The organism is Vibrio genomosp. F10 str. ZF-129, assembly GCF_000287055.2.
GTDB lineage: Bacteria > Pseudomonadota > Gammaproteobacteria > Enterobacterales > Vibrionaceae > Vibrio.
In genome coordinates, this window is record NZ_AJYQ02000024.1 from 1 (window position 1) to 51,869 (window position 51,869).

The 51,869-nt window shown below is 44.0% G+C and carries 45 protein-coding genes, 1 tRNA gene and 1 riboswitch; of the genes, 31 read left to right on the plus strand and 15 right to left on the minus strand.

Annotated features, from left to right (window positions below; translation table 11 throughout):
* Positions 1-424 precede the first annotated feature (424 nt).
* From crcB to thiH, 7 genes are all read left to right on the plus strand, one after another.
* Positions 425-808 carry a fluoride efflux transporter CrcB gene (gene crcB, locus A1QO_RS03920; protein WP_017034646.1) on the plus strand — a complete coding sequence of 128 codons (384 nt, stop codon included), beginning with the start codon at positions 425-427 and terminating at the stop codon, positions 806-808.
* 69 nt (positions 809-877) lie between these two features.
* Positions 878-976, plus strand: a riboswitch (TPP riboswitch).
* 113 nt (positions 977-1,089) lie between these two features.
* Entirely contained in the window at positions 1,090-3,039 is a 1,950-nt protein-coding gene (thiC, locus tag A1QO_RS03925) for a phosphomethylpyrimidine synthase ThiC (RefSeq protein WP_017038207.1), read from the plus strand.
* Between the two features lie 3 nt (positions 3,040-3,042).
* Positions 3,043-4,416, plus strand: coding sequence for a thiamine phosphate synthase (locus tag A1QO_RS03930; RefSeq protein WP_017040778.1), 1,374 nt, complete (start codon positions 3,043-3,045; stop codon positions 4,414-4,416).
* Positions 4,403-5,209 (plus strand): HesA/MoeB/ThiF family protein, encoded by an 807-nt coding sequence (locus tag A1QO_RS03935; RefSeq protein ID WP_017038206.1) that lies wholly within the window; start codon positions 4,403-4,405, stop codon positions 5,207-5,209. Before A1QO_RS03930 ends, A1QO_RS03935 begins: the two co-directional genes overlap by 14 nt.
* Positions 5,206-5,433: a sulfur carrier protein ThiS gene (thiS, locus tag A1QO_RS03940; protein WP_017040777.1), complete on the plus strand. Its 228-nt coding sequence runs from the start codon at positions 5,206-5,208 to the stop codon at positions 5,431-5,433. Before A1QO_RS03935 ends, thiS begins: the two co-directional genes overlap by 4 nt.
* A gap of 3 nt (positions 5,434-5,436) precedes the next feature.
* Positions 5,437-6,225: a thiazole synthase gene (locus A1QO_RS03945; RefSeq protein WP_017034640.1), complete on the plus strand. Its 789-nt coding sequence runs from the start codon at positions 5,437-5,439 to the stop codon at positions 6,223-6,225.
* A gap of 14 nt (positions 6,226-6,239) precedes the next feature.
* On the plus strand, positions 6,240-7,352 hold the full coding sequence (gene thiH / locus A1QO_RS03950) for a 2-iminoacetate synthase ThiH (RefSeq protein WP_026026654.1): 1,113 nt from the start codon (positions 6,240-6,242) through the stop codon (positions 7,350-7,352).
* A 109-nt stretch (positions 7,353-7,461) separates the two neighbouring features.
* Here the strand turns inward: thiH and A1QO_RS03955 are convergent, their stop codons facing one another.
* Positions 7,462-9,252 carry an aminopeptidase P family protein gene (locus A1QO_RS03955; RefSeq protein WP_017040776.1) on the minus strand — a complete coding sequence of 597 codons (1,791 nt, stop codon included), beginning with the start codon at positions 9,250-9,252 and terminating at the stop codon, positions 7,462-7,464.
* Between the two features lie 203 nt (positions 9,253-9,455).
* The gene (locus A1QO_RS03960; protein WP_017040775.1) at positions 9,456-10,397 is read right to left on the minus strand and encodes a LysR substrate-binding domain-containing protein; all 942 of its coding nucleotides are present in this window, start codon (positions 10,395-10,397) and stop codon (positions 9,456-9,458) included.
* A 144-nt stretch (positions 10,398-10,541) separates the two neighbouring features.
* Here A1QO_RS03960 and A1QO_RS03965 point away from each other — a divergent pair, with 144 nt between their 5' ends.
* Both A1QO_RS03965 and A1QO_RS03970 read left to right on the plus strand, forming a co-directional pair.
* Positions 10,542-11,711, plus strand: a complete 1,170-nt coding sequence (locus A1QO_RS03965; protein ID WP_017038203.1) for a multidrug effflux MFS transporter — start codon at positions 10,542-10,544, stop codon at positions 11,709-11,711.
* Positions 11,712-11,794: 83 nt separating this feature from the next.
* Positions 11,795-12,076, plus strand: coding sequence for a hypothetical protein (locus A1QO_RS03970; RefSeq protein WP_017034635.1), 282 nt, complete (start codon positions 11,795-11,797; stop codon positions 12,074-12,076).
* A 105-nt stretch (positions 12,077-12,181) separates the two neighbouring features.
* On the opposite strand, the gene asnC is transcribed toward A1QO_RS03970, so the two are convergent.
* A complete protein-coding gene (gene asnC, locus A1QO_RS03975; RefSeq protein ID WP_017034634.1) occupies positions 12,182-12,640 on the minus strand; it encodes a transcriptional regulator AsnC in 459 nt (152 codons plus the stop codon).
* Positions 12,641-12,954: 314 nt separating this feature from the next.
* Here asnC and A1QO_RS03980 point away from each other — a divergent pair, with 314 nt between their 5' ends.
* The gene (locus A1QO_RS03980; RefSeq protein WP_017040774.1) at positions 12,955-13,734 is read left to right on the plus strand and encodes a class I SAM-dependent methyltransferase; all 780 of its coding nucleotides are present in this window, start codon (positions 12,955-12,957) and stop codon (positions 13,732-13,734) included.
* 199 nt (positions 13,735-13,933) lie between these two features.
* On the opposite strand, the gene A1QO_RS03985 is transcribed toward A1QO_RS03980, so the two are convergent.
* Complete coding sequence (locus A1QO_RS03985) at positions 13,934-14,803, minus strand: DMT family transporter (RefSeq protein ID WP_017034632.1); 870 nt, start codon at positions 14,801-14,803, stop codon at positions 13,934-13,936.
* 87 nt (positions 14,804-14,890) lie between these two features.
* Positions 14,891-15,316, minus strand: a complete 426-nt coding sequence (gene uspA, locus A1QO_RS03990; protein ID WP_017034631.1) for a universal stress protein UspA — start codon at positions 15,314-15,316, stop codon at positions 14,891-14,893.
* Positions 15,317-15,474: 158 nt separating this feature from the next.
* Between uspA and ftnA the strand changes: the two genes are divergently transcribed.
* The 3 genes from ftnA (at position 15,475) to A1QO_RS04005 (ending at position 17,716) form a co-directional block, all read left to right on the plus strand.
* The gene (ftnA, locus tag A1QO_RS03995) at positions 15,475-16,002 is read left to right on the plus strand and encodes a non-heme ferritin (RefSeq protein ID WP_017034630.1); all 528 of its coding nucleotides are present in this window, start codon (positions 15,475-15,477) and stop codon (positions 16,000-16,002) included.
* A gap of 72 nt (positions 16,003-16,074) precedes the next feature.
* Positions 16,075-16,398, plus strand: a complete 324-nt coding sequence (uspB, locus tag A1QO_RS04000) for a universal stress protein UspB (RefSeq protein WP_017034629.1) — start codon at positions 16,075-16,077, stop codon at positions 16,396-16,398.
* Positions 16,399-16,528: 130 nt separating this feature from the next.
* Positions 16,529-17,716, plus strand: a complete 1,188-nt coding sequence (locus A1QO_RS04005; protein ID WP_017034628.1) for an NAD(P)/FAD-dependent oxidoreductase — start codon at positions 16,529-16,531, stop codon at positions 17,714-17,716.
* Positions 17,717-17,824: 108 nt separating this feature from the next.
* Here the strand turns inward: A1QO_RS04005 and A1QO_RS04010 are convergent, their stop codons facing one another.
* Positions 17,825-20,392 (minus strand): sensor domain-containing protein, encoded by a 2,568-nt coding sequence (locus A1QO_RS04010; protein WP_017040773.1) that lies wholly within the window; start codon positions 20,390-20,392, stop codon positions 17,825-17,827.
* 248 nt (positions 20,393-20,640) lie between these two features.
* Between A1QO_RS04010 and A1QO_RS04015 the strand changes: the two genes are divergently transcribed.
* Positions 20,641-21,465 (plus strand): HDOD domain-containing protein, encoded by an 825-nt coding sequence (locus A1QO_RS04015; RefSeq protein WP_017034626.1) that lies wholly within the window; start codon positions 20,641-20,643, stop codon positions 21,463-21,465.
* A gap of 49 nt (positions 21,466-21,514) precedes the next feature.
* Here A1QO_RS04015 and A1QO_RS04020 read toward each other — a convergent pair whose 3' ends face one another.
* Positions 21,515-22,408, minus strand: a complete 894-nt coding sequence (locus A1QO_RS04020; RefSeq protein ID WP_017040772.1) for a DMT family transporter — start codon at positions 22,406-22,408, stop codon at positions 21,515-21,517.
* 165 nt (positions 22,409-22,573) lie between these two features.
* Here A1QO_RS04020 and rmuC point away from each other — a divergent pair, with 165 nt between their 5' ends.
* From rmuC to tatC, 7 genes are all read left to right on the plus strand, one after another.
* Positions 22,574-24,088 carry a DNA recombination protein RmuC gene (rmuC, locus tag A1QO_RS04025; RefSeq protein ID WP_017040771.1) on the plus strand — a complete coding sequence of 505 codons (1,515 nt, stop codon included), beginning with the start codon at positions 22,574-22,576 and terminating at the stop codon, positions 24,086-24,088.
* A gap of 46 nt (positions 24,089-24,134) precedes the next feature.
* Complete coding sequence (gene ubiE, locus A1QO_RS04030; protein WP_017034623.1) at positions 24,135-24,935, plus strand: bifunctional demethylmenaquinone methyltransferase/2-methoxy-6-polyprenyl-1,4-benzoquinol methylase UbiE; 801 nt, start codon at positions 24,135-24,137, stop codon at positions 24,933-24,935.
* 36 nt (positions 24,936-24,971) lie between these two features.
* Positions 24,972-25,577 carry a ubiquinone biosynthesis accessory factor UbiJ gene (locus A1QO_RS04035; RefSeq protein WP_017034622.1) on the plus strand — a complete coding sequence of 202 codons (606 nt, stop codon included), beginning with the start codon at positions 24,972-24,974 and terminating at the stop codon, positions 25,575-25,577.
* Complete coding sequence (ubiB, locus tag A1QO_RS04040; protein WP_017034621.1) at positions 25,574-27,208, plus strand: ubiquinone biosynthesis regulatory protein kinase UbiB; 1,635 nt, start codon at positions 25,574-25,576, stop codon at positions 27,206-27,208. The genes A1QO_RS04035 and ubiB overlap by 4 nt, the downstream gene beginning before the upstream one ends.
* 48 nt (positions 27,209-27,256) lie before the next feature.
* The gene (tatA, locus tag A1QO_RS04045; RefSeq protein WP_017034620.1) at positions 27,257-27,511 is read left to right on the plus strand and encodes a Sec-independent protein translocase subunit TatA; all 255 of its coding nucleotides are present in this window, start codon (positions 27,257-27,259) and stop codon (positions 27,509-27,511) included.
* Between the two features lie 3 nt (positions 27,512-27,514).
* Positions 27,515-27,925: a Sec-independent protein translocase protein TatB gene (gene tatB, locus A1QO_RS04050; RefSeq protein ID WP_017041091.1), complete on the plus strand. Its 411-nt coding sequence runs from the start codon at positions 27,515-27,517 to the stop codon at positions 27,923-27,925.
* 80 nt (positions 27,926-28,005) lie between these two features.
* Positions 28,006-28,764: a twin-arginine translocase subunit TatC gene (gene tatC, locus A1QO_RS04055; RefSeq protein ID WP_017034618.1), complete on the plus strand. Its 759-nt coding sequence runs from the start codon at positions 28,006-28,008 to the stop codon at positions 28,762-28,764.
* Positions 28,765-28,941: 177 nt separating this feature from the next.
* Here the strand turns inward: tatC and A1QO_RS04060 are convergent, their stop codons facing one another.
* A complete protein-coding gene (locus tag A1QO_RS04060) occupies positions 28,942-29,706 on the minus strand; it encodes a TatD family hydrolase (protein WP_017034617.1) in 765 nt (254 codons plus the stop codon).
* A 155-nt stretch (positions 29,707-29,861) separates the two neighbouring features.
* Between A1QO_RS04060 and hemB the strand changes: the two genes are divergently transcribed.
* Both hemB and polA read left to right on the plus strand, forming a co-directional pair.
* A complete protein-coding gene (hemB, locus tag A1QO_RS04065) occupies positions 29,862-30,905 on the plus strand; it encodes a porphobilinogen synthase (protein ID WP_017040770.1) in 1,044 nt (347 codons plus the stop codon).
* Positions 30,906-31,574: 669 nt separating this feature from the next.
* Positions 31,575-34,364: a DNA polymerase I gene (gene polA, locus A1QO_RS04070; protein ID WP_017041092.1), complete on the plus strand. Its 2,790-nt coding sequence runs from the start codon at positions 31,575-31,577 to the stop codon at positions 34,362-34,364.
* A gap of 771 nt (positions 34,365-35,135) precedes the next feature.
* On the opposite strand, the gene yihA is transcribed toward polA, so the two are convergent.
* Complete coding sequence (gene yihA, locus A1QO_RS04075) at positions 35,136-35,819, minus strand: ribosome biogenesis GTP-binding protein YihA/YsxC (protein WP_017041093.1); 684 nt, start codon at positions 35,817-35,819, stop codon at positions 35,136-35,138.
* 148 nt (positions 35,820-35,967) lie between these two features.
* Between yihA and A1QO_RS04080 the strand changes: the two genes are divergently transcribed.
* From A1QO_RS04080 to hemN, 5 genes are all read left to right on the plus strand, one after another.
* On the plus strand, positions 35,968-36,585 hold the full coding sequence (locus A1QO_RS04080; RefSeq protein WP_017034613.1) for a c-type cytochrome: 618 nt from the start codon (positions 35,968-35,970) through the stop codon (positions 36,583-36,585).
* Between the two features lie 726 nt (positions 36,586-37,311).
* Positions 37,312-37,959 carry a class I SAM-dependent methyltransferase gene (locus A1QO_RS04085; protein WP_017034612.1) on the plus strand — a complete coding sequence of 216 codons (648 nt, stop codon included), beginning with the start codon at positions 37,312-37,314 and terminating at the stop codon, positions 37,957-37,959.
* Entirely contained in the window at positions 37,949-38,527 is a 579-nt protein-coding gene (gene yihI, locus A1QO_RS04090; RefSeq protein ID WP_017040768.1) for a Der GTPase-activating protein YihI, read from the plus strand. The genes A1QO_RS04085 and yihI overlap by 11 nt, the downstream gene beginning before the upstream one ends.
* A 7-nt stretch (positions 38,528-38,534) precedes the next feature.
* On the plus strand, positions 38,535-39,023 hold the full coding sequence (locus A1QO_RS04095; RefSeq protein WP_017034610.1) for a DUF2489 domain-containing protein: 489 nt from the start codon (positions 38,535-38,537) through the stop codon (positions 39,021-39,023).
* A 165-nt stretch (positions 39,024-39,188) separates the two neighbouring features.
* The gene (hemN, locus tag A1QO_RS04100) at positions 39,189-40,577 is read left to right on the plus strand and encodes an oxygen-independent coproporphyrinogen III oxidase (RefSeq protein ID WP_017034609.1); all 1,389 of its coding nucleotides are present in this window, start codon (positions 39,189-39,191) and stop codon (positions 40,575-40,577) included.
* An 85-nt stretch (positions 40,578-40,662) separates the two neighbouring features.
* On the opposite strand, the gene ilvY is transcribed toward hemN, so the two are convergent.
* On the minus strand, positions 40,663-41,553 hold the full coding sequence (ilvY, locus tag A1QO_RS04105) for an HTH-type transcriptional activator IlvY (protein ID WP_017034608.1): 891 nt from the start codon (positions 41,551-41,553) through the stop codon (positions 40,663-40,665).
* Positions 41,554-41,707: 154 nt separating this feature from the next.
* Here ilvY and ilvC point away from each other — a divergent pair, with 154 nt between their 5' ends.
* Positions 41,708-43,192 (plus strand): ketol-acid reductoisomerase, encoded by a 1,485-nt coding sequence (ilvC, locus tag A1QO_RS04110; RefSeq protein WP_017034607.1) that lies wholly within the window; start codon positions 41,708-41,710, stop codon positions 43,190-43,192.
* A 199-nt stretch (positions 43,193-43,391) separates the two neighbouring features.
* Here ilvC and ubiK read toward each other — a convergent pair whose 3' ends face one another.
* From ubiK to A1QO_RS04130, 4 genes are all read right to left on the minus strand, one after another.
* Positions 43,392-43,643 (minus strand): ubiquinone biosynthesis accessory factor UbiK, encoded by a 252-nt coding sequence (gene ubiK / locus A1QO_RS04115; protein ID WP_017034606.1) that lies wholly within the window; start codon positions 43,641-43,643, stop codon positions 43,392-43,394.
* 145 nt (positions 43,644-43,788) lie between these two features.
* Positions 43,789-46,911, minus strand: a complete 3,123-nt coding sequence (locus A1QO_RS04120; RefSeq protein ID WP_017041094.1) for a multidrug efflux RND transporter permease subunit — start codon at positions 46,909-46,911, stop codon at positions 43,789-43,791.
* 11 nt (positions 46,912-46,922) lie between these two features.
* Complete coding sequence (locus A1QO_RS04125) at positions 46,923-48,029, minus strand: efflux RND transporter periplasmic adaptor subunit (protein WP_026026859.1); 1,107 nt, start codon at positions 48,027-48,029, stop codon at positions 46,923-46,925.
* A 19-nt stretch (positions 48,030-48,048) separates the two neighbouring features.
* A complete protein-coding gene (locus A1QO_RS04130) occupies positions 48,049-48,633 on the minus strand; it encodes a TetR/AcrR family transcriptional regulator (protein ID WP_017034603.1) in 585 nt (194 codons plus the stop codon).
* Positions 48,634-48,853: 220 nt separating this feature from the next.
* Here A1QO_RS04130 and rep point away from each other — a divergent pair, with 220 nt between their 5' ends.
* Positions 48,854-50,869 (plus strand): DNA helicase Rep, encoded by a 2,016-nt coding sequence (gene rep / locus A1QO_RS04135; RefSeq protein ID WP_017039599.1) that lies wholly within the window; start codon positions 48,854-48,856, stop codon positions 50,867-50,869.
* Between the two features lie 142 nt (positions 50,870-51,011).
* Here the strand turns inward: rep and A1QO_RS04140 are convergent, their stop codons facing one another.
* Positions 51,012-51,425: a c-type cytochrome gene (locus tag A1QO_RS04140; RefSeq protein WP_017038750.1), complete on the minus strand. Its 414-nt coding sequence runs from the start codon at positions 51,423-51,425 to the stop codon at positions 51,012-51,014.
* A gap of 297 nt (positions 51,426-51,722) precedes the next feature.
* Here A1QO_RS04140 and A1QO_RS04145 point away from each other — a divergent pair.
* A tRNA-Arg gene (locus tag A1QO_RS04145) sits at positions 51,723-51,799 on the plus strand.
* Positions 51,800-51,869: the final 70 nt, after the last annotated feature.

Genomic DNA, 51,869 nt, shown 5'->3' on the forward strand with positions numbered 1-51,869 from the left:
TTGGGAGTTCGAATCTCTCCACCCCTGCCATATTCAAGGCTCTAGCAGAAATGCTGGAGCTTTTTTGTTATCTAGTCGATAGAAAGCAGCGGATTCCCCTAATCTGCAAACAGCGCGTGTTGGGAGTTCGAATCTCTCCACCCCTGCCATATTTAAGGCTCTAGCAGAAATGCTAGAGCTTTTTTTAGACATTTATATTCCGAGTATAAAGCTGCATATATTCGAGTTCAGATCTCTCAATCTTTGCCATTTTATACCCCTAGAGAAATATTATATCTTTCTTGTCTTCTACTCTGGTATCTATAGAAGTGACTCCTGTAACCTTTTAAATCTAACTTAATATGAATAGTCCGTATTTAAGGATTTCAATTCGTAAATTGATCCTAATTGATTACAATAGTCCGATATTTATTGTGGGGGATTTATGGGTCAATTTTCTATTTTGGGATTTATAGCGTTGGGCGGAGCCTTTGGTGCCTGTTCACGTTATCTAGTAAGTGAATTTTGCGCGACTTTATTTGGACGTGGATTCCCTTATGGGACATTAACTGTAAACGTCATTGGTTCGTTAGCAATGGGCGTGTTAGTTGCTGCGTTTGAAAATGGAAGCTTGCCAACCGAGCCATGGCGTCAAATTATAGGTCTTGGCTTTTTAGGTGCCTTAACCACCTTCTCAACCTTTTCAATGGATAATGTTTTTTTAATGCAACAGGGGGCATTTTTCAAAGCTGGCCTCAATATGCTACTTAATGTTGCTTTGAGCGTAACCGCCGCTTGGGTAGGGTTTCAATTAATCATAAAAAGTTAGTTTTAATGACGATTAGCTAAAATTTAATCGGATTAACTTGGTTTCAACAATCTGATTACTTATAATGCTTTCTACTTGTCGGAGTGCCAAAAGGCTGAGACCGTTAACTCGGGATCCGTTGAACCTGATCAGGCTAATACCTGCGAAGGGAACAAGAGAAAGATACCAAACTAGATCTATTCTCGTTTTATATCCTTCAACTGTCTCTAATTTTAGTGGCAGTTCCTCTTGTAGCATCTTTTCCGTCAAGCATTTATATCCATTATTAAAGGAAGAATGCTATGTCGAGCCGTAAACAAAATAGATTGGAAGCGCAAAACTTTATCAACACGCTCTCCGTCCAACCATATCCAAATTCTAACAAAGTGTATATCGAAGGTTCACGAAGTGATATTCGAGTTCCAATGCGAGAGATTACACTCGCTGACAGCCTGGTTGGCGGAAGCAAAGACGAACCTATCTTTGAACCTAATGAACCTATTCATGTTTACGATACGTCAGGTGTTTACACCGATCCGACACACGATATCGATTTGTACCAAGGACTACCAAAACTTCGTACTGATTGGATACTAGAACGGAACGATACTGAGTTATTGGACGGTGTAAGCTCTGTCTATTCAAAAGAGCGATTAGAAGACGATACACTCGATGATCTTCGTTATGGTAACCTTCCGGCAATACGTAAGGCTAAAGATGGTTGTTGTGTCACACAGCTCCATTACGCTCGTAAGGGGATAATCACTCCAGAGATGGAGTACATTGCCATTCGTGAAAACATGGGCCGCCAGAAGTTTGCTGATGAGCAATTGAACCATCAGCATCCTGGACATAACTTCGGTGCCAACTTACCAAAAGAGATAACACCAGAATTTGTTAGAAAGGAAGTCGCAGAAGGACGAGCGATCATCCCTTCAAATATTAACCACCCAGAAGCGGAGCCAATGATTATTGGGCGTAACTTTTTGGTTAAAGTGAACGCGAATATTGGTAACTCATCAGTGAGTTCATCTATTGAAGAAGAAGTAGAAAAATTGGTTTGGTCGACTCGTTGGGGCGGGGATACTGTGATGGACCTTTCTACTGGTCGTAATATTCACGAAACTCGTGAGTGGATTCTTCGTAATAGTCCGGTTCCTATAGGGACAGTTCCAATGTATCAAGCGCTCGAAAAAGTGAATGGTGTCGCAGAGGACCTTAACTGGGAAGTCATGCGAGATACATTGATAGAGCAAGCAGAGCAAGGTGTCGATTACTTTACTATTCATGCTGGTTTGCTGTTACGTTATGTCCCGATGACAGCAAAGCGGGTCACAGGCATCGTTTCTCGAGGGGGCTCAATCATCGCTAAGTGGTGTTTGGCGCATCATCAGGAAAGCTTCCTTTATACGCACTTCCGAGAAATCTGTGAGATCTGTGCTAAGTATGATGTCTCTCTATCGCTTGGCGACGGATTACGTCCAGGTTCGATTGCAGACGCTAACGATGAAGCGCAGTTTGCGGAATTACGTACTCTGGGCGAGCTAACCAAAGTAGCTTGGGAATATGACGTTCAAGTCATCATTGAAGGTCCTGGGCATGTTCCAATGCATATGATCAAAGAGAATATGGATGAACAGCTTAAGCATTGCCATGAGGCGCCTTTCTATACATTGGGACCACTGACGACCGATATAGCACCGGGTTACGATCATATTACGTCAGGTATTGGTGCTGCGATGATTGGCTGGTATGGCTGCGCAATGCTGTGTTACGTCACACCAAAGGAACACCTTGGGCTGCCTAATAAAGAAGATGTAAAGACAGGGTTGATTACGTATAAGTTGGCCGCTCATGCTGCAGATTTAGCAAAAGGTCACCCCGGCTCTCAAATTCGTGATAACGCATTGTCTAAAGCAAGGTTTGAATTCCGTTGGGAAGATCAGTTTAATCTCTCTCTTGACCCGGATACAGCGAAGTCATTTCATGACGAAACCTTGCCTCAAGAATCTGGAAAGGTCGCTCACTTCTGTTCTATGTGTGGCCCTAAGTTCTGCTCAATGAAGATCTCTCAAGAAGTCCGTGAATACGCTAAAGATTCAAAGCAAGTCGCCGCAGACCAAGCCATTGAGATTAAGATGTTGGATGACCCACTAGAAGGAATGCGCCGTAAATCTCAAGAGTTTTTGGCCACTGGATCGGAACTGTATCATCCAGCAGTAGGCGAAGTTCAGCCTGAATTAGAGGGCTAGCCATTGAAAGTTCTTATCCCATCTCAGTACATTGAACTGACAGGTTTAGTGCAACGCTGCTTACTCATAGCAGAAAAAGAGGGATTTGGAATTCGCCATATTGAGTTGGGTGTGAGCCCAACTCAGTTATTCATTTTGTCTGGTGAATCAGATCCATTCCACATTCGGGCTGTTCGTCATTCTGAGGATCTTGATTTTGTAGATCCGTCAGAATTATTAATTCCCGACTTATTTATTCGTTATAACTCAAACCTTAGTGTCCGAGAATCCGGTGATGCACTTCACCAAGCTGACAACATGGCAATCATTGGGATTGGCGACGAGTCGAATTTCATCGACGCATGGCGGTTGAAATCTATATTATCTGTATTTAATGGTCAGCTATCTTCTGTCATCGATGAAGAGGGATCGATTAAGGCGATTAAGTATCAGCGTACTGTCGATGAATTTGAATGGCATCTCGCATGGGTTATAACCGCTAAAGCACTCGATTTCTCCGCTGAGGATTGCTTTGTTTTGGCGCGCGCTGCTCTTAACTCAGACGTTTCACGTGAAACATGGCCAAGTGATTATCAAGATTTTCCAGTCCCGATCATTGAAGATTCTAGATTACTGGTCTCGGTGGGGTGGGCTTCTGAGGGAGCAAGTATCTCGTTTGAGGGAGTAAAAAAGAAAAGTCTAGGGCTTTACCCCGTTGTCGATGATGTTAGCTGGATAAGTCGATTGTTGCCACTAGGGATCGAGACAATACAGCTTCGAATCAAAGACCCTCACCAATTGGATCTAGAGCAACAAATTGCCGAATCAATTCAACTTGGTGAGCGCTATGGCGCGCAAGTGTTTATCAACGATCATTGGAAACTGGCGATAAAGTATGGTGCGTATGGCGTTCATTTAGGTCAAGAAGATATCCAACAGTCTAATCTCGATCTACTCGCTAAGGCCGGCTTGAGACTAGGGTTATCAACTCACGGTTATTACGAGCTACTACGGATTGTTCAGATTAACCCAAGCTACATTGCCCTCGGTCATATATTTCCAACCACGACAAAAAAAATGCCGTCGAAACCGCAAGGCTTAGTACGCCTGTCACTATACCAATCACTCATCGACACCATACCTTACTCCAGCGGTGTTACTGGTTACCCTACGGTGGCCATTGGTGGTATTGATCAAAATACCGCGAGCAGCGTATGGAAATGCGGTGTTTCAAGCCTTGCTGTCGTTCGAGCGATTACAGAGGTTGACAACCCTGAAGCCGTTATAGACTCATTTACTTACTTGATGCAATCAAGACAGTTTACTGATGACCGCACACAAGTCGATACCCTTAGTGAAAGCACGCTTGCTGTGGAGGTTAATAATGCTAACGGATAGGGAATTTCTCAATTATCACCGTCAGATTTGCCTTCCAGATTTTCTAGAAGAAGGGCAGCTTAATTTAAAAAACTCACGAATATTACTACTTGGGTGTGGTGGGCTAGGCAGTGCAGCGGCACTCTATCTTGTAGGTGCGGGTGTTGGTCAACTCGTTATTGTTGATGACGATGTGGTCGAAAAAAGTAACCTACAGCGCCAAGTGGCTTATCGTGAAAGGGATATCGCATCGAACAAATCATCGGCCATGAAACGGCAGCTTCTTTCTCTTAACTCAGATTGCAGTATTCGTGCAATTACAGAGCGACTAGGTGAAGAGCAGCTTTCTAATGAAGTGGCTGCTTCAGATGTGATTCTTGATTGTACGGACAGCTTTGAGAGTCGTCACTTGATTAACCAAGTCTGCTTTCAACAAGGAAAACCGTTGATTTCTGGCGCCGCAATAGGTTGGCAGGGGCAGTTTATTGTCTTTGATTTTCCCAACGTGTCCCCTTGTTACCAATGCTTGTACCCAAAGCAAGATGTCAGTGAGTCTAGACGTTGTGCTGATATGGGTATCATCGGCCCTGTCGTTGGCACTGTTGGTAATTTACAAGCACTCGCGGCCATTCAAAAGTTAGCGTTAGGCCGGTTTGAGTGCCCAACCCAGCAGCTAAAACTATTCGATGGCAAAACCTTTCACTGGCAGAGCTTAACACTAGAGAAAGACACATCGTGTACGGTTTGTGGACAAGAATCCACGAACCCAAATGGAACGACTGATTGTGTTATAGCTAAAGAGGTAACCTTATGAGCAAATTGGATGTAGCGAGTAAAGTAGATATAGAAATCAATGGCAAGGTGACTCAGATTCAGCAGGGTTCAACGCTTGAGGATGTGATTAGAATCCTGGCGTTGCCAGATAATGGCTGCGTGTTTTCAATCAATAATACGATTGTAGCGAGGAATCGGTGGAAATTTACTTTGCTAGAGAACAACGATTCAATCTCATTGTTTCAAGCCATAGCGGGAGGTTAGGTTATGATTCTTACCAATGACCAGTTGGTTATCGCCGATAGAACCTTTAGTTCGCGCCTATTTACCGGAACAGGTAAGTTTTCCAATAAACACTCGATGGTTGAATCGATAAAGGCATCAGGATCTGAGCTAGCGACAATGGCATTGAAGCGTGTCGATATTAGCGCGAGTCAAGACGACATTTTGGACCCGTTAGTCGAAGCTGGAGTAAACCTTCTTCCTAATACCTCAGGTGCGAAAAATGCAAAAGATGCCATTTTTGCTGCGCACCTGGCACGAGAAGCGATTGGGACAAACTGGTTGAAATTGGAAATTCATCCGGATCCAAAGTATTTAATGCCTGACCCTATCGAGACGCTAATTGCAGCAGAACAGCTTGTCAAAGATGGCTTTGTTGTTCTCCCTTATTGCCATGCTGACCCTGTTCTGTGTAAACGACTAGAAGAGGTGGGCTGTGCTGCGGTTATGCCGCTGGGTTCTCCGATTGGTTCAAACAAGGGGATAGCCAGTAAAGACTTTTTAGAAATCATTATCGATCAAGCGACGGTTCCTGTTGTTGTTGATGCTGGAATAGGCGCACCATCGCATGCTGCTTTTGCAATGGAGCTTGGTGCTGATGCCGTGCTAGTGAACACCGCGATTGCTGCTTCAAGTCATCCGGAAGTTATGGCGACGGCTTTCCGATACGCGGTGGAAGCGGGCAGAGCGGCTTATTGTTCTGGTTTAGCAAGTGTTGCTACTCACGCAATTGCCTCTAGTCCATTGACGTCTTTTTTAGATGACACATTCTAGTTAGAGGGTTAATGATGAGTTTTGTAGATGAGTTCAGCAAGCTTGATTGGGATGATATTACTCTGTCGATCAATGCCAAGACATCGCGAGACGTTGAGCGAGCACTAAGCAAATCAAGGTGTAATTTAGATGACTTTAAGGCGCTTATCTCTCCTGCGGCAGAACCTTACTTAGAGCAGATGGCACAACGATCTTTGATGCTTACTCGACAAAGGTTTGGCAATACTATCGGGCTTTATATTCCGCTGTATCTCTCAAACTTGTGTGCTAATGCTTGTACCTATTGCGGCTTCTCTATGGAGAACAGAATTAAGCGACGCACACTCGATATCGACGAAATTTCACTTGAAACACAGGCTATCAAAAAGATGGGATTTGATAGTGTACTACTGGTCACCGGGGAGCACGAAACAAAGGTCGGAATGAACTATTTTAGGCAGGTTTTACCCTCGATTAAGGAACGGTTTAGTTACTTAGCTATGGAAGTCCAGCCTTTAGCCCAAGAAGATTATCAGGAACTAAAGTGTTTGGGTTTGGATGCGGTCATGGTTTACCAAGAAACCTATCACCCATCTACCTACGCGCAACATCATCTACGTGGTAACAAAACGGATTTTAACTTTCGACTCGAGACCCCAGATCGATTAGCCAAGGCGGGAATTGATAAGATTGGTATTGGTGCTCTGATCGGTTTAGAAGAGTGGCGTACAGACTGTTTTTACGTCGCGGCTCATTTAGATTACCTTGAAAAGACTTACTGGCAGACACGTTACTCGATCTCTTTTCCACGTTTACGACCGTGTGAAGGGGGTCTTCAGCCCAAGTCTATTATGTCGGATAAACAGTTAGTCCAATTAATCTGTGCGTATCGGATCCTCAATCCTGAAGTTGAGTTGTCTCTTTCTACACGCGAATCAGCGATATTTCGAGATAATGTACTTCCTCTGGGGATCACTACGATGTCAGCAGCGTCAAAGACTCAACCAGGAGGGTATGCTTTGGAGGATATAGAATTAGAGCAGTTTGAAATCAGTGATGAGCGCAGCGCCAATGCTGTTGCCACTATGATTAGGAGTCGAGGTTTTGACCCCGTTTGGAAAGATTGGCATAGCGGCTATTCTGGTTAAAGTACATTGCAAGCGCTGAGTTGTTTCACGTGAAACAAAAAATGGCTACGAATTCGTAGCCATTTTTAATCATATTAACCTAAAAATAGAACAGTTGATGTTAGCGATATTAGTCATGAGATAACGTTTGAGTTGCTTTCTTAAGCCAAGCTTTAACGTCACCTTCTACTAAAGAATTCAATTCATCCCAAACTTTTTGATGGTATTCATTAATCCAGGCGAGTTCTGGGCGAGTTAACATGTCGGTGTCAATGTTGCGATAGTCGATTGGGCAACGCGTGAGAGATTCAAACCCTAACAGAGGCAAGTCACCATTAGATTCGATCTTGGTGACCAATTCTAGATTCTCTATACGGATACCAAATGCGTCTGCACGATAGTAGCCTGGTTCATTAGAAAGAACCATACCGTCTACTAAGGGTACATTTATCGGTCTTTTGGAAATACTTTGTGGCCCCTCATGAACACTTAAGAAGTGACCTACACCATGACCCGTCCCGTGGTCATAGTCGTAACCCTCTGCCCATAAATGTTGTCGCGCTAGTGTATCCAGTTGGTAACCACAAGTCCCCACGGGAAAACGCGCTCTAGCAATGGCAATATGTCCTTTAAGTACCAGAGTAAATTGCTTAGTCATCTCTGAGGAAGGCTGCCCGATTGCAATGGTACGGGTGATATCTGTCGTGCCATCGGAGTATTGACCACCTGAGTCAACCAGGTACAGCGAATCCATGGTGAGGTTTGCAGGTTGGGCTTGGTTCTTATGGTTGTAGTGACACATGGCTGCGTTACCACCCGCGGCAGATATGGTATCAAAGCTTAGATCTGCCAAGGTTGGGTCTTGTTCTCTAAAGCGCTGTAGTTCGTCCGAGAGTTCAGCTTCGCTTAGTAGATTGCTTTTCTCTACTTGTTTATCTAGCCAACAGAGAAAGTTCACCATAGCCACACCATCTCGAATGTGGCTCGCTTTCATTCCCGCAATCTCGACGCTGTTCTTTTGCGCTTTAGGAAGTAAACAAGGGTCCGATGCAGAGATAATATGAGCCCCTGAGTTTTGCAACTGAAGAGTGAACCAAGCGTTGCTGGTAGCCGGGTCAATGAGGACCTTCTTACTCGTCATAGAACCCAAAACATCGGCAAGTTCACTCGGCTTTCGCACGTTGACATTGTTACCAACATGAGAAGTGAATTCGTCTGGAAGTCGAGTTTGGTCAAAGAAAAAATCGAGGCTAGAATCAGAATATAAAATCACATGAGAAAGTAGAACAGGCAAACGCGATACGTCTAAACCACGAATGTTCAGTATCCAACCAATCGAATCTAAAGCGGTAATGACCGCACAATCTGCACCCATCGCGGTAATTTTATCTGCCATTGCCTTTCGTTTGTCTTCGCTTGTTTGTCCAACAAGTGAAATAGACATTAATCTCGCTACTGAACAAACCGCGGTAGGACGGTCATGCCATAAATCGTCTATCGGGTTGGTTGAAATAGCAGATAGCGAGAATTGGCTAGCCAACTTATCTTGAGCCGCACTCAACCAAGCACTTGTATGCATTCGTGGATCGAAAGCTACGTTACTTTGTGCATCGAGGTTTTGACTGATCCAATCTAACGCAGGCTCTTCGATAAGGTGGCGGTATTCAAAGACACTATCAGGTACTTCGCTGCGCACTTGAACCGTGTAGCGGCCATCAATAAAAATAGCGGCTTTAGTCGGGGTGATGACAGCACAACCCGCGGAACCCGTAAAACCGGTCAACCAATGCAATCGTTCGTTATGAGCAGGGATGTATTCCCCAAGATATTCATCCTCATGAGGAATGATGATGGCGTCATAGTTGTGTTCGGAGAGCCAGTTTCTTAGTGCTTGAACACGCTCAGAAGTAGATTGATGCATCAAAAATGTTCCTTATTAGTTTGTGCGGCATAAGCCAATACGACTTTTAGGTGGTTACTTTTCTAGTTTGTTCCGGTAATTCTTAGGTTGTTAGCGCTATTCTTAGGTTGTTAGCGCTATTCTTAGGTTGTTACAAAATAGGCAACAAAGATTAGTAAGCTACTCTTTTTAGGCAAATGCTGCAATCGTTCACAGCGTGCAATTTATCTAAGTAAACGAGTCTTTTCTTTTATGATATTCGTCAACCACATCAATGCAGGGTCATTTTCTCTGTCTTTATGCCAAAAAAGAGTATAGGCCATTGCGGGAAATTCAAGAGGTAGAGGCAGTTCAACGAGATCGAGCTGTTTCGCAATCAGAGAGGTAAAGTGGCTAGGTGCAGTAAAGACAAAATCAGTATAAGTACATAAACTCGCGGCACTATTAAAGTCAGGCACGGTGATGGCAATATCTCGCTCTTTTCCAAGATCAGCAAGACGATAATCAAGCAGCCATCGATCATTGCCATCACAGCGGACTTGAACATGACGCAATGCTAGATAGTTATCGATACCCCATGGGCTAGTCAATACGGGGTGATCTTTACGTACTACACACATCTGAACGTCTTGATAGATTTCTAGCTCGGCAATGTCGCTAGGTGGTAGCATCGTCAACTTCGCATCATTAATGTCGATATCTTTACCGGTAATACCAATATCCAATTCGCCCAGTTGAAGCCGCTTAAACGTCTGATCGTCCCACGAGTGTGTCGAGATATTGAGATTCGGCCCTTGTTGAAAAACAATAGGCATGAAGTGCGGTAAAATTAACGGATAGACACTTTCCACAGCAGCAATATGAAATCGATATTCGCTGGTATTCGGACAGAAATCGAGAGGTTGTGTGATGCTTTCCAGTTGATGGATGAGGTTTTCCAAGCGTGGCTTTAAGTATTGGCTTTTTGCTGTCGGTCTTAAGCCGTGTGAGGTTCGAACAAATAAAGGGTCCTCGAATTGCTCGCGAAGCTTGGATAGTGATTTACTGACTGCGGACTGACTGAGACACAATCTTTGTGCAGCCCGAGTGACGCTGCGCTCTTCAATTAAGATATTTAGGCAAACCAATAGGTTTAGGTCTATGCGGGCTAACGCTTCAATCGACAATGTGATTTTCCATTTGGGAATATTAGGTATGAGTATATACCATTAAGACGAATAACATGAATGCGATACACTCTCGCCAATTCAATAATATGATCGGTATATACAGTGAATACGTCTCAACTCGATACGCCTAAAAGATTACAAATGGCACTACTGACAATGCTAGTGCTGTTTAGCCCATTGGGGATCGATATCTATCTTCCAGCATTTCCTCTTATGGCGGAAACGTTTCACGTGGAACCGACTCGAATTCAGGACACAATCACATGGTTTTTGTTTGCTATGGGAGTGGGGCAACTCTTTGCTGGCCCCTTAGCAGATAAACACGGGCGTCGAACAGTTGCATTAGTCGGTGTCAGTATCTACGGTTTGAGTGCTTGCTTGGCGTGGGCCGCACAAACCATTGAGTGGATGCTACTAGCAAGGCTACTACAAGGCTTGGGCGCATGTGCGACCGCAGTAGCTGCTTTTGCAACTGTTCGCGATCTGTTTGGGGCAGAAAAAAGTGGGAGAATGATCAGTTACCTAAACGGTGCGATCTGTTTTATTCCTGCGCTTGCCCCAATTTTTGGTAGCTGGCTAACACAGCAGTTTGGCTGGCGATCCAATTTCTCTTTCATGGCTATCTTTGCGTTAGTGGTTGGAGTTGCTCTCTTTTTATATCAAAAAGAGACAAACCCAAGAAAAGCCACAGAAGCGGTATTCAAACCGAGCCGATATGCTCAAGTGTTGAAAAACCCAATGTTCGTTTTTCATGCCTCACTTTGTATGCTCGCGATGGCAGTGATACTTGCTTATGTCACTTCGGCTCCTGGTGTGCTGATGGAAAGGTATGGCTTATCGATGGATGAGTTTACTTTTTGGTTTGGGGTGAATGCTGTCGTTAACATTATCGCGTGCATGACAGCGCCGAAGTGTATGGAAAAACTGGGCACGAGAATGACGATCGTCATTGGTGTTGTGATGCTCAACACTGCCGGTGTCATGATGCTAGCAATGCAAAGTCAGCAAACGCCATTCGCTTTTATGTTACCTATCTTCGTTTCGTCCGCCGGCTTTGCGTGGGTACTAGGCGCAGCAGCGGGTAAAGCGTTGGCGCCGTTTGGTGACAAAGCCGGAACAGCAGCGGCTTTATTGGGTCTGTTTCAAATGAGTGGATCTGGCCTCGTAGTCGGTATTATGCAGAGATTATCACTCGAACCAGAAATGCTAATCACCTTACTTCTTTGGCTTACTGCGCCGAGCTTAATCGTGCTGTGTTCGAAGGTAGGCCATAAATGGCATGAGGTAAGGTTATCAGCCGAACATAGTTAATATGATGTGTTATTAGTGTCAAAACAGGTGTATATTTAACCTCTTACGATTAATACATATTATGCACTGGATAACCAATAATAATGTCGATGACAACTTACGAGATGGCCCGAGTTCTTGAACAGTTAGAAGATGCACCAGAAAAAATCATGTTTGGTAAAATTCTTAACGAGATGGGAAACCAAAGTGGTGAGCGTATTCGTAGTGCGGCTAAGCAGGTTCCTATCGATGTACTAAAAGATATCGTTTTTCAATTTCAACAGGTTATAGAGTCAAGAAAAGGCGAGCAGGTAGAAACGTTAGCCAAGCAGCTAGCCGAGCAAGGCATTTCCGCTGAAGAATTAAAAGCGTATTTAGCTCGTTAATCGCATTGTTCCGTTAATGGATTCATCGAAATGGCCTCACTTTTTAGTGAGGCCATTTTTAATGCTATAGAATATCTCGAACATCGTACAACAGATAACGGGCCGTTACGGATTCACATTGCGATTAATGGGGTTTTGCAGAGAAATCAGTGTCTCTGTAGACTGAACTTCATCAATGGCTTGTAGCTTGTCGATCAGAACATACTGCAGCTCTTCAATAGACTTACACATAAGCTTGACAAAAATGTTGTAGGCGCCAGTCGTGTAATAAGCTTCGACAACTTCTTCAAGTGCATTGAGCTTAGCAATCGCAGAATGATAATCTCTTGCCGCATTCAAGTTTATTCCAATAAAACAGCAAACGTCATAGCCGAGTTTCTTGGTGTTAACGATCACCTCTGTTCCTTGAATAATATCGGCTGACTTCATCTTTTCAATTCTAACGTGAATCGTGGCAGGGCTGACATCGAAGCTTTTCGCCATTTCAGCGTAAGGTTTACGAGCGTCTTCCATCAAAGTTTTGAGTATGGCCCGGTCTAGGTCATCGAGCTTAGCTTGTTGCATTTAATCACCGCGATTGTGAGGAACAAAAGAGAAACGCACTTAGTATATTTTATCAACAGCGATGTTACTATTATCAATTGATTGCATTCCTTGTTCCATGCTGATGCTCGATTTTCATCTTTCCCCGAGTCATGACTTTGTTTCATTATTTAGCCGGGTGGTCTGATATTGCCATGACATCAAAATGCAGCTTGGAATCGATCTAAATTATGACTAATGCAATGGTCATAGAAACCCAAGAAAGCGCCGAGAAAAACAGGTAGACTTCTGCCGTTCATTATATTGTATTTACTGACTGACATCTGGAGCCAACTTTGCAGTTACAACTGATTTGCGAAGACGCATCACAACAAGATAACTTAGATGGCTTAGCCAAGCGCTGGAGGCTGAAACACGATAACTCGAGTATGTTTGCGTTGGTGCTAACCGATGAGCATTTAGAATTACGCAAATTAGACGAACCCAAACTGGGGGCCATTTTTGTCGACCTCGTTGGTGGTGCCGTTGGTCATCGTCGTAAGTTTGGTGGTGGAAAAGGACAAGCAATAGCCAAAGCCGCAGGGCTTAATAAAGGAGCGACCCCCACGGTTCTTGATGCAACGGCGGGGTTAGGGCGCGATGCCTTTGTGTTAGCGTCTTTAGGCTGCCAGGTTCAAATGGTCGAACGTCACCCGGTTGTTGCAGCACTACTTGATGATGGGCTCTCGAGAGCAAAACAAGACAGTGAGATTGGACATTGGGTAACAGAAAGAATGTCACTCATACATGCCTCTAGTCACGATGCTTTAACATCACTAATTGAAGACAAAAGCTTTGTTCAACCTGATATCGTGTATCTTGATCCTATGTATCCACATCCAGAGAATAAGAAAAAATCGGCACTTGTTAAAAAAGAGATGCGTGTTTTTCAGTCGCTAGTCGGGGCTGACAATGATGCCGATGATTTATTAACTCCCGCTTTGGCGCTTGCCACTAAGCGAGTGGTGGTAAAACGCCCTGATTATGCTCCATGGCTAGGTGACAGAAAACCCGCTATGGCGATAGAAACCAAGAAGAACCGCTTTGATGTTTATGTAAAGGCATCGATGAGTTAATACAGTAAGTGACTAAAGAAATCAGTGACTAAAAATAACAAGCATAAAAGCCGTTACGACACGTTACTCAATAAAAACGCTCACTAAATGAGTGAGCGCTTTAAGTTTCTGGTTTTTAGATAAGACTTTAGGCACGGCTTTTAGATAAAGTCTTCAAGAGAGTAACGACTCCGTATTTCCCCAGGCAACCAGTATGGATCTAAGCCTGTTGTTCAACCCGCTTTTTTACCCATGTTTCATTGACCCACAGTGAAAGCAAAATAATCAGTCCACCAATAGATAAACTCACAAGGTCTACATCTCGATTCCAAATGACAATGTTTACTATAAGCCCAGCTGGGACAAGGAGGTTATTCATCACGGCGAGAGCGCCGGCATTCACAAGGCATGCCCCTTTATTCCATAGAAAGTAGCCGGCACCAGAAGCGATCACACCCAGATAAATCAAAACGCCCCACTGCAATGAGGTGGTAGGCAAATTATCGATATTGCCCATCAGAGCAAATGCGATGGTCGCAACACACAGGGCACCAAAATAAAAATAGCCAAAAATAGAATGGTGAGGTAGCTCTGTGGCTTCTTGCTCCATTACATACTTATAGCTGACTTGTCCGATCGCAAAGCAAAGGTTAGCACCTTGAACCACTAAGAATCCGAGTAAAAAGTTGTCATTTACGCCCGAAAATTTAATGAAAGCAGCCCCAGATACCGCTATTGCTGCGGTGACTAAGTACCAGGGCGAAAAACGTTGTTTAAGCAGGTCATAAATCAGCGTCACATAGATGGGGGTGAAAACGGTGAACAACAGGACTTCAGGAACAGAAAGCAACAAGAACGATTGGTAATAGAAGCAGTACATAAGACCAAGTTGTATGCCCCCAATACACATCAGTTTCAATTTCAATGTATTAGCGACACCCCGGAACTGGGTAAAAGGAATAAACACAAGGCTTGCTAAAGCAACGCGTATCCAGACTGAGAACCAAGAATCAACCTGACCGGCCAGATAAACACCGATCAAACTAAACGAAAATGCCCAAAGTAGGGTAACGGCAGAAAGATAAAACATAAATAAGATTCATTATCAAAAAGATAGCTGCAGTTTACCCTAATTGGTATTGGTTATAAATAGAACGTTCTACCCCGCTAATATCGCTTAATCGGTCAGCGGCACAACCAGCATATCGACGGGAGAGCTATTGATAAGCTGGCGAGTCGATGAGAGTAACTTACTCCAGAAGTCTTGGTGGTGCCCGCACACGACCAAATCAAAGTTGTGTTCATTGATGGTGTCGCATAGCTCATTACTGAGATCCCCACTTCCAATTAAGGTGTGTTTAATTGGGTATTGAGCATGATCCGCTAATTCTTGTAATTGCGCTTGAGACGATTCCATTGCTTGATGCTGTGTTTCGGCAAGATTGATGTCGATAAGACCGGTATAAAGCTCCGCATAGTTTACATCGATATGAATAAAAGAAAGCTTAGCGTTCAGAGGTTTGGCGAGTGCAGCGGCCTTATCAACCAGTAATTTGCTGTCTTCAGAAAGGTCGACTGCGACTAAGATATGTTGATAGCTCATTTGGATCTCTCCTATTTTATTGGGATAGGATTACTCTAGCATCAGTGAATAAGGATTATTGCTGTTGTGATCTCATATCCACATTGAGTAATGAACATGTTATTGTTTGATTAATAGATTTAGTCAATGCAGTTAGATAGTTGAAATAGGGGAAAAAAATGTTACCAAAAGCCATGGTTGAGCAATTGAATGAGCAAATAAACCTAGAATTTTTCTCATCCAACCTATACTTACAAATGAGTGCTTGGTGTGAAGACAAAGGATTTGAAGGTGCGGCTGAGTTTTTACGAGGTCATGCCGTTGAAGAAATGCAGCATATGCAGCGTCTTTTTACTTACGTAAGTGAGACGGGTGCAATGCCGATACTTGGTGTCATTGAAGCGCCACAACATGAATTTGAAAGTTTAGGTGCCGTGTTTCGTTTGACTTATGAACATGAGCAAATGATCACTGAAAAAATCAATAAACTTGCTCATGTGGCCTTCACTAATCAAGACTACTCAACGTTTAACTTCTTGCAGTGGTACGTTGCTGAACAGCACGAGGAAGAGAAGTTGTTTAAAGGGATATTAGATAAGCTAGAGTTAGTGGGTGAAGATGGTAAGGCACTGTTCTTTATCGACAAAGATCTAGCTGTACTAGCTAAAGAAGGTTCATCTTCTATTATGGATGCTGTTGCTGAGTAACATCAGCAAAAAGACAATTCACTGAGTCGTCTTTTCTTTTCAAGCATTGATAGAAGATGTAGGGAGGAGAAGATGATCAGTGGAGACACGATTTTATTAGCGTTGCTATTAGTGACCGGGCTCAATGTGGTTCGATACTTAACGGCGCTGCGTTCATTAATCTATATTATGCGAGAAGCTCATCCCTTGCTTTATCAGCAAGTAGATGGTGGTGGGTTTTTTACCACCCATGGTAATATGACCAAGCAAGTTCGCCTTTATAGCTACTTAAAAACCAAAGAGTATCATCATCATCATGACCCAGTGTTTACTGGCAAATGTGACCGAGTAAGAGAGCTCTTTATTCTTTCTTGTGGTTTATTGAGTGTGACGCTGCTGATCGCTTTTATGGTTTGATTCGTTATTGAATCAATCAAGACTTCAAATTGGCATTCCGTTTATTTGGAGTTAGAATACGATACCATCGTAAGGATGTGCTTTTGCACATCCTTTTTTATTTGTCGAGCCATTACAGAAGAGCAATAACATGAGTAACCAATTTGATGTCGTTATTATTGGCGCGGGCGCAGCGGGATTAATGTGTGCTGCTGAAGCGGGCAAGAGAGGACGAACGGTTCTATTGGTTGACCATGCAAAAAAGCCAGGTCGAAAAATTCTGATTTCGGGTGGTGGTCGCTGTAACTTTACCAACTATGATGTTTCCGCTAATAACTTCTTGTGTAAAAATCCACACTTCGTTAAGTCGGCGCTTTCCCAATATACCAACTGGGATTTCATTTCCTTGGTCAGCAAACATGGGATTGAGTTTGAGGAGCGTGAGCACGGGCAGCTGTTTTGTGTCGATTCCGCCAAACAAATTGTTCGCATGTTACTCGATGAGTGCCAGCTCGATAGTGTCACTCAGCGTTACCAAGCCAACATCACTCGTGTTGAACAAAATGAAACGGGCTTCACCCTTGATATCGATAGTGATGTGATTGAATGTCAGTCATTAGTGGTGGCAACAGGGGGGCTATCGATGCCCAAATTAGGTGCAACCCCATACGGCTATAAGATTGCTGAACAGTTCGGTTTACCCGTGATACCTACAACCGCAGGCCTTGTTCCATTTACCCTGCACAATAAAGACAAAGATGATTTGGCCGGCCTATCGGGTGTTGCTCTTCCTACCGAGGTGACCACGCAAGATGGCACACTCTTTAAAGAGGCGTTACTCTTCACTCATCGTGGATTGTCTGGCCCATCGATACTGCAAGTGTCATCATTTTGGAAACCAGGACAAAGCGTGTCGATTAACTTAATCCCTAATGATGATGTCGAACTGTTACTCATCGAATCGAGAGAAAAACACCCGAATCAAAGCTTGAAGAACACCTTAGCAAAGGTCCTTCCTAAGCGGTTAGTTGAAGTGCTTATTGAGCGTAAAGAGTTCATTGATAAGCCTTTAAAGCAGTTGACCCCTAAAGAACAGGAAGCGATTGTTTCCTTGCTCGAAAATTGGAAAGTTGCACCCAATGGTACCGAGGGGTATAGAACGGCTGAAGTGACTTTGGGCGGTGTCGATACTGATTGTGTATCATCGAAAACCATGGAGTGTAAGAGCGTTTCAGGGCTCTATTTTATTGGCGAAGTGATGGATGTTTCGGGTTGGCTTGGTGGATACAATTTCCAGTGGGCTTGGTCAAGCGGTTTTGTCGCAGGGCAATGGGTTTAGTGAATTAAAACAACCTAGACTCCCCCATGTTCTGGGGGAGGTCAGTAGACCGTCGCTAATATTGCGGCCATGACTCATTAATCCCATTTAATTCAATCTATCAGCGAGTTAGCTCATCAGTCCATCAGCAGGACGGGTAAACAGCTCAACGAGATCCCTTTGGTTTTCAGGCTCATTAGGATTGAGTGGTTTTCTAAGGTGGAAACCTTGGCCTATGGTGCAACCTAGAGCTAAAAGCTGATCTTGCTGCTGCTGATTTTCAATGCCTTCTGCAATCACCTTGAGAGACAAGCTCTTTGCCATGGCAATGATTGCGCTAACAATAGCAACACTGTCTTCATCGCCCGGTATGTCATTAATAAATGATCGGTCGACCTTAATTTTGTCGATGGGTAATCCCTTCAGATAAGACAGTGATGAGTACCCGGTACCAAAGTCATCGAGAGAAACCTCAACGCCCAATGCTTTCAGTTGATTTAAATCGTGAGTCGCGAGGGCAAGATCACGCATTAAGAATCCTTCAGTGATTTCCACTTCAAGGTGATGGGCTGGAAACTGAGTGCTTTCCAAAATAGCCTGGAGGGTGTTTGAAAAGTGAGGCTGTTGTAGCTGATTCGCGGACACATTTACCGCAATCTTTGAAAATTGGTAGCCGTTATCCAGCCACTGCTTGCCTTGCTTACACGCGGTTTCTATTACCCATGTTCCAAGCTCATTAATCAACCCTGTTTTTTCCGCAATAGGTATGAATTGATCTGGAGAAATAGTACCTAAGGCGGGATTGTGCCAACGCAATAGTGCTTCTAGGCCACTGATGCGACCCGTGGTTAAATCAAACTGAGGCTGATAAACCAAATGAAACTCATCATTCTTAATGGCTTGATGAAGTGCAGAGTGGAAGCGAACATGAGATTTGGATTGATCGGTTAATTCAGGTGAATAAAAAGCGTACCCATTTCGTCCATTTTTCTTAGCAAGGTACATCGCGGTATCCGCATTTTTTAGCAATGTATCTGTATCCGTTCCATCTTGAGGGTATCGAGAAACCCCAATACTGGTGGATAAGTGCAACGGTTGGCTGTCGTTAGGATAAAAAGGCGCGCTAAATAGCCCCAACGCACTGCTGATCATGCTAATTAAATAATCAGGGTCGTTAAGGTCATCAATCACGATCACAAACTCATCCCCGCCAATTCTTGCGATATGATGGGATCGTAAGGTTGAAGCTTTGAGCCGATCTGCCAGTTCAATGAGTACTTGATCGCCCGTGTAGTGGCCTAGGCTGTCATTGATGTGCTTAAAATGATCTATGTCGAGAAACAGTGTTGCGAAAGGTTTATCGGTTTTGATGTGCTCTGCTAACAGTTGGATAAGGTGCGTTCTATTAGGTAAATCGGTGAGCGGATCATAAAACGCCATTTTACGAAGCTTTTGTTCATGTGCTTTTCGGGTCGTAATGTCCTCAAAGACACATAAGTAATTGAGCGCTTGATTATTTTTATCCAGAACAGCGGTGATGGTCGACTTTTGAGGGTATATCGTTCCGTCTTTACGCATGTTCGAGAGCTCACCTTTCCATTGCCCTGTGTTTTCTAAGCTTTGCCACATTTGTTTATAGAAAGCCGCATCCTGTAATCCTGATTTCAATAATCTTGGATTTCTTCCTCGAACTTCATCGGGGTGGTAGCCAGTGATGTCTGAAAATGCTTTGTTGACTTCAATAAGGTTACCGAGGTGATCGGTGACCATCATACCTTCATACGAGTTATTAAATATTTTCGCGGTGACTTTCAGTTGATTCTCTACGGTCTTACGTCGAGTCACATTACGAGTCATACCCAGAACCCCAAGTAATTCCCCTTGGCGATCTTTAACCGGTGACTTTATGGTTTCTAACCAAATATTCTCGTTATTTTCATCGGTGCTCGAGCACTCTTCGACAATGTATTGACTATCATTGTCGACAACATGCTGATCAGCGCGGACAAACTTATTGGCTATTTCCTCATCAAACAAAGCGTGATCTTTGGAGCCAATAATCGTTTCTGAAGTGTAACCCCAGGCGCGTTCAACCGCGCTATTACAAACCACATACTCACCGCGGTTGTTCTTTATCCAGACATGATCATCTAAACCGTCAATAAACTCTTGTAACGATGGTAGTTGCTTTCCATGTTGATATTGCAAGCTGGCTAAATCAAAACTGATTTTACCCGATACCATTGAGAGCCAAGAGGTGAAGGCGTCTGATTGAGTGGCGCTATTAGTTTTGTGGCCACTCTCGGTTTTATTAGCACTTTCAGTTTCATTAGTACTTTCGGTTTCGGTTGTACTGCTGGTTAAAGCGGAGGTGATAAAGCCAAATAAGGTGCCGTTTGGATACCAAATTGGGGAGATCCAATAGGGTTGTTGACCACTGAAGTCTATTTGACTTTCTGTGTCTGGGTAATGGGCATTACTGTGCATTTCATCCAGTCGTCGAAGATGAAAGTTTGGGCTCTCAGTTTGAGTCTTAAGTACGAAGCTTGGTGTGCCACTTTCATCAAAAAGCGGTCGCCATTCGCGTTCTGCCGAATATCGGTATATCTGGTGTTTACTTTGAAACTTATGACTTAGTTGCTCGATAAGAGCTTGCCACTGCTTTAAGTGTAATGGGGGTAAGGCAATGCGAAACATAATAACTCTCAAGTGTTTATCATTTTTTCTCGACTCAAATGGAATTTATTATTGTAGATATGAGCGAGAGTATTCGACCTATTGTACCACTATTGATGAATATATAACCTGTGCTTATTTGATGTACGAACTTGGATTGGGTCAAGCTTAGGTGATTCTAGACGGTAAACTTATCGGGGAAAGGCACGCTGAGTATCAGATTTTGACCTATATTAAATGAAGATAAATGTCGTTTAAGGAGTGACTTCATGAGTCAACACGCATTGATTTCTCGTATTAATGAACTTCCTCGCATTGAAAGTGTACTGCAAGAATTGCTCGACATGGTCAACCGAGAAACCATTGATTTCGGAGAGCTATCCCGAAAAATGTCGATGGATCAAGTCCTCAGTGCTCGAGTTCTAAGGATGGCAAATTCAGCGCATTTTGGCGGTGTGAAGGGGGTGTCGACCATTAATGATGCCATCGTCCGCGTCGGTGCTGGTGCCATTCGAACGCTTATTTCCTCTTCTATTCTCTCGTCCACTTTTCCTAAGTTAGAAACGTTGAATCTGAAAGATTATTGGGCAAACACCTTTGAGGTGTCGATTATTGCTAGCACGATTGCAAAAACCGTCAAATTGGATGCCAATGAAACCTTTACCACCGGAGTTCTACACAATATTGGTGAGTTGATGATCCACTCTCTTGTCCCTGAACAAGCCATCGAAATAACCGCTAGGGTCGAGTCGGGGGAAAGTATCGTTAAAGTACAGCAAGAAGTACTGGGTACTGATTCCCAGCAATTAGGTGCAGAGCTCGCAAAAGCGTGGCAGTTTCCGTCAGAAATGATTGATGCCATCGCTAATGTCAATCAACCAGGAAAAGCCGTGGAGTCGAAGAAACTTGCGTGTGTCCTTTATCTTGCTCGCGATATCCACTTCAAATGGGATTCAATGCTAGGGGCGGATGAAAAACAAACGTATCTTACTCACCATCCTGTCGCGAAAGCCTTATCAATCGATTCCAGCATGATTGATAAGGTCGATGCCGTGCGTGGTCAAGGCAGTGAAATGGCGTACCAGATGTTTTAGTGACAATCGAGTCTATGTCTAAAGGCACGGTTAGAGCATATCGGGTTGATCAGACCTGGGGGGCCTTTTTCCATTTCACCTGTTGAATGACCAAACCTGTAATAATAAGGACAAGCCCGATCAGTGTTGCAGGGTGAATGTCTTCACCAATGATGGTGGCAAGCAGCATCAGAGAAATGAAAGGTGAAGCAAAAATAAGATTGCTGATTCGGGCGGTATTTTGCGTCAGCTTCAGTGCGCTTAGCCAAAGCACAAACGTAATGCCCATTTCAAACAGCCCGACATAGGTTACCGCTAGCCAACCTTGAGTCGTAATCGCATCCCAGTTTTCACCCTCATAAATACTTAAGCCCATTGCGAAAGGAATCGCGACGAGAAAACCAAGCAGCACGCCAATGACTGGATCGGCTTTATTTTTGGCGTTGAGAATCCAATACCCTGCCCAGAGAAGAGTAGAGAGCAAAGCTAATGAAACCCCAAGCGGGCTTTCAAAATTTAAGCCTAAGAGGTCGCCTTTGGTAGCGATAACAATGACGCCCAGATAACTAAACCCACAAGCAATCCAATCTTTGGCACGAATTTTTTGGCCTAAGAATACGGCGGCCATTAAAGTCAGCGTAATGGCCCAACTGTAGTTGATCGCCTGGGCTTGTGAGGCAGGGAGAAGATCGTACGCTTTAAATAAGATCAGGTAGTAAGCGAGCGGATTAATGAGCCCAAGTAATAAGTAATACCATGGGTTTGAGATAAACGTGGTTGAAAGTTGACCGAGCTTGCCTTGATAACTACAGATACCCACGAGCGCAATGGCTGAGACAACGCTGGCTACGGTTAACATTTGGATCGGGGTAAACTCGGCCAAAGTTAGCTTAAAGGCCGTAGCGACCGTTGACCAGAGTAAAACAGCGGCTAGACCAAAACCCAGTGCGCGACGTTCGTTCATAGATTACTCAATGTGATGGTGAATGATTTATAGGGGCGTTCGATATAAATACTTTCAATGGTTTAGGTGCCTAGTCTAACGGGGGATTGGAATAGCAACAAACTGGACATTTATCCAGTATGGAAATACCATAAACTTCATCGTTAGAAATGAGTTAATGCCTTTATGCAATGGATTCTTGAACATCAAACACTAGTCACCAGCTCGATAGCGAGCGCCGTTGTGGCGGGGCTGGCCGCGGGTTGGTGGGTTAAACAAAAGATGCAATTGACGGCTCAGCGCCTAGAGCAGCAGCTTGTCTCAAACGAGCAGCTTCATCTTGCCCAGAAAGAGCAATTGAACAGCGCGTTAAGACAGGCGCAAAAAGAGCTGGATGAGCTTGATGTTGCCAGAGACCAGTCGGCTCATGAACTCAAACAGTCGCATGGAAAACTGATGGCGGTATTGGAAAAGCTGCGCCATTTCGACGCAGTCAAACAAGAGCGTCAGCAATTTTCCCAGCAGTTACTGGAAGTGCGTGAGGCTAAATCGCAGCTAGAAGCCCAGTTGCGAGAGCAAGAAGCTCGCCATGAACAGCAACATATTGCCAATGCAGAAAAGCTGCAAATCCTGGAGCAAGCAGAAGAGCGATTAAAGCAGCAGTTTGAGCATTTGGCCAATCAACTGTTTGAAGCTAAAACCGCTAAAGTTGACGAGCAAAACAAACAAAGTCTCCAAGGGCTACTTTCTCCATTGAAAGAGCAGTTGGAAGGGTTTAAAAAACAGGTAAATGACAGCTTTAGCCAAGAAGCAAAAGAGCGCCACACCCTAGTACATGAACTAAAAAGCCTACAACGACTCAACGAACAAATGACTCGAGAAGCCGTTAACCTGACTCAAGCACTAAAAGGTGATAACAAACAGCAAGGTAACTGGGGTGAAGTGGTCCTTGCGCGAGTGCTGGCGGAATCAGGTTTGCGTGAAGGGCATGAATATGAAACGCAAGTGAATTTGCAAAACGAAGCGGGCAAGCGTTTTCAGCCCGATGTGATTGTTCACTTACCCCATGAGAAACAGGTCGTGGTCGATTCAAAAATGGCCCTGGTGGCGTTTGAGCGTTATTTTAATGCGGACAACGACCAAGATAAAGCGCAAGCGTTAAGTAACCACTTACTTGCCCTTCGCGCGCATATAAAAGGGCTCAGTCAAAAAGACTATCATCAGCTCAAAGGCATACAGAGCCTAGACTACGTATTGATGTTCATCCCCGTTGAGCCTGCGTTTCAAATCGCAATTCAAGCGGATCCTAATCTGGTGAAAGACGCGATGGAGCAGAATATTATCATCGTCAGTCCAACGACTTTGCTGGTGGCGCTACGCACCATTGATAACTTATGGCGCAACGATCGTCAGACTCAAAACTCGCAATTGATCGCAGAAAGAGCCAGTAAGCTCTACGATAAGTTACGTCTATTTGTTGATGACATGGAAGGGTTAGGGGGCGCGTTAGACAAAGCCAATCAGAGCTATCAAGGAGCGATGAACAAACTCGCAACGGGTCGAGGTAACGTGATTAGGCAGGCAGAGAGCTTTAAGTCACTCGGTGTTGAGGTTAAAAAACCAATCTCTAGTAACTTGGTTGAAGTCGCACAAAATGATTCCTTAGTAGAAAGACATCCGCTAGAGGATAAAGTAAACTAATCGGCCGCGGTGCTCGATTTAACAGCACTGTAGAAGAGGAATGACAATGACGGACATCAGCGTGCAATCAAATACAGCTTTAGAATCAAATAACTCATCACAAGACACAGAAACAACGCATTTTGGCTTTGAAACCGTGGCAAAAGAAGAAAAAGTGGCAAAAGTAGCTGAAGTTTTTCACTCTGTTGCTGCGAAGTACGACATTATGAACGACCTAATGTCCGGTGGCGTTCATCGCTTGTGGAAACGCTTTACGATTGATTGCAGTGGTGTACGACCTGGTCAACGTATTCTTGATTTGGGTGGGGGTACCGGCGATTTAACGGCAAAATTTTCGCGAATTGTGGGCGACAAGGGCCATGTCATCTTAGCAGACATCAATAACTCGATGCTCAATGTTGGTCGTGATAAGTTGCGCGATAGTGGCATCGTTGGCAATGTTCACTACGTGCAAGCCAACGCTGAAGAACTGCCTTTCCCGGATGATTATTTTGATTGCATTACCATCAGTTTTTGCCTTCGTAACGTGACGGACAAAGATAAAGCGCTGCGTTCCATGTTTCGAGTATTAAAACCGGGTGGTCGTTTGTTGGTGTTAGAGTTTTCTAAGCCCGTTCTTGAGCCATTATCTAAGGTTTATGATGCCTATTCATTTCATCTATTGCCGAAGATGGGTGAGCTTATTGCTAACGATGCAGACAGCTATCGTTACCTTGCTGAATCGATACGAATGCACCCAGATCAAGAGACACTGCAAGGGATGATGGAAAGCGCAGGGTTTGAGAAAACCAATTACTACAATTTAACCGGTGGTATTGTTGCATTACACCGCGGCTATAAGTTTTAACTCTGACGGTTAAAGCGGACATTTTAAAGGACACTTATGCCATTTGATCCCTTAGTCACCGCGGTGGTGGAAACTTCTCTCAACCGATTGATTCAAGATGATCCTGAGCTTGAAAGGCGTTTACTGCGCTTAAAAGGTCAGGTCATTCAAGTGCATCTAAAAGAGCTGGGTAAAACATTAACCTTTATTTTTAGTCAGCAGATTGATGTGTTGGCGGATTATGAAGGCGAGCCAGATTGCTATTTATCGTTAAATCTTTCGGTATTGCCTGAGCTACGAGAACAGACCAATATTACGGATCTTATTAAACAAGATAAGCTTAATTTACGCGGTGATGTGCAATTGGCTCAAAAATTTGCGCAGCTGATGAAAGATTGCAAGCCTGACATCGAAGAGTGGTTGTCGCGTATCACTGGTGATGTTGTGGCGCACAGTGTGGTGCAGGGCACCAAAAACCTCTCAAGTTTTATTCAGCAGAAAGCCACTCAGCAGCAATCTCATTTTGCTCAAGTTCTGACTGAAGAATGGCGCGTGGCTCCACCGCCATTAGAAGTGGCGTATTTTTGTGATCAAGTGGATGTGTTGGCCTCTGAGGCTGCACGGGTTGAACAGCAGCTGAACAAGTTGTTGGAGAAAGCATGAAGCCAGCAGAATTAAAGCGTTTATACCGTATTATAAAAGTGCAATTAGAATATGGTCTTGATGAGTTATTGCCAGAGCATGACCTCACCAAAACGCCCTTACTGGCGAGAAAAGCACTGTTTTGGATTAAGAATCAACACCCAGATAAAGAGTTAGGTGAACGTTTAAGATTGGCGCTGCAAGAACTTGGCCCAGTATGGATAAAGTTTGGGCAAATGATGTCAACGCGACGCGATCTGTTTCCTCCGTTTATTGCGGATCAACTTGCGTTATTGCAAGACCAAGTTGCCCCCTTTGATGGTGCGCTGGCAAAGCAGCAAATGGAAGCGTCATTGGGTGGGCCTATCGAAAATTGGTTTACTGATTTTGATATTACTCCACTGGCGTCCGCTTCTATTGCTCAAGTGCATACAGCAAAGTTGAAAGAGTCAGGGCGAGAAATCGTTTTGAAAGTGATTCGCCCAGATATTCATGCCGTGATTGAAGCGGATATCAAGCTCATGTATCGCATGGCTCGGATTGTTGCCAAGGCGCTACCTGATGCCCGCCGTCTAAAGCCGGTTGAAGTGGTCCGCGAGTATGAAAAAACCATCATCGATGAGCTGGACTTACGTCGAGAAGCCGCGAATGCGATTCAACTGCGACGTAACTTCGAAGGCAGCGAGGAGCTCTATGTTCCTGAAGTGATTCCGGAGTTTAGTAGTGAAGGTCTCATGGTCTCTGAGCGAATTTATGGCATCCAGGTGTCTGATATCGAAACACTAAAAGCCAATGGTACCAACATGAAACTGTTGGCCGAACGTGGTGTGAGTGTCTTCTTTACTCAGGTTTTCCGAGACAGCTTCTTCCATGCCGATATGCACCCAGGTAACGTCTTTGTCCAGCATGATCACCCTGAAAATCCACAATGGATAGGGTTAGATTGCGGTATCGTGGGGACACTTAATAGTGAAGACAAGCGATATCTTGCCGAAAATTTACTGGCATTTTTCCATCGAGACTATCGACGTGTGGCAGAATTGCATGTGGATTCAGGTTGGGTTCCACGTGAAACCAATATAGATGAATTTGAATTTGCGATTCGCATTGTATGTGAGCCTATTTTCGCCAAGCCGCTTGGTGAGATCTCTTTTGGTCACGTACTGTTAAACTTATTCAATACCGCACGTCGCTTCGATATGGAAGTGCAGCCTCAACTGGTCTTGTTGCAAAAGACTTTGCTTTATATTGAAGGGCTTGGGCGACAGCTTTATCCTCAATTGGATTTATGGGAAACAGCAAAACCGTTTCTTGAAAAGTGGATGATGCAGCAAGTTGGCCCACAGGCCGTAATTAATGCAGTCAAAGACCGTGCACCATTCTGGGCTGAGAAATTACCAGAATTACCAGAACTGCTTTACGACAGCTTAAAGCAGGGCAAGAACATAAATCAAAAAATGGAAACCTTCTATCAAGGCTATCGTCAGAGTAAACGACAGCAAGCAACAGGGCGGTTTTTATTTGGTATTGGTGCGACATTAATTGTATGCTCATCAATACTATTAAGCAGTGCGTACGAACAACTCTCTTTAGCGAGTGGCCTTGGTGGTTTCACATTTTGGTTGCTAAGTTGGCGAGCTTACCGGCAGTAGGCGGTAGACTCATAATAATTTTGTAGATAATGACCCGAGGTAAATAGAATGGGTGGAATTAGTATTTGGCAGCTTCTTATTATTGCTGTGATTGTTGTATTGCTATTTGGAACGAAGAAACTGCGTGGTATTGGTGGTGATTTAGGTGGCGCTGTGAAGGGCTTCAAAAAAGCCATGAGCGAAGATGAATCAGCAAAGAAAGACGCAGATTTTGAACAAAAAAACATTGAGCAGAACAAAGCAGAATCGGTCAATGCTGACGCTCAAGCTTCGGAAACGAAGAAAGACAAAGAGCAGGTTTAATCAGTGTTTGATATCGGTTTTTGGGAACTGGTATTAATATCGGTCGTTGGTCTTGTCGTGCTTGGCCCTGAGCGTTTACCTCATGCTATTCGCAGTGTTACCAAGTTTATAGGTGCAGCGAAAAGCATGGCAAATAATGTGAAAGATGAGCTGAATCACGAGTTGAAAATTCAAGAGTTACAAGACAACTTGCGAAAGGCTGAAAAGATGGGGATGGAAGATCTGTCTCCAGAGCTCAAATCTTCTGTGGAAGAATTGAAGCAAGCCGCGCAAGATGTTCAACGACCATACGCCAACCATGCTGAACCAGAGAATCCTGATTTAGCGAACGCTGACACCGCAACGAAAGAGCCTATTTCGGCGGAATCGGTGACGGGTGTACAAGATACCACGGCAGATAAAAAAGCCGAATAGTTTCGCATTTGAGGAGCCGCTGATAGGTGGCTCTTTTTCGATCTTTTAATAACTCCACTGTTTTAGCATAGAGGTTCGACATGGCGTCTGTTGAGCAAACTCAACCTTTGATCAGTCATTTATTGGAACTACGAAACCGATTATTGAGAGCTATGCTCGCGATACTGGTTATTTTCTTAGGCCTGATCTATTTTTCCAATCATATCTACGAGTTTGTTTCTGCTCCCTTAGTAGATCGCCTTCCCGAAGGTGCAACCATGATTGCAACCGACGTCGCATCTCCGTTTTTTACGCCTCTGAAGCTAACGCTGATTGCGTCGGTCTTTATCGCCGTTCCGTTTATTTTGTATCAAGTATGGGCATTCGTGGCACCGGGTTTGTACAAGCATGAGCGCCGTTTGGTGATGCCACTGCTGTTTTCAAGCTCGCTACTGTTTTATTGCGGTGTTGCTTTCGCTTACTTTGTGGTGTTCCCTTTAGTCTTTAGTTTCTTCACTGCTATATCACTGGGTGGGGTTGAGTTTGCAACCGACATATCGAGTTATCTCGATTTTGTATTGGCGCTGTTCTTTGCGTTTGGTATCGCGTTTGAGGTGCCAGTTGCCATCATATTATTGTGCTGGACAGGAGCGACAACGCCTCAGTCATTATCGGAAAAGCGCCCGTATATTGTTGTGGGAGCATTCGTTGTTGGTATGATGCTGACCCCACCAGACCTCATTTCACAGACATTACTGGCGATACCAATGTGTCTATTGTTTGAAGTCGGGCTCTTCTTTGCCCGTTTCTATACAAAGAAAGATCGCGATGAGGAACAAAGCGATCAGGCTGAGTCTTAAACTGAAGTCGCTAAACTGGATCTTGAACATTCAGGCTAGGCCCTAAAAATTAGATCTAGATACTCGACATGCGGACGAGATACTAAGCATGCAACGAAGAAGGTTGGCTAATACGCCAACCTTTTTTATCGCTATCACCCAGACACCCCAGCAGGTGCTCCAGGGTTTTAATAAGACTCAGTCTAAATTGAATAGGCGCTTTGCATTGAAAGTGGTGAGCGTGTCTACTTCGCTTATGGTGAGGTCACGAAGAGTGGCCACTCTTTCTGCAATAAGCGATACGTAAGAAGGTTCATTTCGTTTACCGCGATGTGGCACCGGTGCTAGATAGGGACAGTCCGTTTCTAGAATCACGTAATCCATATCAAGGTGAGGTATGACTTTATCCATTCCTCCATTTTTAAAGGTTGAAACCCCACCCAAACCAAGGTGGAAGCCAAGATCATTGATGGCTTTTGCTTCTTCAATAGAACCGCCAAAGCAATGAAATACGCCACGTAATGATCCATCCTGCTCTTTGCGAAGGAGCGTGAGTGTCTCTTCGATGGAATCGCGAGTGTGGATGACGACAGGCAGATCTTTCTCTTTTGCCCAGTTCAGCTGAGTGATAAACGCCATCTCTTGCTCTGCTTTATAGGTTTTGTCCCAGTAAAGGTCGATACCGATTTCACCGACGGCAATAAAATTGTGCTTATCAAACCAAGAGTGAACAGTCGCTAGAGTTTGTTTGACGTTAGCATCGACATAACAGGGGTGTAGCCCCATCATTGAACGACAAACGTCTGGGTAAGTGGCTTCTGTTTTTAGCATCGGCTCAATTGAATCTAGATCGATGTTAGGCAAGAGAATATGAGTAATACCCTGATGTAAGGCTCGTTTGACGACCTCATCTCGGTCACTATCAAACTCAGTGGCGTAAATATGGGCGTGGCTATCGATCATGGTTTTCTCTTCTGATTATGTCATTCTCTATTGTCTCCAGTATACGGCAGTGTGAGCCTTTGGTCATTTTTAGGAATTTTATACATTGATGCTAGCGCCAGTCACAAGGAGTGATATGATTTTGCTTTGCGTTTTCATCAGACAAGGAGAATCGGGTGTCTGTATCTATCCAAGGTCAATTTCCTGGCCGCCGTATGCGCCGTATGCGTAAACATGAGTTTAGCCGTCGTTTAATGGCAGAAAACCAAGTATCTGTGAGTGATTTGATTTACCCAATGTTCATCCTGATGGGAAAAGACCGACGTGAGAGTGTTGAGTCAATGCCTGGGGTTGAACGTCTTTCTATCGACTTGATGCTTGAAGAAGCGCAGTACCTTGCGAACCTTGGTGTACCTGCGATCGCACTTTTTCCAGTGGTGAATCAAGACGCGAAAAGCTTATGTGCGACGGAAGCATATAGCTCCGATGGCCTTGTACAGCGAGCTGTTCGCCTATTGAAAGAGCATATTCCACAGATTGGCGTCATAACTGATGTTGCGTTGGATCCGTTCACAACCCACGGTCAGGATGGCATCATTGATGAAGATGGCTATGTCCTGAATGATGAAACCACAGAAGTATTGATTAAGCAGGCTTTATCGCACGCAGAGTCTGGTGCTGATGTCATTGCCCCGTCAGATATGATGGATGGACGTATCGGTAAAATTCGCGAAGCGTTAGAAGCAGCAGGATATATACACACTCAGATAATGGCGTATTCGGCTAAGTATGCGTCGAGCTATTACGGGCCATTTAGAGACGCTGTGGGTTCTTCATCGAATTTAAAAGGTGGCAATAAAAAGAACTATCAGATGGATCCGGCAAACAGTGACGAAGCGCTGCAAGAAGTGGCGATGGACATTAATGAGGGAGCGGACATGGTGATGGTGAAACCTGGGATGCCTTACCTTGATGTGGTGCGTCGTGTTAAATCAGAACTGCAAGTCCCGACCTTTGCTTATCAGGTGTCAGGAGAATACGCGATGCACAAGGCGGCGATTCAAAATGGTTGGCTAAACGAGCGAGAAACGGTCTTAGAGTCATTGCTGTGCTTTAAACGAGCAGGTGCTGATGGCATTCTCACTTATTTTGCTAAAGACGTAGCGGAGTGGCTGGCGGCAGATAATGCAAAAGCTGCAGAGCACCTTATTCGAGAGTAATACTTGATTGAGTAACCGATTAGGCTAGCATTTGCTGGCCTTTTTTGTGAGCCAATAAAATTAAATGAGAATTTTTATCATTTAGTTCTTGATTATTAAATGAGAATCATTATTATTAACTTTGTCTTAGGGAATGAGAGAAAGTTCATAAGGACATGACGTTACCAGAATCAAATTTGCTGAAGGTGATGGCATTGAACTCGACGAACTTACACGCGTTCTTTTTGACACGACATTGCTCACATTGCTTCCAGTGTAATTTATAGCTTTCTGGTTAAGCTGCGCGGAATACTCTGATTCAGCTTAATCTTGTTTTGCTAGGCGACATCTTTTAGATGTCGCTTTTTTTTGATCAAATTTTAGTGAATAAAATCACATCAACTATCTTTTCCACAGGGGAGGATCGTTATTTGATCGTGGTGGTATTATTGGATCTAATAATAAAGCCAGCAATATCAGTGTTTTGCGATTAATCTTTGCGTTTTTTCTCATGGGTTATTGAAGTCGGTAAATATTATATAAACAGACTTATCCACAATTGTGATTGCTTGGTGCCAAATAATTTATAAAATCATTGCGCTTGGTCGAGGAGTTAAAATGGATCCGTATTACTAGTCATGGCATCCTAAGCAGATCTTATTAAAAGTAATTTTTTGGATACAAAAGACTATGGCTCGCATTCCGGACAATCCACTCATTCTTATTGATGGTTCTTCTTATCTTTATCGTGCATTTCACGCTTATCCTGACTCGATGACCAATGGAGAGATTCCAACGAATGCCATCTATGGTGTCGTGAATATGTTGCGCAGTATGATGCGCCAGTTTTCTTCAGAGCGTATTGCCGTGATCTTCGATGCGAAAGGTAAGACGTTTCGAGACGATATGTATCCAGAATACAAAGCCAATCGACCATCAATGCCTGATGATCTTCGCTGCCAAATCGAGCCATTACACGATGTGATCCGAGCGATGGGGTTACCTCTAATCTCGATCCCTGGCGTAGAAGCCGATGATGTTATCGGTACATTGTCATCTCAAGCGTCAGAAATGGGCATGCCAGTGCTAATCAGTACTGGGGATAAAGATATGGCCCAGCTTGTTAACGAGCATGTCACTTTGATCAATACCATGACCAATGTCGTGATGGATAGAGAAGGTGTGATTGAGAAGTTTGGTATTCCACCGGAACTTATCATCGATTACTTGGCGTTAATGGGCGATAAAGTTGACAATATTCCTGGCGTACCTGGGGTTGGGGATAAGACAGCGACCGCACTATTGCAAGGCATTGGTAGCCTTGAAAAGATTTATGAAAATCTTGATGATATTGCGGCACTTGGGTTCCGTGGTTCGAAAACCATGGCGAAAAAGCTGATTGATAACAAAGAGAATGCAGATATGTCGTATCAGCTTGCGACAATAAAGCTTGATGTGGCGTTGGAAGAGACACCAGAATCGTTGTTGAAATCTACCCCTGATGTCGATGCGTTGATTAAGTTATACGGAAAAATGGTCTTTAAGTCCTGGCTAAATGAGTTACTTGAGGGCGGAACGGGTGTTGTGCAAGCGGACGAAAAATCAGGTGCTGTGCGATCTGTGCCGAGTCAGGAAGTGGAACTCGACAATCCTGCAGTGACCATTGATCGCAGTCGCTATGAAACGATTCTAGATAAAGACACTTTCGCAATATGGTTACAAAAACTGAAAGATGCAGAGCTGTTTGCGTTTGATACCGAAACGGACAGCCTCGATTATATGGTGGCTAACTTAGTCGGCGTGTCATTCGCAACAGAAGAAGGGGTGGCTGCGTATGTGCCCGTCGCCCATGATTACTTAGATGCCCCTGAGCAGCTGGATCGTGATTGGGTGTTAGAGCAGTTAAAGCCGATTCTGGAAGATGATAACCAAGCGAAAGTGGGGCAAAACCTCAAATACGATGCCAGCGTGTTGGCGCGCTACGATATCGATATGAAAGGCATTAAACACGATACAATGCTCGCATCTTACGTACTCAATAGCGTGGGTGGCAAACACGATATGGACAGCTTGGCGCTGCGCTTCTTACAGCACAGCTGCATTTCATTTGAACAGATAGCGGGTAAGGGTAAAAAACAACTTACCTTCAATCAGATTGAGCTTGAAGAGGCGGCGCCGTACGCAGCGGAAGATGCTGATGTGACTTTGCGTTTACACAATCGAATCATGTCACATTTAGACAAAGACGAAAAATTGAAAGCTATCTATGAAGAGATAGAGATACCGCTCGTGCCTGTAATATCTCGCATTGAACGAACGGGGGTTTTCGTTGACGACATGATGCTTGGTGCACAATCCCAAGAGATTGCCGCTCGTCTGGATGAGCTTGAGCAAAAAGCCTACGAAATCGCAGAGCAAGAATTCAACTTAGGCTCACCGAAACAGCTTCAAGCGATCTTATTTGAAAAAATGGGGCTTCCTGTCATTAAGAAGACGCCGTCCGGTGCCCCTTCTACTAATGAAGAAGTATTGCAAGAACTGGCTCTTGATTACCCTTTACCCAAAATCTTGATTGAATATCGCGGCTTAGCAAAACTTAAGTCTACGTATACCGATAAACTACCAAAAATGATTAACGCAGAAACGGGACGCGTACATACGTCTTACCATCAAGCAGTTACGGCGACAGGGCGTTTATCATCAACCGATCCAAACCTACAAAATATCCCAATTCGAAATGAAGAAGGCCGCCGTATTCGCCAAGCGTTTGTTGCACCGCATGGGCATAAGATTCTTGCAGTCGATTACTCTCAAATTGAATTACGCATCATGGCGCATTTATCCGGGGATAAAGCCTTGCTAGAAGCGTTCCAGCAGGGCAAAGATATCCATGCGGCAACTGCTGCTGAGATTATTGGCGTTCCAATTGAGGAAGTGAGCAGTGAACAACGTCGACAAGCTAAAGCCGTTAACTTTGGTCTTATTTATGGTATGAGTGCATTTGGTTTGGCCAAACAACTTGGTATTGCTCGCGGTGAAGCTCAGCGATACATGGACACATACTTTGAACGTTACCCTGGTGTGATGCAATACATGGAAGACACACGCAGCGCTGCTTCTGAGCAAGGTTATGTTGAAACTATCTTTGGGCGACGTTTACACCTCCCAGAAATAAAGTCGCGTAATGGCATGCGTCGTAAGGCCGCAGAACGCGCTGCGATTAATGCTCCTATGCAAGGAACCGCCGCTGACATTATCAAAAAAGCGATGCTCTTGGTTGATGAATGGATCGAGTCTCATGGAGAAGGCCGGGTGAAATTGCTGATGCAAGTGCACGATGAACTGGTTCTTGAAGTAGAAGAGTCGGTATTGAGCGAAATTGAAAGTAAAGTACAGGAATTGATGGAGTCTGCAGCAACGTTAGATGTTCCATTGATCGCTGAAGCTGGCCACGGTGACAACTGGGATCAGGCCCATTAGACACTTTTGGAGTCAATAAGCATTAATAATATGAGCCAGCGCACAAACGCTGGCTTTTTTATGCGAGTAAATAAAGGCTCCACCTAAAAAGATGGGTTGTATGTAAAACAAAACTTACTGAAAAAAAACTACAAAAAAAGTTTTCATTTATGACCAATTGTTGTACATTGTCTGGGTAGGGTACAGAGGTAAGATGTTCTATCTTTCAGACCTTTTGTTTCACGTTATTGGATTAGGCTGATTCAGCCGCCCCAGTCAGCATTTGACTGGGGCGTTTTTTCTTGTGGCAAAGAAAAGATTTTTCTAGATCAGATCTCAGCACCACTTTCTACAATTCCCTCCTTTTAGTCCCTTAATCATTATCTTAACGATGGTTTTTTCTGACTTCCCTGTAATTTTATACCGCTCACATTTTTGTTATTTTACCAAATTAAATAAGCTGTATTTTCCTGCTGTGTTTTTCTGCTGTGGTTTTTTATTTATTTATTAAAATCAGTTTCTTATGGGTTTTGATGGGCGTTGTTTTACTTTCTTTTGGCAACGAATAAGCAGTTGTAAATTACAGAGCGATCGAAGATGCTAATAGCATAATAATAAATACTATTTCTCTCCCGTTGCCCCACCAGGATGGTGGGGATTTTTATGCCTGTCATTGAGAGACACTCAAGCGTCTTACCTAAAGCCACTTAAATGAATGGGTCGCCAAACGATATTGAAGGTAATAAAAAAGCCTTACTCTCGTAAGGCTTAAAAATAGGCATTAACATATCCCTAGCTATTATCTGACTGGTTATCTGGTTCACTATTTTCAGCATCGGTAGTGTCGATGTGTTCTTTATCGGTTACTTCAAATGCTGGGGCGTACCAACTATCGAGCTTGCTACGCAAAATATCGACACCAATGCCTTTTAATGAAGAAAATGCGTCAACGGCGACGTCACCACCGAAGCCTATGGAAGATTCGCGTATTTTTAATACCTGGGCATTTCTCGCGCCGCTTTTTAGCTTATCAGCCTTGGTCAGCAGGACTTGAACAGGAATGCCACTTTCTACCGCCCAAAAGATAAGCTGTTGATCGAGGTCTTTCATCGGGTGACGAATATCCATTAATACCACGAGTCCTTTTAACGATTCGCGTTTTTGTAGGTACTCACCCAGTGATTTTTGCCACTTTTCTTTCAGCTTTAAAGGTACTTGTGCAAAACCGTACCCAGGTAGATCGACAATATGACAGCCTTCATCTACTTCAAATAAGTTGATAAGCTGAGTACGTCCTGGAGTTTTACTGGTTTTAGCTAAACCTCTTTGGTTGGTTAAGCGGTTGAGAGAACTTGATTTACCCGCATTAGAGCGACCGGCAAACGCAATTTCGATCCCTTCGTCTTCTGGTAAATGACGAATATCTGGCGCACTGGTAATAAAATGCGTGTTTTGGTAATGAATTTTTACGCTCACTGTTAACTCCATCTCGACTTTGTGTAGTCGATTGATTACTTTTTTGTGAAATTGTGTAAAATAACTGTGCTCGACATATGATCGCCTATTATACCATGAGTGGCAACACTGAGTGGTACTGGAAGCTTTATAATTATAATGGAATGTCATGAAGAAATTAGCGCTAATCTTGAGTCTTTTAGCCAGCTGCTCTGTATGGGCTCAAGGCAGCATCGAAGCTGGTAAAACCAAATCAATAACCTGCGGCGCCTGTCATGGTGCTGATGGAAACAGCCAACTTACCATGTACCCTAGTTTAGCGGGACAACACGGTAAATACCTAGAGAAGCAGTTGAAAGATCTAAGGTTGGGTATGACCAGTGGTGGTAAACAAGGTCGTATGGACCCTGTGATGAGTGGAATGGCAATGGGCTTGAGCGATCAAGATATTGCTGATTTGTCCGCTTATTATGCCTCACTGCCTATTGCTGCTAAATCAACCCCTGAAAATGTGGTTGAACAGGGTAAGGCCTTGTACGCAGCCGGTGATGCTGAAAGAGGGATTACCGCTTGTATCGCCTGTCACGGCCCTCGTGGTAATGGTACAGAACTTTCTGGTTTCCCGAAAATATCGGGCCAACATGCAGAATACATTAAATCGCAGTTGATGAAGTTCCGTGACGGAACCCGTAACAACGATATGAATGAGATGATGCGTGATATCGCCAAGAAACTAACGGATGATGATATTGATACATTGTCCCAATATGTAGGCGGTTTGCATTAATTAAGCCTCTGTTCGAGCAACGGTTGTAAGAAAAAGCCTTAGCCTTTTGCTAGGGCTTTTTCATATCTAGCGATTGGACAAAACGGCTTTGCATCTGGTTTGGAATTGCTCAATTAACCGATAGGCCTGTAAGAGATTCGCTATGATCGGACAAGATATTTCTGATCAGGCTAAGCTAAGTAATTGAAGATAAAAACGATTGTTTTTTATTGTTCATAAGGGCTAAAAACTTTGAAGCTACGCGGTTGTTTGAACCGATAATCAAGGTAAATTATGTTTATCAGCAAGGAGCTGAATCAGGACACTAGACCAAGGTGGTCTCCAAGGATGCAAGCTAGGAATGCTTGATGGTTGGACGAAGGACAGTAGCGAGCTTGGAGCTGGCTAGATAAGGATGATCGACTGGTTTCAGGATGAGACAAAGAAATGGATCAGGCTAATGGATAGCCCAGAGTCAGGATGTCGAACGGAATAGTAAAATTCATCAGGACGATGAAAAACAAAACTCCGCAGGGAAAGCACCAATAACAAATGGATACTTGAGCACCATCTGAGTGCAGACAAATTTTGCCAAATCTTGGCACTTTGAAGGCGATAGGGAAACCTATCGCTTTTTTATCCTTTTAAAAGCAATTATTTCGCTATTCTGGTGTTTAATTGCACAATTTAACTCCACTCTGATCCCACTTTCTGGTATGTTTCGCATCCCTGTTTGAGGATGAAAGAATGCACAACTGTCCTTTATGCCACAATCAAGATACTCACTATTACCATGAAGATAAGCGACGAAGCTATTTTCAATGCAGTGAATGTCATTTGGTATTTGTTGACCCAGTTCAGCGCTTAGATGCAAAAGCAGAAAAAGCTCACTATGATCTTCATGAGAATGATCCTAGTGATGAAGGGTATCGTAGATTTCTATCACGTATTGCTGATCCAATAATAGAACGAATCACATCTAACGCTCATGGGTTAGATTTTGGCTGTGGTCCTGGCCCAACATTGTCTATCATGTTGCAAGAGAAAGGCCACAGTGTTGAATTGTATGATCTTTACTATCACCCTAATAAAGAAGTGTTAGCACAGACGTATGATTTTATGACTGCGACAGAAGTGATCGAGCATGTTTATCAGCCCGATCTCGTGTGGCAGCAATGGTTAAATTTAGTTAAGCCGGGTGGCTGGATTGGTCTCATGACCAAGATGGTCATCGATCTTGAAGCGTTTCAACATTGGCACTATAAGAATGATGTTACTCATGTCATTTTCTTTAGCCGTAAGACCTTCGAGTATCTGGCAGAGCGAGATAAGCTCGAACTTGAATTTGTTGGTAATGATGTAATTTTACTGAGGAAACCCAGTAATGAGTCGTAGTAAAAAATCTAGAAAACCAGGTGCGTTAGGCGCACCAGAGCAAAATGTAACGCGTAACCGCAGCGAATCTGATGTACAAGGCCGCCTACGTAAGCGTGTTAAAAACCGCAAAGGGTTAAAAACCGGCAATCGTAACTCTGAAGTCGAAGAAATAAAGCAACGCCAAGAGAAGCAAAAACGCGATCCTCGTTTAGGCAGCAAAAAGAAGATTGCTTTGGTTGTTGAAGAGAAGAAAAAACCGAATAAGCAAGAGCGTCGAGTTTCAGCAGAGCAAGAACTTGAGATGCTAGAAACAGATACTCAGTTGAACGTCTTGCTTGATCGCCTAGAAAGTGGTGAAAGTTTGGGTGCAGGCTTACAAAAGTATGTCGATCAAAAGTTGAACCGCATTGAAGTACTCATGAAGCAGCTTGGCTTGTTCGATGAAGAAATCGAAGAAGAAGGCGAAGAGTTGGAAGATGAAATCAACTTTGTGCCTAAGATGGTTAAGAAAAGCAGTAAGCCATCATCAGATGAAGAGCTTTTAGCTCAGTTTGAAGGGCTTGATCTGAAAGATTTTAAAGAGTAATTAAATCATGAACGTAACCTTACTGGCCTCGATAGGAGCCCTTATCATCGCTGGGCTAGCATGTTATGCAGGTTACCTTCTGCTCCAAGTAAAGAAGCAAAAGGATTTGCAGCAGCAACAGCAGAAATTGGCGATAGAGAAGCGCAATGCGAATATCTATGACAACGTGAATACACTGTGCATGGCCGGGATTCAGGGCCAGTGCGATTTGTCTGAAATTAGTATCCGTGTGTACAGCATCATGGATTACGTTCAAGGTGACGACCGCATTGATTTTGACCAGACTTATCCTGCTATCTCTGAGCTATATCATGTGGTCAAAGACATGGCGCGAGGCGAAGATCGTCAGGCGTTAGCAAAAAAAGAGAAAATGGAACAAAATTTACTGCGACACAAAGCGGAAGTGAAATTGGCGGAAGCGATTATTGAAGAACTGAAAGATCTCAAAAAACGCAATCAACCGCTGAATAACCAAATAAACGTTCAAATGATCTAATCAACGTCGGTCACTCATTGGGCAGAGTGAGTGATCGAGTTGGCAATTCTGAAACTTTCTTACAAAAATGTGTTTTGCTTTCCTACGTAAGGTCGAGTCGTGTGGCAAAATACCCAGTCAACTTAAAATCTACGCCGCTCACAGTTAGAAATGGAAATAATTACCATGTCGCAACCCGTCGTATCCGGTCAGCAAATCGTTTGGGATCAAGCTATCCTAGACAAATACAATTATTCAGGACCACGTTACACCTCATACCCGACAGCGTTGGAGTTTCATGAGGCATTCACGGTTGCGGATTATGATATGGCGTGCACTCAATACCCAGAGCGCCCACTCTCTCTCTATATCCATATTCCGTTTTGTCACAAGCTTTGTTACTACTGTGGCTGCAATAAAGTCATTACTCGTCATTCTCACAAGGCCGATGAATACTTAGACGTCATTGAGCATGAGATTCGCCAACGAGCATCATTACTGCATGATCGTAAAGTCACCCAGCTTCATTTTGGTGGCGGCACACCAACATTTCTCACAAAACAGCAAATAAGTCGTTTGATGGCGATTCTTCGTGGTGAATTTCAGTTTGTTGATGACGCAGAAATCAGTATCGAGGTCGACCCGCGTGAAATTGAGCTCAACATGCTGGATCATTTACGTGGAGAAGGGTTTAACCGTTTAAGTATTGGCGTACAAGATTTCAATAAAGAAGTTCAAAAACTGGTGAATCGTGAACAAGATGAAGATTTTATTATTGCAATGGTTGAGCGAGCGAAGAAACTCGGTTTCCGTTCGACCAATTTAGATCTGATTTATGGTTTGCCTAAGCAGACCAAAGCGTCTTTCGCTAAAACGTTGGCTCAAGTGCTAGAAATGCAACCAGGGCGTCTCTCTGTTTTCAACTATGCCCACATGCCGCAGCTGTTTGCCGCGCAACGCAAGATTAAAGAAGAGGACTTGCCTGAAGCCAGTGAAAGAATGGGCATTCTTCAAGAGAGTATTTCGACCTTAACGGGAGCGGGTTACCAGTTTATTGGAATGGATCACTTTGCTCTACCTGATGATGAGCTAGCGGTTGCTCAGCGAGAAGGAGTCTTGCATAGAAACTTCCAGGGATACACCACTCAGGGCGAAGCCGATTTAGTGGGCTTTGGTGTTTCAGCGATTTCGATGATCGGTGACGCGTACGCTCAGAATCAAAAAGAGCTGAAAAAATATTACGCTCAAGTAGATGAATTACGCCATGCTTTATGGAAAGGGGTTGTGTTAGATAGTGATGACTTACTTAGACGTGAAGTCATTAAGCAGCTGATTTGTAATTTCAAACTCGATAAGTCGATGATTGAATCCACCTTTTCTGTGCGTTTTGAACAATACTTCAAAGAAGACTTGCAACTACTGCAAACCTTTATCAATGATGAGCTGGTGGAAGTGGATGAGAGTGAAATACGGGTGACTTTGCGGGGCCGCTTATTGATTCGTAATATCTGTATGTGCTTCGATAAATACTTACGCGATAGAGCCCGTCAGCAACAATTTTCTCGGGTAATATAGCCGCGAGATAGTTTTTAGCGGCGAGATAGTAGAAAGAAAACCTTCAAAACCACGCTAACTAGCGTGGTTTTTCTATTTGAGGAGTTTATGGAGTAATGATTTTCCGAGAGGCCACATCCCAAAGAGCTTTGACCAGAGGGTTATCAAGCTGTGAACGTTTACAGCACACCCCGAGTTTAAACGGTACCACGGGCTTTACTTTTAGGCGCTGAATTTTCTCTCTGACTGGGCTGTTGTTAATGACAATGTCAGGGGCAATGCCAACCCCACATCCCAATGCGACCATACTGACAATGGCTTCATGCCCTGAGACTTGAGCGTAAATGTTGGGTTTTATTCGCATACTTTTAAACCAGGCGTTAGCGCGGTCACGCGCCGTTCCCGCTTCGGGCACAATAAATGGAATATTTGACCAGTCTGGTTTCTCTTGCTGCAATAGATCGGCAAAGCTACTGATGCCTGATGGCGCAACAACCGACAGTGGGATCTCACTAATAGTTTCAAACTCAATGCGAGCGGGAAGCTGATCGGGTTTGGCGGAAATGGCAATGTCTACTTCGCCTTTCAGAACCTTATCAATGGCTTGAGCTGGATCGCCCGTGGATAACTTGTATTCGATAAACGGATGCTGCAACCTAAATTCAGAAAGCAGTTCCGGCAGGTGACTATAGCTAGCGGTAACCGAGCAAAAAAGGCGGATTTCCCCCTTTAGCTCCATTTCATTACCTTTAATTTGAGCGTTGTACTGCTGCCATTCGGCCAAAATCCTCATGGCAACAGGCAACAGCTGTTTTCCCGCAGGCGTCAATTCAACACTGCGGTTATCACGTAAGAATAGAGTCTGATTGGTTTGTTGCTCTAGCTTTTGAATTTGACGACTAAGAGCCGAAGGGCTGATATGCATTGCGGAGGCGGTCTTACTAAAGCTGTTGCTATCACACAAATGTATGAACATTTTCAAGTTCTTAATATCCATAAAGACTTACCTTGGGAAATTACCTAACGTTGCATTTTTTGCAATCACTAATTGTGAATATATCACTTTGAGCAACTGATTGCCTGCTTTAGTATGTGGTTATTCGGCGATAACGCGCCGACCATAACGGAAGAATCAACAAGGAGCGCCCATCATGGCTAACTATTTCAATACTTTAAATCTACGTGAGCAATTAGACCAACTAGGTCGTTGTCGTTTTATGGACCGCAGTGAGTTTGCTACTGAAGCAGACTATCTGAAAGGTAAGAAAATTGTCATTGTAGGTTGTGGTGCTCAAGGCCTAAACCAAGGTCTAAACATGCGTGATTCTGGCCTAGATGTGTCTTACGCTCTGCGCCAAGCAGCCATCGACGAGCAACGTCAATCGTACAAAAATGCGAAAGAGAATGGTTTTGTTGTTGATAGCTATGAAAACCTAATCCCAACGGCTGACCTAGTGGTTAACCTTACTCCAGACAAACAACACACGAACGTTGTTGAAACAGTAATGCCTCTAATGAAAGAGGGTTCTGCGCTAGGTTACTCACACGGCTTTAACGTTGTTGAAGAAGGCATGCAGATTCGTAAAGACCTAACGGTTGTTATGGTTGCGCCTAAGTGTCCAGGTACTGAAGTTCGTGAAGAATACAAACGTGGCTTTGGTGTTCCAACACTGATTGCGGTTCACCCAGAGAACGATCCACAAGGTGAAGGTTGGGATATCGCTAAAGCATGGGCTGCAGGTACAGGTGGTCACCGCGCGGGTTGTTTAGAGTCTTCATTCGTTGCAGAAGTAAAATCTGACTTAATGGGTGAGCAAACTATTCTATGTGGCATGCTTCAAGCGGGTTCTATCGTATCTTACGAGAAGATGATTGCTGACGGTATCGAACCTGGCTATGCAGGTAAACTTCTTCAATATGGTTGGGAAACGATTACTGAAGCACTGAAGTTCGGTGGCATCACTCACATGATGGATCGCCTATCAAACCCAGCGAAAATTAAAGCATTCGATCTTTCTGAAGAGTTGAAAGACCTAATGCGCCCACTTTACAACAAACACATGGATGACATTATCCAAGGTGAATTCTCTCGCACCATGATGGCGGACTGGGCGAATGATGATGTAAACCTATTCGGTTGGCGTGAAGAGACAGGCCAAACGGCTTTTGAAAACTACCCTGCGTCTAACGTAGAAATTGCCGAGCAAGAGTATTTTGATAACGGTATTCTAATGGTTGCAATGGTACGTGCAGGGGTAGAACTTGCATTTGAAGCCATGACAGCATCGGGCATCATCGATGAGTCTGCTTACTACGAGTCTCTACATGAACTACCACTGATCGCAAACACGGTAGCTCGTAAGCGTTTATACGAAATGAACGTGGTAATCTCAGATACGGCTGAATACGGTAACTACCTATTTGCTAACGTTGCAACGCCACTTCTACGTGAGAAGTTCATGCCTTCAGTAGCGACAGACGTAATCGGCCGTGGCTTAGGTGAAACATCGAACCAGGTAGATAACGGTAAGCTAATCGAAGTGAACGATGCAATCCGTAACCACCCAGTTGAGTACATCGGTGAAGAGCTACGTGGCTACATGACGGATATGAAGAACATCGCAGTAGGCGGCTAATCTTATTGCTCTAGAGCCTAAGCTCTTTGTTGGAAATACTCATTTTCTGCTAGTAAACGCCGTGTTTCCTCTTTGAACTTAAGCTCTAACGCTACGCATTTACTTTTAATGTAAAGAGCGAATAAAACAAATAAAAAGGGCTTGGTCAGTGGTGACCAAGCCCTTTTTATGGCTGCTATTTATCGGATAAGGTAAGTGATTACTTATCTGCTAGCTTCTCTTCAAGCTGAGCAAGTTTTTGCTCCATTTCTGTCAGCTTCTGGCGTGTACGCAATAGTACTTGAGTCTGAACATCAAACTCTTCACGGCTAACCACGTCCAGTTTATTCAGTTGCCCTTGGATAACTTGACGCACTTTCTGGTCAACATCCGCACCAAGCTCTTTAACAGGGGTTGGCATAGAGTCATGAATTTGCTTCGCGATTTGCTCTAATTTCTTTGGATCAAACATGTGGGCTGAAACTCCTATTCATTTATGTCTCCATTCTATTTAAAGCGAGCATAAAAGTCGCTAGTTGGTGGAAAAAATGTTCAGTGATACGAATGTCGGGACATAAAAAAGGCCACCGAAGTGGCCTAGTAATGCTTATTTACGGTTAGCTTGGGTGAGATATTTCTCGTTGAGCGGCTTTTGCTTCATCAATACGCGCGAGCTTCTCTAGATCTTTATCTTCAACAAACACAGGCAGTGGCTTGTGCTTTTCTGCAAGGTAACTGTAGATAACCGGCAGTACGAACAGAGTAAAGAGAGTACCAATAGCAAGGCCAGCAACGATAACAATACCGATACTGAATCGTTGAGCGGCACCCGCGCCAGTTGCGTACATGAGCGGGATAAGGCCAGCGATCATCGCGGCGGTTGTCATGAGAATAGGGCGAAGACGAACTTTGGCCGCTTCCATCACCGCATCGATACGACTTTTCTTATTATGAAGTTGCTCTTCTTTCGCTACTTCACAAATCAAAATACCGTGCTTAGTGATAAGACCAACTAACGTAATCAATCCCACCTGCGAGTAGATATTCATTGAGGCTGCACCCCATGCCAAAGCAATCAAGGCACCACAAATAGCCAGTGGTACAGAAACCATGATGACAAGTGGATCTTTAATCGATTCAAACTGAATAGCCAATACGAGGAAGATGATCGCTAGTGCTAATCCAAATGTTGCATAAAGCGCACTTCCTTCGGTGACATATTGGCGTGATTCACCCATGTAGTCGTGGTTATACCCGCTAGGCAGTTTATCGGTTGCAATCCCTTCAAACCAATTGACCGCATCACCCATTGCAGTACCTGGAGCAGGTACTGCGCCGACCGTGGCAGAATTTAGCTGGTTGAAGTGAGGCAAAGAACGAGGTTCAGCAATCACATCGATTTGAATTAGGCTACCTAAAGGAACGGCTTTTCCATCAGCGGCGCGAACATAGTAGTTATTCATTGATTCTGGGTTTAAACGGAATTTACGTTCAACCTGTGGAATCACTTCATACGAGCGACCATTGAGGTCAATACGGTTGACATAGCCGTCCGCCATCATGGTGCTCAGCGTGATGCCAATGTCTTGCATCGTCACTCCGTACGCGCCTGCTTTGTCTTTGTCGATGTTAATTTTCATCGTTGCTGAGTCAAAGTTTAGGTCCAGATCGGAGTAAACAAACATAGGGTTAGCGGTTACTTCACTTAGAACATCTGATGCGACAGTAAATAGGCTTTCGAAGCTGTTTGGTGTAGTAATAACAAACTGAATAGGTAGGCCAGAACCAGCACCTGGAAGTTCGGGCATTTGGAACGCGGTTACTGCCATTCCTGGAACATCGGTAACTAGCCCTCCAACACGTTTCGCCACTTCTGCTTGGCTTGTTTCACGCTCACTCCATGGCACCATAGAAGCAATACCAAAGGCTTGGTTTGCGTTGGGTACACCGGTGAAAACTTGCGCGAAAGAGACTTCCGGTTGAGCGGATAGAATCTCGTTTACATCGTTCATGGTGTTTTGCATGTAATCAAGGTTGGCGTTTGACGGCGCAGTACCCATTAACATGATCACACCTTTGTCTTCCGAAGGAGCAAGTTCACTTGGAATGAATGAAAACAGTACTGGTAACACGGCAAACACAATCACTGAGAAACCAATCACAACAGGGCGATGGGCCATCACTGCTTTTAGCATACGTGCATAACGGTTAGTCATTCTATCGAGGATGCTATGAACGGTTTTCTCAAATTTGCTTGGCTCTTCATTGGCTTTCAGCATCTTTGAACACATCATCGGCGATAGAGTTAATGCTACGATACCAGAAACAAATACGGCTCCTGCTAGCGTTAACGCAAACTCTTTAAATAGTGAACCGGTAATGCCGCCCATCATTGCAATTGGTGCATAAACCGCACCAAGGGTTAATGTCATCGCAATAACTGGAACGGCAATTTCACGCGTACCAATAATCGCCGCTCTAAAGGGAGATTCGCCCAGTTTTAGGTGCCTATCCACGTTCTCGAGAACAACGATGGCATCATCTACCACCAGACCGATAGCCAATACCATTGCCAATAGTGTCATCAGGTTCCAAGAAAAGCCCATCACTTGCATTACCATTGCTACACCAATCAACGACAATGGAATCGTGACGATCGGAATCAATACCGCGCGAAACGAACCTAAGAATAAAGTGATCACTACCAAAACGATCAGAGCGGCCTCAAGGATGGTTTTAATTACCTCATTGATAGACTCGTTAATCGCGATGGTCGAATCGTACATCACATTCATTGCGATGTTACTCGGCAGGTTCTTCTCTAGCGTAGGCAGAAGCTCAAGTACATCGGCGGCAATGTTGATTGGGTTTGCACTTGGTGCAGCATTAATAGCCGCTACCACAGCCTCTTGGCCATTAGCACTGGCTCGATAGACGTCGTGACTTTTTTCGAGGCTGACCTTCGCAATGTCAGATAAACGAACAACTTCACCTTCCGTCCCTCGAACGACTAAGTTCTCTAATTCCGCGACATTAGATACTTGCGTATCGGCGCTGCCATTGTAGAGTACAAACTCACCGGTTACTTGACCTGTCGCTGATTGATAGTTGTTAGCATTCAAAACGCCCATTACATCAGTTGCGGTTAGGTTTAAAGCTGCCATTTTGGAAGGATCAAGCCATACACGCAGTGCGTACTTCATACCACCATACAGATCAACTTTAGAGACACCGTTAACGGTAAATAGCTGTGGGTTGACCACTCGCTCAAGGTAGTCGGTAATTTGGCTCGATGCGAGTTCATCACTGGTAAAACCAATATAGAGTACCGCCGTGGCAGAGCCTGTCGACATGGTTACTGTTGGATCTTCAGACTCTTTGGGTAGTTGAGATCGAACCGAGTTAGTCTTAGCCAATACGTCAGACAGCGCCGCGTTGGGATCGGTATTTAGCTTCATCGTTACTGTGATGGTTGATTTACCATTCACAGACTGCGAAGTCATATAGTCGATATTATCGGCCTGTGCGACCGCTTGTTCTAAAGGCTGAGTAATAAACCCCTGAATCAAATCGGCACTGGCACCATAGTAACTCGTGGTAACGGTAACAACGGTATTCGTCATTTCTGGGTATTCACGAACCTGCATTTTGAAGATCGCCTGCATACCAAGCAAAGCTATCAAAAAGCTGATCGATACTGCCAGAACTGGACGTTTTATAAAAACATCAGTAAAGCGCATAATTTCTCCAGTTACAGCATTGGTGTTTCGGCAGGTGTTGTTGTGGCATCGCTTTCAACAACACGCACTTTCGCATCGTTACTTAAACGAACCTGACCGGTGGTCACAACCAGATCACCAATCTCAATACCTTCGAGAACGTGTGCAACATCAGCACTGCGTTCGCCGATTTTTACTACATGTTGTTTCACGCGTTGTTCGCCATCTTGTTCTGATATGATGTACACACTGTCACCATACAGCGTATAAGTGATCGCCGTTTGCGGCACGACCACTTGATTCTCTAGCACAGGAAGAATGATATTGGCGCGAGCAAACATACCGCTGCGCAGTAAGCCATCACTATTTGGAATATCGGCCTGCACTTCAATAAGTCCGCTTTGTACGCTGACTGCGGGTTCAATCGCACTGATTGCACCTTTAAATGGCATGTCTGGATAAGCATCTACAAAAATATCAATGGCTTGATCGATTCTAATTCGAGAAATGTCGGTTTGTGGAACCGTAAAGCGTAGACGCATAATGCTAGTATCTTCTAATCGAACAATATCTGTGCCTGCTTGCAAGTATTGCCCGAGATAAACATTACGAATACCGACAACGCCGGAGAAAGGCGCTTTAATTTCACGGCGGTCAATGGACGCTTTTAAACTCTCAAGATCGGCCGATAGAGAATAATAATTCGCTTCAGCATCATCGTACGCTTCTTTTGAAATAGAGCCTTTCTTATACAAACCTTGGTAACGCTTGTATTTAGCTTCAGCCGCTGGCAAGCGTGCTTTTGTGCTTTTAAAATTGGCGATTTCAACCTCAGAGTCAAGTAGCACCAAAGATTGGCCTTCTTCAACCTGTGTGCCTGAGTCGAAGGTGATTTTATCGATGACACCGTTGGTTTCATTCGCAATGGTCACACCTTGATTTGGTTCAATAAAGCCGATCGCTTCAATGACAGGAACCCAGTCTACCGATTTGATTTCGACGGCAGTGACTGGAAATTCTGGTTCAGGTCGATTAGCAAGGTATTCAGCAATTTTCTGCTGTTTAATTAGATTAAAACCTATCACACTGCCAAATAGGACAATGGCGATAAGTAGCATAAAGAAAGTCCACTTTTTCATTCTGCTTACAACTCCGGAGTTAGTGGTTAATTATGGCATCCCAACTTGCATTGATCGCCGCTTCAATCGCGTCGTCGCTGAGTTGGTATTGTCCAAAAGTGTGCTTACGAGCCAGTGTCACGCTTGTTTCCAAGCTCAATGCTGAAAGCAGTTCATTATCAAGTTGTTTAAAAATGCCTTGTTCTTTGCCTTGAGCAAAGAAAGCAAAGACTTCATTAAACATACCGCGCTCCTCATCTTGCTGAGAGGTGCTACAATTTGCTATGGGTGTTGAGTCATATTGGATGCGATTCTTTAGCATCGCAATATCAGAGCCAACTAAATTCCAAATATTGAGCCACATTTGTCGATAACGAATTTTTAGTGGCATAGATTCATCGACATTTTTTTGCACGACGTCAGCAATGCTTTGTGCCACATGCAACCTCAGCTCTTTAATCAAATGCTCTTTATCGTCAAAATAGCGATAAATTGTACCCGCAGCGACTCCGGCTTCTTTGGCTAATTTTTGCATTGAAAGACCTTGCAAGCCTACATCAGCAACAACCGCACCTGCTGCGAGTAATATCTTTTGACGTTTATCATCTATCAGTTTGCTAGTCATAAGACACCAGTAATGAATGAACGTTCATTCATTATAGCCCAATAAGTACATTAGAAAGCAAGCATGAAATGAATAATTGTTAAAAATTCTTATCAATTGGACGATAGCATTCGTGTTATAGCAGGATTATTATAGACGACATCATGAGTACAAGTTGAAACACTATGAATATCTGCTGCATTATTATAGCCAACATTAAGAGTATAAAGTTGAGAACACCATGAAGTTGAACCCACAACAAGATGAAGCCGTAAAGTTTGTATCAGGACCATGCCTGGTGCTTGCTGGAGCGGGTTCAGGAAAAACTCGGGTAATTACCAATAAAATTGCTTATTTGGTTCAGCAATGTGGTTATAAGGCACGAAATATCGCGGCGGTGACGTTTACTAATAAAGCGGCACGCGAGATGAAAGAGCGCGTGGGACAAACCTTAGGAAAAGCGGAATCCAAAGGGTTGATGGTTTCTACTTTTCATACTTTGGGTCTGAATATTATTCGTCGTGAATATAAAGTGCTGGGTTTAAAGGCGGGTTTCTCGTTGTTCGATGACCAAGATCAAATGGCACTATTAAAAGAGCTGACAGAAAAACAGCTCGATGGCGATAAAGATTTGTTGCGCCTGTTGATGAGTAGCATTTCAAATTGGAAAAACGACATGCTCACAACCGACCAAGTGAAAGCGCGGGCGGTGGGAGAGCAAGATCAGCTGTTTGCTTTTTGCTATGAAATGTATCAAAAGCAGATGAAAGCGTATAACGCACTCGACTTTGATGACCTTATTTCGTTACCGGTTCTGTTATTGCGCACCAACGAAGAGGTACGTAAACGTTGGCAGCAGCGCATTAAGTACTTGTTGGTGGATGAATATCAAGACACCAATACCAGCCAATATGAATTGGTTAAGTTAATCGTGGGTGAGCGAGAGCGTTTAACCGTGGTAGGGGATGACGATCAGTCTATTTATTCATGGCGTGGTGCGAAACCGCAAAACCTGGTACTGCTTGGTCAAGATTACCCAAATTTACGCTTGATTAAGCTAGAGCAAAATTATCGCTCTACGTGTCGAATCTTGCGTGCCGCGAATATCTTGATCGCTAACAATCCTCATGTGTATGAGAAAACCTTGTTTTCTGAAATACCCGAAGGTGAAAAACTTAAGGTGTTGTTGGCAAAAAATGAAGACCACGAAGCGGAAAGGGTGACGGGAGAAATCATTGCTCATCGGTTCCTAAACCGCACACACTATAAAGATTACGCGATTTTGTATCGCGGTAATCACCAGTCGCGTTTAATCGAGAAATCCTTAGTTCAAAATAAAGTGCCGTACAAATTATCGGGGGGAACGTCGTTTTTCTCTCGAGCAGAAATTAAAGACATCATGGCTTACCTGCGAGTGTTGGTGAATCCCGATGATGACAACGCATTTTTAAGAATCGTCAACACGCCGCGTCGTGAGATCGGCCCTGTGACGCTAGAAAAGCTGGGTAGTTACGCCAACATGCGTGGTAAAAGCTTGTTTTCTGCCAGTTTTGAAATGGGCCTAGAGCAACATTTAAAAGGTCGAGGTCTCGAGAATCTGCAGCGATTCACCCAGTGGATAGTTGCGATTGCCGATAATGCAGAGAGAGGTAATACCGTCGAGGCGGTTCGTTCACTGGTCCGCGATATCAACTATGAAGATTGGTTGTATGAAACCTCTTCAAGCGCCAAAGCGGCAGAAATGAGAATGAAAAATGTCTCGGACCTGTACTCTTGGATCGTGGCGGATTTAGAAGGCGACAATTATGATCAAGAAGAGAAGACACTCAAAGAAGTGGTTCTGAAGTTAACGCTACGCGATATGATGGAGCGCGGAGAAGATGATGAAGACAGTGATGCGGTTCAGTTGATGACCTTGCATGCCTCAAAAGGCTTAGAATTTCCTTATGTTTATCTGCTTGGATCTGAAGAGGGCATTTTGCCACACCAAACCAGTATTGATGAAGATAACGTGGAAGAGGAACGTCGTCTTATGTATGTCGGCATTACCCGCGCACAGAAAGAACTCACCTTTACTATGTGTAAAGAGCGTCGCCAGTACGGTGAACTGATAAAGCCATCGCAAAGTCGCTTTCTTGATGAGCTACCCTTTGATGATGTTGAATGGGAATCGACTAAAAAGCCTGTTTCCGCAGAAGAGCGAATGGAAAAAGGGCAGGCCCACATCGCCAATCTCCGCTCGATGTTTAAAAAATAGTCAATTGGGTTTGAACGCAAGAAATCAGTACTGTCGCTAGGGCATATAAGAGCGGGTACAAAAAAGGCTTGGTGACAAAACCAAGCCTTTTTTCTCTGACAATTGACCAAGCTAACAACTGACCAAGGAAAAGAGGACGTTGTTAAATACCTTCAATCATGTGCTCAATAGCAGCAATGATTTCATCGTCTGAACAGTCCATACAGGCGCCTCTTGCTGGCATAGCGTTGAAGCCATTGATAGCGTGATCGGCAAGAACGTCTTTACCTTGAGCAATTCGTGGAGCCCAGTCACCCGCATCACCGGTTTTAGGGGCGCCACTCACACCAATACTATGACAAGCAGTACAGAACATGCCGTAAACCGTTTTGCCATCGCGAGGGCCGCTTGCTTCAGCAACAACAGGCTCACTGCCAGCTAAGTAAACGTCACCAACAGGTTTGATGCGTTCCGCAATAGCATCATACTCTTCTGGGCTAACACTACTTGCGTACGCTGCTGTAGAACATAACAAAGCTGCGAACAATACACTTAAGATTCGTTGAGACATATCCATTAAACTCACTTTATATTCCTAAGGTAAGTACATGCTTACCAATTATATAGTTAATTGTTTTTATCCCGATCTAACCACTCGAAAGTCTGTTAAATCAATGTAAACAGTGGGTGATTATATCCTGATAAGTTGTTGCATTAAACAACAAGTTATCGCCGATCGAATGATTATTCTTTATGAAATAGGTCTTTGTCACACTTTAATTGCCCAAAAAGGCGCCAAACGATAAAAAAAGTTGAAAAAGTACTAGACGACATAGTGTGAACTACGTATTATTCCACTCCGCCGATAGGGCATGCGCCCGTAGCTCAGCTGGATAGAGCGTTGGCCTCCGGAGCCAAAGGTCGAAGGTTCGAATCCTTTCGGGCGCGCCATCCGGATGCTTACACAAGTAAGTGACATATTGGCAAAACATAGTGGTGGCTATAGCTCAGTTGGTAGAGC

Excerpts from the sequence above, each read along its gene's own strand:
- rmuC (WP_017040771.1), top strand. The coding sequence starts at position 22,574 with ATGCAATGGATTCTTGAACATCAAACACTAGTCACCAGCTCGATAGCG.
- uspB (WP_017034629.1), top strand. The coding sequence starts at position 16,075 with ATGATCAGTGGAGACACGATTTTATTAGCGTTGCTATTAGTGACCGGG.
- A1QO_RS04015 (WP_017034626.1), top strand. The coding sequence starts at position 20,641 with ATGAGTCAACACGCATTGATTTCTCGTATTAATGAACTTCCTCGCATT.
- ftnA (WP_017034630.1), top strand. The coding sequence starts at position 15,475 with ATGTTACCAAAAGCCATGGTTGAGCAATTGAATGAGCAAATAAACCTA.
- A1QO_RS04125 (WP_026026859.1), bottom strand. The coding sequence starts at position 48,029 with ATGAAAAAGTGGACTTTCTTTATGCTACTTATCGCCATTGTCCTATTT.
- A1QO_RS03965 (WP_017038203.1), top strand. The coding sequence starts at position 10,542 with ATGGCACTACTGACAATGCTAGTGCTGTTTAGCCCATTGGGGATCGAT.
- A1QO_RS04020 (WP_017040772.1), bottom strand. The coding sequence starts at position 22,408 with ATGAACGAACGTCGCGCACTGGGTTTTGGTCTAGCCGCTGTTTTACTC.
- A1QO_RS04120 (WP_017041094.1), bottom strand. The coding sequence starts at position 46,911 with ATGCGCTTTACTGATGTTTTTATAAAACGTCCAGTTCTGGCAGTATCG.
- crcB (WP_017034646.1), top strand. The coding sequence starts at position 425 with ATGGGTCAATTTTCTATTTTGGGATTTATAGCGTTGGGCGGAGCCTTT.
- A1QO_RS04005 (WP_017034628.1), top strand. The coding sequence starts at position 16,529 with ATGAGTAACCAATTTGATGTCGTTATTATTGGCGCGGGCGCAGCGGGA.
- A1QO_RS04010 (WP_017040773.1), bottom strand. The coding sequence starts at position 20,392 with ATGTTTCGCATTGCCTTACCCCCATTACACTTAAAGCAGTGGCAAGCT.
- ubiK (WP_017034606.1), bottom strand. The coding sequence starts at position 43,643 with ATGTTTGATCCAAAGAAATTAGAGCAAATCGCGAAGCAAATTCATGAC.
- thiH (WP_026026654.1), top strand. The coding sequence starts at position 6,240 with ATGAGTTTTGTAGATGAGTTCAGCAAGCTTGATTGGGATGATATTACT.
- A1QO_RS03985 (WP_017034632.1), bottom strand. The coding sequence starts at position 14,803 with ATGTTTTATCTTTCTGCCGTTACCCTACTTTGGGCATTTTCGTTTAGT.
- thiS (WP_017040777.1), top strand. The coding sequence starts at position 5,206 with ATGAGCAAATTGGATGTAGCGAGTAAAGTAGATATAGAAATCAATGGC.
- tatA (WP_017034620.1), top strand. The coding sequence starts at position 27,257 with ATGGGTGGAATTAGTATTTGGCAGCTTCTTATTATTGCTGTGATTGTT.
- A1QO_RS03955 (WP_017040776.1), bottom strand. The coding sequence starts at position 9,252 with ATGCATCAATCTACTTCTGAGCGTGTTCAAGCACTAAGAAACTGGCTC.
- A1QO_RS04140 (WP_017038750.1), bottom strand. The coding sequence starts at position 51,425 with ATGGATATGTCTCAACGAATCTTAAGTGTATTGTTCGCAGCTTTGTTA.
- A1QO_RS04085 (WP_017034612.1), top strand. The coding sequence starts at position 37,312 with ATGCACAACTGTCCTTTATGCCACAATCAAGATACTCACTATTACCAT.
- A1QO_RS04035 (WP_017034622.1), top strand. The coding sequence starts at position 24,972 with ATGCCATTTGATCCCTTAGTCACCGCGGTGGTGGAAACTTCTCTCAAC.
- A1QO_RS03970 (WP_017034635.1), top strand. The coding sequence starts at position 11,795 with ATGTCGATGACAACTTACGAGATGGCCCGAGTTCTTGAACAGTTAGAA.
- ilvC (WP_017034607.1), top strand. The coding sequence starts at position 41,708 with ATGGCTAACTATTTCAATACTTTAAATCTACGTGAGCAATTAGACCAA.
- ilvY (WP_017034608.1), bottom strand. The coding sequence starts at position 41,553 with ATGGATATTAAGAACTTGAAAATGTTCATACATTTGTGTGATAGCAAC.
- polA (WP_017041092.1), top strand. The coding sequence starts at position 31,575 with ATGGCTCGCATTCCGGACAATCCACTCATTCTTATTGATGGTTCTTCT.
- A1QO_RS04060 (WP_017034617.1), bottom strand. The coding sequence starts at position 29,706 with ATGATCGATAGCCACGCCCATATTTACGCCACTGAGTTTGATAGTGAC.
- asnC (WP_017034634.1), bottom strand. The coding sequence starts at position 12,640 with ATGCAACAAGCTAAGCTCGATGACCTAGACCGGGCCATACTCAAAACT.
- rep (WP_017039599.1), top strand. The coding sequence starts at position 48,854 with ATGAAGTTGAACCCACAACAAGATGAAGCCGTAAAGTTTGTATCAGGA.
- A1QO_RS03935 (WP_017038206.1), top strand. The coding sequence starts at position 4,403 with ATGCTAACGGATAGGGAATTTCTCAATTATCACCGTCAGATTTGCCTT.
- yihI (WP_017040768.1), top strand. The coding sequence starts at position 37,949 with ATGAGTCGTAGTAAAAAATCTAGAAAACCAGGTGCGTTAGGCGCACCA.
- uspA (WP_017034631.1), bottom strand. The coding sequence starts at position 15,316 with ATGAGCTATCAACATATCTTAGTCGCAGTCGACCTTTCTGAAGACAGC.
- hemN (WP_017034609.1), top strand. The coding sequence starts at position 39,189 with ATGTCGCAACCCGTCGTATCCGGTCAGCAAATCGTTTGGGATCAAGCT.
- A1QO_RS03945 (WP_017034640.1), top strand. The coding sequence starts at position 5,437 with ATGATTCTTACCAATGACCAGTTGGTTATCGCCGATAGAACCTTTAGT.
- tatC (WP_017034618.1), top strand. The coding sequence starts at position 28,006 with ATGGCGTCTGTTGAGCAAACTCAACCTTTGATCAGTCATTTATTGGAA.
- A1QO_RS04080 (WP_017034613.1), top strand. The coding sequence starts at position 35,968 with ATGAAGAAATTAGCGCTAATCTTGAGTCTTTTAGCCAGCTGCTCTGTA.
- thiC (WP_017038207.1), top strand. The coding sequence starts at position 1,090 with ATGTCGAGCCGTAAACAAAATAGATTGGAAGCGCAAAACTTTATCAAC.
- A1QO_RS04130 (WP_017034603.1), bottom strand. The coding sequence starts at position 48,633 with ATGACTAGCAAACTGATAGATGATAAACGTCAAAAGATATTACTCGCA.
- A1QO_RS04095 (WP_017034610.1), top strand. The coding sequence starts at position 38,535 with ATGAACGTAACCTTACTGGCCTCGATAGGAGCCCTTATCATCGCTGGG.
- ubiB (WP_017034621.1), top strand. The coding sequence starts at position 25,574 with ATGAAGCCAGCAGAATTAAAGCGTTTATACCGTATTATAAAAGTGCAA.
- ubiE (WP_017034623.1), top strand. The coding sequence starts at position 24,135 with ATGACGGACATCAGCGTGCAATCAAATACAGCTTTAGAATCAAATAAC.